This is a genomic window from Sphingomonas faeni (assembly GCF_030817315.1).
In the GTDB taxonomy this organism is placed as follows: domain Bacteria; phylum Pseudomonadota; class Alphaproteobacteria; order Sphingomonadales; family Sphingomonadaceae; genus Sphingomonas; species Sphingomonas faeni_C.
The window spans coordinates 1-55,684 of record NZ_JAUSZF010000003.1 but is presented as its reverse complement, the minus strand read 5'-3'; the positions used below and the strand labels follow the sequence as shown (position 1 = coordinate 55,684).

At 58.7% G+C, this 55,684-nt stretch carries 62 protein-coding genes, 1 tRNA gene, 1 pseudogene and 1 other annotated feature; of the genes and pseudogenes, 30 read left to right on the top strand and 34 right to left on the bottom strand.

The window, feature by feature from the left end; genetic code table 11:
* The first annotated feature begins 71 nt into the window (after positions 1-71).
* The gene (locus tag QFZ54_RS17815) at positions 72-254 is read left to right on the top strand and encodes a hypothetical protein (RefSeq protein WP_307089698.1); all 183 of its coding nucleotides are present in this window, start codon (positions 72-74) and stop codon (positions 252-254) included.
* 508 nt (positions 255-762) lie between these two features.
* On the opposite strand, the gene QFZ54_RS17810 is transcribed toward QFZ54_RS17815, so the two are convergent.
* A protein-coding gene (locus tag QFZ54_RS17810; protein ID WP_307089697.1) for an IS3 family transposase occupies positions 763-1,991 on the bottom strand; the annotation gives its coding sequence in 2 pieces (ribosomal slippage) (positions 763-1,703 and positions 1,703-1,991; 1,230 coding nt in all).
* Positions 1,594-1,710, bottom strand: a sequence feature (AL1L pseudoknot). (Overlaps the previous gene by 117 nt.)
* Before the next feature lie 305 nt (positions 1,992-2,296).
* Positions 2,297-2,725: a hypothetical protein gene (locus QFZ54_RS17805; protein ID WP_307089694.1), complete on the bottom strand. Its 429-nt coding sequence runs from the start codon at positions 2,723-2,725 to the stop codon at positions 2,297-2,299.
* On the opposite strand from QFZ54_RS17805, the gene parA reads away from it, so the two are divergent.
* Both parA and QFZ54_RS17795 read left to right on the top strand, forming a co-directional pair.
* Positions 2,724-3,410 (top strand): ParA family partition ATPase, encoded by a 687-nt coding sequence (parA, locus tag QFZ54_RS17800; RefSeq protein ID WP_307089692.1) that lies wholly within the window; start codon positions 2,724-2,726, stop codon positions 3,408-3,410. The genes QFZ54_RS17805 and parA overlap by 2 nt on opposite strands.
* Complete coding sequence (locus QFZ54_RS17795; RefSeq protein ID WP_307089690.1) at positions 3,407-3,706, top strand: ribbon-helix-helix domain-containing protein; 300 nt, start codon at positions 3,407-3,409, stop codon at positions 3,704-3,706. Before parA ends, QFZ54_RS17795 begins: the two co-directional genes overlap by 4 nt.
* Before the next feature lie 593 nt (positions 3,707-4,299).
* Here the strand turns inward: QFZ54_RS17795 and QFZ54_RS20535 are convergent.
* Together QFZ54_RS20535 and QFZ54_RS17790 are read right to left on the bottom strand one after the other, a co-directional pair.
* Entirely contained in the window at positions 4,300-4,386 is an 87-nt protein-coding gene (locus tag QFZ54_RS20535; RefSeq protein WP_373458628.1) for a hypothetical protein, read from the bottom strand.
* A pseudogene (locus tag QFZ54_RS17790) lies at positions 4,356-4,813 on the bottom strand (type II toxin-antitoxin system RelE/ParE family toxin). Before QFZ54_RS17790 ends, QFZ54_RS20535 begins: the two are co-directional and overlap by 31 nt.
* Positions 4,814-5,114: 301 nt before the next feature.
* On the opposite strand from QFZ54_RS17790, the gene QFZ54_RS17785 reads away from it, so the two are divergent.
* Entirely contained in the window at positions 5,115-5,558 is a 444-nt protein-coding gene (locus QFZ54_RS17785; protein ID WP_307089689.1) for a DUF3617 domain-containing protein, read from the top strand.
* A 170-nt stretch (positions 5,559-5,728) separates the two neighbouring features.
* Here QFZ54_RS17785 and QFZ54_RS17780 read toward each other — a convergent pair whose 3' ends face one another.
* The 8 genes from QFZ54_RS17780 to QFZ54_RS17745 all read right to left on the bottom strand — a co-directional run bounded on the left by QFZ54_RS17780 (position 5,729) and on the right by QFZ54_RS17745 (position 10,655).
* Positions 5,729-5,950 carry a hypothetical protein gene (locus tag QFZ54_RS17780; protein WP_307089687.1) on the bottom strand — a complete coding sequence of 74 codons (222 nt, stop codon included), beginning with the start codon at positions 5,948-5,950 and terminating at the stop codon, positions 5,729-5,731.
* A 331-nt stretch (positions 5,951-6,281) separates the two neighbouring features.
* Positions 6,282-6,527 carry a hypothetical protein gene (locus QFZ54_RS17775; RefSeq protein ID WP_307089685.1) on the bottom strand — a complete coding sequence of 82 codons (246 nt, stop codon included), beginning with the start codon at positions 6,525-6,527 and terminating at the stop codon, positions 6,282-6,284.
* A gap of 300 nt (positions 6,528-6,827) precedes the next feature.
* Positions 6,828-6,904: transfer RNA gene (locus QFZ54_RS17770), tRNA-Pro, on the bottom strand.
* Positions 6,905-7,258: 354 nt separating this feature from the next.
* Complete coding sequence (locus QFZ54_RS17765; protein WP_307089683.1) at positions 7,259-8,068, bottom strand: helix-turn-helix domain-containing protein; 810 nt, start codon at positions 8,066-8,068, stop codon at positions 7,259-7,261.
* A gap of 183 nt (positions 8,069-8,251) precedes the next feature.
* Positions 8,252-8,413 carry a hypothetical protein gene (locus QFZ54_RS17760; RefSeq protein WP_307089681.1) on the bottom strand — a complete coding sequence of 54 codons (162 nt, stop codon included), beginning with the start codon at positions 8,411-8,413 and terminating at the stop codon, positions 8,252-8,254.
* 250 nt (positions 8,414-8,663) lie between these two features.
* Complete coding sequence (locus tag QFZ54_RS17755) at positions 8,664-9,575, bottom strand: replication initiator protein A (RefSeq protein WP_307089679.1); 912 nt, start codon at positions 9,573-9,575, stop codon at positions 8,664-8,666.
* 525 nt (positions 9,576-10,100) lie between these two features.
* Entirely contained in the window at positions 10,101-10,298 is a 198-nt protein-coding gene (locus QFZ54_RS17750; protein WP_307089677.1) for a hypothetical protein, read from the bottom strand.
* A gap of 12 nt (positions 10,299-10,310) precedes the next feature.
* A complete protein-coding gene (locus QFZ54_RS17745) occupies positions 10,311-10,655 on the bottom strand; it encodes a hypothetical protein (RefSeq protein WP_307089673.1) in 345 nt (114 codons plus the stop codon).
* 1,033 nt (positions 10,656-11,688) lie between these two features.
* Between QFZ54_RS17745 and QFZ54_RS17740 the strand changes: the two genes are divergently transcribed.
* The 6 genes from QFZ54_RS17740 to QFZ54_RS17715 all read left to right on the top strand — a co-directional run bounded on the left by QFZ54_RS17740 (position 11,689) and on the right by QFZ54_RS17715 (position 21,866).
* Positions 11,689-11,955, top strand: coding sequence for a hypothetical protein (locus tag QFZ54_RS17740; RefSeq protein ID WP_307089671.1), 267 nt, complete (start codon positions 11,689-11,691; stop codon positions 11,953-11,955).
* Positions 11,956-12,207: 252 nt separating this feature from the next.
* Positions 12,208-12,348: a hypothetical protein gene (locus tag QFZ54_RS17735; protein ID WP_307089669.1), complete on the top strand. Its 141-nt coding sequence runs from the start codon at positions 12,208-12,210 to the stop codon at positions 12,346-12,348.
* Between the two features lie 527 nt (positions 12,349-12,875).
* Positions 12,876-19,964 carry an autotransporter outer membrane beta-barrel domain-containing protein gene (locus QFZ54_RS17730; protein ID WP_307089667.1) on the top strand — a complete coding sequence of 2,363 codons (7,089 nt, stop codon included), beginning with the start codon at positions 12,876-12,878 and terminating at the stop codon, positions 19,962-19,964.
* A 573-nt stretch (positions 19,965-20,537) separates the two neighbouring features.
* Positions 20,538-20,699 (top strand): hypothetical protein, encoded by a 162-nt coding sequence (locus QFZ54_RS17725; RefSeq protein ID WP_307089666.1) that lies wholly within the window; start codon positions 20,538-20,540, stop codon positions 20,697-20,699.
* Positions 20,700-20,711: 12 nt separating this feature from the next.
* Positions 20,712-20,945, top strand: coding sequence for an HWE histidine kinase domain-containing protein (locus QFZ54_RS17720; RefSeq protein WP_307089792.1), 234 nt, complete (start codon positions 20,712-20,714; stop codon positions 20,943-20,945).
* 414 nt (positions 20,946-21,359) lie between these two features.
* Entirely contained in the window at positions 21,360-21,866 is a 507-nt protein-coding gene (locus QFZ54_RS17715; protein WP_307089664.1) for a MucR family transcriptional regulator, read from the top strand.
* A gap of 384 nt (positions 21,867-22,250) precedes the next feature.
* On the opposite strand, the gene QFZ54_RS17710 is transcribed toward QFZ54_RS17715, so the two are convergent.
* The 7 genes from QFZ54_RS17710 to QFZ54_RS17680 all read right to left on the bottom strand — a co-directional run bounded on the left by QFZ54_RS17710 (position 22,251) and on the right by QFZ54_RS17680 (position 27,268).
* Positions 22,251-23,045 carry a response regulator transcription factor gene (locus QFZ54_RS17710; RefSeq protein WP_307089663.1) on the bottom strand — a complete coding sequence of 265 codons (795 nt, stop codon included), beginning with the start codon at positions 23,043-23,045 and terminating at the stop codon, positions 22,251-22,253.
* On the bottom strand, positions 23,038-23,286 hold the full coding sequence (locus tag QFZ54_RS17705) for a hypothetical protein (protein WP_307089661.1): 249 nt from the start codon (positions 23,284-23,286) through the stop codon (positions 23,038-23,040). The genes QFZ54_RS17710 and QFZ54_RS17705 overlap by 8 nt, the downstream gene beginning before the upstream one ends.
* A 2-nt stretch (positions 23,287-23,288) precedes the next feature.
* Positions 23,289-23,498, bottom strand: coding sequence for a hypothetical protein (locus QFZ54_RS17700; protein WP_307089659.1), 210 nt, complete (start codon positions 23,496-23,498; stop codon positions 23,289-23,291).
* A 1,097-nt stretch (positions 23,499-24,595) separates the two neighbouring features.
* Positions 24,596-25,453: a metallophosphoesterase family protein gene (locus QFZ54_RS17695; RefSeq protein WP_307089657.1), complete on the bottom strand. Its 858-nt coding sequence runs from the start codon at positions 25,451-25,453 to the stop codon at positions 24,596-24,598.
* A gap of 4 nt (positions 25,454-25,457) precedes the next feature.
* On the bottom strand, positions 25,458-26,387 hold the full coding sequence (locus tag QFZ54_RS17690) for a hypothetical protein (protein ID WP_307089655.1): 930 nt from the start codon (positions 26,385-26,387) through the stop codon (positions 25,458-25,460).
* Positions 26,388-26,739: 352 nt separating this feature from the next.
* The gene (locus QFZ54_RS17685; RefSeq protein WP_307089653.1) at positions 26,740-27,030 is read right to left on the bottom strand and encodes a type II toxin-antitoxin system RelE/ParE family toxin; all 291 of its coding nucleotides are present in this window, start codon (positions 27,028-27,030) and stop codon (positions 26,740-26,742) included.
* Positions 27,023-27,268, bottom strand: coding sequence for a type II toxin-antitoxin system ParD family antitoxin (locus tag QFZ54_RS17680; RefSeq protein WP_307089651.1), 246 nt, complete (start codon positions 27,266-27,268; stop codon positions 27,023-27,025). The genes QFZ54_RS17685 and QFZ54_RS17680 overlap by 8 nt, the downstream gene beginning before the upstream one ends.
* Before the next feature lie 252 nt (positions 27,269-27,520).
* On the opposite strand from QFZ54_RS17680, the gene QFZ54_RS20530 reads away from it, so the two are divergent.
* The 5 genes from QFZ54_RS20530 (at position 27,521) to QFZ54_RS17660 (ending at position 29,903) form a co-directional block, all read left to right on the top strand.
* Positions 27,521-28,096, top strand: coding sequence for a transposase family protein (locus QFZ54_RS20530; RefSeq protein WP_373458625.1), 576 nt, complete (start codon positions 27,521-27,523; stop codon positions 28,094-28,096).
* A gap of 61 nt (positions 28,097-28,157) precedes the next feature.
* Complete coding sequence (locus tag QFZ54_RS17675) at positions 28,158-28,724, top strand: ferritin-like domain-containing protein (protein WP_307089649.1); 567 nt, start codon at positions 28,158-28,160, stop codon at positions 28,722-28,724.
* Positions 28,725-28,921: 197 nt separating this feature from the next.
* Positions 28,922-29,161, top strand: a complete 240-nt coding sequence (locus QFZ54_RS17670; RefSeq protein ID WP_373458624.1) for a DUF6894 family protein — start codon at positions 28,922-28,924, stop codon at positions 29,159-29,161.
* 38 nt (positions 29,162-29,199) lie between these two features.
* Positions 29,200-29,550 carry a cyclic nucleotide-binding domain-containing protein gene (locus tag QFZ54_RS17665; RefSeq protein WP_307089645.1) on the top strand — a complete coding sequence of 117 codons (351 nt, stop codon included), beginning with the start codon at positions 29,200-29,202 and terminating at the stop codon, positions 29,548-29,550.
* Positions 29,523-29,903, top strand: coding sequence for a Crp/Fnr family transcriptional regulator (locus tag QFZ54_RS17660; RefSeq protein WP_307089644.1), 381 nt, complete (start codon positions 29,523-29,525; stop codon positions 29,901-29,903). The genes QFZ54_RS17665 and QFZ54_RS17660 overlap by 28 nt, the downstream gene beginning before the upstream one ends.
* Positions 29,904-29,951: 48 nt before the next feature.
* Here the strand turns inward: QFZ54_RS17660 and QFZ54_RS20525 are convergent, their stop codons facing one another.
* The 3 genes from QFZ54_RS20525 to QFZ54_RS17650 form a co-directional block, all read right to left on the bottom strand.
* Positions 29,952-30,161 (bottom strand): DUF6894 family protein, encoded by a 210-nt coding sequence (locus QFZ54_RS20525; RefSeq protein ID WP_373458622.1) that lies wholly within the window; start codon positions 30,159-30,161, stop codon positions 29,952-29,954.
* 355 nt (positions 30,162-30,516) lie between these two features.
* Positions 30,517-30,888 carry a hypothetical protein gene (locus tag QFZ54_RS17655; RefSeq protein ID WP_307089642.1) on the bottom strand — a complete coding sequence of 124 codons (372 nt, stop codon included), beginning with the start codon at positions 30,886-30,888 and terminating at the stop codon, positions 30,517-30,519.
* 485 nt (positions 30,889-31,373) lie between these two features.
* Complete coding sequence (locus QFZ54_RS17650) at positions 31,374-32,087, bottom strand: Crp/Fnr family transcriptional regulator (RefSeq protein WP_307089640.1); 714 nt, start codon at positions 32,085-32,087, stop codon at positions 31,374-31,376.
* Positions 32,088-32,432: 345 nt separating this feature from the next.
* Here QFZ54_RS17650 and QFZ54_RS17645 point away from each other — a divergent pair, with 345 nt between their 5' ends.
* From QFZ54_RS17645 to QFZ54_RS17635, 3 genes are all read left to right on the top strand, one after another.
* Entirely contained in the window at positions 32,433-33,197 is a 765-nt protein-coding gene (locus QFZ54_RS17645; protein WP_307089639.1) for a Crp/Fnr family transcriptional regulator, read from the top strand.
* Between the two features lie 182 nt (positions 33,198-33,379).
* Positions 33,380-36,235 carry a hybrid sensor histidine kinase/response regulator gene (locus QFZ54_RS17640; protein ID WP_307089637.1) on the top strand — a complete coding sequence of 952 codons (2,856 nt, stop codon included), beginning with the start codon at positions 33,380-33,382 and terminating at the stop codon, positions 36,233-36,235.
* A gap of 770 nt (positions 36,236-37,005) precedes the next feature.
* Positions 37,006-37,188 carry a hypothetical protein gene (locus QFZ54_RS17635; RefSeq protein WP_307089634.1) on the top strand — a complete coding sequence of 61 codons (183 nt, stop codon included), beginning with the start codon at positions 37,006-37,008 and terminating at the stop codon, positions 37,186-37,188.
* An 83-nt stretch (positions 37,189-37,271) separates the two neighbouring features.
* Here the strand turns inward: QFZ54_RS17635 and QFZ54_RS17630 are convergent, their stop codons facing one another.
* The 6 genes from QFZ54_RS17630 to QFZ54_RS17605 all read right to left on the bottom strand — a co-directional run bounded on the left by QFZ54_RS17630 (position 37,272) and on the right by QFZ54_RS17605 (position 40,884).
* Positions 37,272-37,556 (bottom strand): BrnA antitoxin family protein, encoded by a 285-nt coding sequence (locus tag QFZ54_RS17630; RefSeq protein WP_307089632.1) that lies wholly within the window; start codon positions 37,554-37,556, stop codon positions 37,272-37,274.
* Entirely contained in the window at positions 37,537-37,824 is a 288-nt protein-coding gene (locus QFZ54_RS17625) for a BrnT family toxin (RefSeq protein WP_307089630.1), read from the bottom strand. The genes QFZ54_RS17630 and QFZ54_RS17625 overlap by 20 nt, the downstream gene beginning before the upstream one ends.
* 641 nt (positions 37,825-38,465) lie before the next feature.
* On the bottom strand, positions 38,466-38,909 hold the full coding sequence (locus tag QFZ54_RS17620; protein ID WP_307089629.1) for a hypothetical protein: 444 nt from the start codon (positions 38,907-38,909) through the stop codon (positions 38,466-38,468).
* A gap of 106 nt (positions 38,910-39,015) precedes the next feature.
* Positions 39,016-39,219: a DUF5818 domain-containing protein gene (locus tag QFZ54_RS17615; protein ID WP_307089627.1), complete on the bottom strand. Its 204-nt coding sequence runs from the start codon at positions 39,217-39,219 to the stop codon at positions 39,016-39,018.
* A 107-nt stretch (positions 39,220-39,326) separates the two neighbouring features.
* Complete coding sequence (locus QFZ54_RS17610; RefSeq protein WP_307089624.1) at positions 39,327-39,524, bottom strand: hypothetical protein; 198 nt, start codon at positions 39,522-39,524, stop codon at positions 39,327-39,329.
* A 1,087-nt stretch (positions 39,525-40,611) separates the two neighbouring features.
* On the bottom strand, positions 40,612-40,884 hold the full coding sequence (locus tag QFZ54_RS17605; protein WP_307089623.1) for a hypothetical protein: 273 nt from the start codon (positions 40,882-40,884) through the stop codon (positions 40,612-40,614).
* A gap of 338 nt (positions 40,885-41,222) precedes the next feature.
* Here QFZ54_RS17605 and QFZ54_RS17600 point away from each other — a divergent pair, with 338 nt between their 5' ends.
* The 3 genes from QFZ54_RS17600 to QFZ54_RS17590 are packed head-to-tail and all read left to right on the top strand — an operon-like array spanning position 41,223 to position 42,429.
* Positions 41,223-41,555, top strand: coding sequence for a hypothetical protein (locus tag QFZ54_RS17600; protein WP_307089621.1), 333 nt, complete (start codon positions 41,223-41,225; stop codon positions 41,553-41,555).
* A 30-nt stretch (positions 41,556-41,585) separates the two neighbouring features.
* On the top strand, positions 41,586-42,242 hold the full coding sequence (locus QFZ54_RS17595; RefSeq protein ID WP_307089620.1) for an SOS response-associated peptidase: 657 nt from the start codon (positions 41,586-41,588) through the stop codon (positions 42,240-42,242).
* Positions 42,235-42,429, top strand: coding sequence for a hypothetical protein (locus QFZ54_RS17590; protein ID WP_307089618.1), 195 nt, complete (start codon positions 42,235-42,237; stop codon positions 42,427-42,429). The genes QFZ54_RS17595 and QFZ54_RS17590 overlap by 8 nt, the downstream gene beginning before the upstream one ends.
* A gap of 231 nt (positions 42,430-42,660) precedes the next feature.
* Here the strand turns inward: QFZ54_RS17590 and QFZ54_RS17585 are convergent, their stop codons facing one another.
* Together QFZ54_RS17585 and QFZ54_RS20520 are read right to left on the bottom strand one after the other, a co-directional pair.
* A complete protein-coding gene (locus QFZ54_RS17585; protein WP_307089616.1) occupies positions 42,661-42,990 on the bottom strand; it encodes a type II toxin-antitoxin system RelE/ParE family toxin in 330 nt (109 codons plus the stop codon).
* Positions 42,983-43,117, bottom strand: coding sequence for a type II toxin-antitoxin system ParD family antitoxin (locus QFZ54_RS20520; protein ID WP_373458621.1), 135 nt, complete (start codon positions 43,115-43,117; stop codon positions 42,983-42,985). Before QFZ54_RS20520 ends, QFZ54_RS17585 begins: the two co-directional genes overlap by 8 nt.
* A 638-nt stretch (positions 43,118-43,755) precedes the next feature.
* Between QFZ54_RS20520 and QFZ54_RS17575 the strand changes: the two genes are divergently transcribed.
* The 7 genes from QFZ54_RS17575 (at position 43,756) to QFZ54_RS17545 (ending at position 48,794) form a co-directional block, all read left to right on the top strand.
* A complete protein-coding gene (locus tag QFZ54_RS17575; protein ID WP_307089790.1) occupies positions 43,756-44,382 on the top strand; it encodes a DNA/RNA non-specific endonuclease in 627 nt (208 codons plus the stop codon).
* A gap of 75 nt (positions 44,383-44,457) precedes the next feature.
* Positions 44,458-44,628, top strand: coding sequence for a hypothetical protein (locus tag QFZ54_RS17570; RefSeq protein WP_307089612.1), 171 nt, complete (start codon positions 44,458-44,460; stop codon positions 44,626-44,628).
* Between the two features lie 335 nt (positions 44,629-44,963).
* Entirely contained in the window at positions 44,964-45,674 is a 711-nt protein-coding gene (locus QFZ54_RS17565; protein ID WP_307089610.1) for a hypothetical protein, read from the top strand.
* Between the two features lie 10 nt (positions 45,675-45,684).
* A complete protein-coding gene (locus QFZ54_RS17560) occupies positions 45,685-46,446 on the top strand; it encodes a hypothetical protein (RefSeq protein ID WP_307089608.1) in 762 nt (253 codons plus the stop codon).
* A 19-nt stretch (positions 46,447-46,465) separates the two neighbouring features.
* Positions 46,466-47,545, top strand: coding sequence for a M4 family metallopeptidase (locus QFZ54_RS17555; protein WP_307089606.1), 1,080 nt, complete (start codon positions 46,466-46,468; stop codon positions 47,543-47,545).
* Entirely contained in the window at positions 47,545-47,901 is a 357-nt protein-coding gene (locus QFZ54_RS17550; protein ID WP_307089604.1) for a protealysin inhibitor emfourin, read from the top strand. Before QFZ54_RS17555 ends, QFZ54_RS17550 begins: the two co-directional genes overlap by 1 nt.
* A 458-nt stretch (positions 47,902-48,359) precedes the next feature.
* A complete protein-coding gene (locus tag QFZ54_RS17545; RefSeq protein WP_307089602.1) occupies positions 48,360-48,794 on the top strand; it encodes a pyridoxamine 5'-phosphate oxidase family protein in 435 nt (144 codons plus the stop codon).
* Between the two features lie 154 nt (positions 48,795-48,948).
* Here the strand turns inward: QFZ54_RS17545 and QFZ54_RS17540 are convergent, their stop codons facing one another.
* From QFZ54_RS17540 to QFZ54_RS20515, 3 genes are all read right to left on the bottom strand, one after another.
* Positions 48,949-49,350, bottom strand: a complete 402-nt coding sequence (locus QFZ54_RS17540) for a type II toxin-antitoxin system VapC family toxin (protein WP_307089600.1) — start codon at positions 49,348-49,350, stop codon at positions 48,949-48,951.
* Complete coding sequence (locus QFZ54_RS17535) at positions 49,347-49,583, bottom strand: type II toxin-antitoxin system Phd/YefM family antitoxin (RefSeq protein WP_307089597.1); 237 nt, start codon at positions 49,581-49,583, stop codon at positions 49,347-49,349. Before QFZ54_RS17535 ends, QFZ54_RS17540 begins: the two co-directional genes overlap by 4 nt.
* Positions 49,584-49,748: 165 nt before the next feature.
* On the bottom strand, positions 49,749-49,907 hold the full coding sequence (locus QFZ54_RS20515; protein ID WP_373458620.1) for a 2TM domain-containing protein: 159 nt from the start codon (positions 49,905-49,907) through the stop codon (positions 49,749-49,751).
* A 307-nt stretch (positions 49,908-50,214) separates the two neighbouring features.
* Between QFZ54_RS20515 and QFZ54_RS17530 the strand changes: the two genes are divergently transcribed.
* Positions 50,215-52,515 carry a putative bifunctional diguanylate cyclase/phosphodiesterase gene (locus QFZ54_RS17530; RefSeq protein ID WP_307089596.1) on the top strand — a complete coding sequence of 767 codons (2,301 nt, stop codon included), beginning with the start codon at positions 50,215-50,217 and terminating at the stop codon, positions 52,513-52,515.
* Positions 52,516-52,842: 327 nt separating this feature from the next.
* Positions 52,843-54,498 carry a sensor domain-containing protein gene (locus QFZ54_RS17525; protein ID WP_307089594.1) on the top strand — a complete coding sequence of 552 codons (1,656 nt, stop codon included), beginning with the start codon at positions 52,843-52,845 and terminating at the stop codon, positions 54,496-54,498.
* 60 nt (positions 54,499-54,558) lie between these two features.
* Here the strand turns inward: QFZ54_RS17525 and QFZ54_RS17520 are convergent, their stop codons facing one another.
* The gene (locus QFZ54_RS17520) at positions 54,559-55,566 is read right to left on the bottom strand and encodes an acyltransferase family protein (RefSeq protein WP_307089591.1); all 1,008 of its coding nucleotides are present in this window, start codon (positions 55,564-55,566) and stop codon (positions 54,559-54,561) included.
* Between the last annotated feature and the right edge of the window lie 118 nt (positions 55,567-55,684).

Genomic DNA, 55,684 nt, shown 5'->3' with positions numbered 1-55,684 from the left:
TTGACTACACTCCATTGATATCGACATGTCATTGGCGACCTGTTGCCGTGTCGACCTGTCATCGTGTCGGGATGTCGGCGTCTCGGCGTCTCGGCGTCTCGGCGTTTCCGCATGTCGACGTATCGACGTATCGACATATCGACGTATCGACGTATCGACGTATCGACGTATCGACGTATCGACGTATCGGCGTATCGGCGTATCGGCGTGTCGGCGTGTCGGCGTGTCGACGTGTCGACGTATCGGCAAGCTAAGCTATTGAATGCATCAACCTCGGCGCCCCGACATGTCGACACGAAAACACATCGCCAAGTATGGATGTCAACATGGCACGCCAACGGCGCTCGGCGCTCGGCGCTCAAATATCTCGGTGTTAGCCTGATAGCTGAGAGCCTTTATTCCCTACATATGCAGAGAATAACGGCGAGAATGCCGTCCGCGACTGTTTGCCCTGCGTTGATTTCCGCCGAGAGCTAACCCGAACAAGGCATGAATTCCCACCAAGAAGTGATCCGTGTCTCAACCTCACTCCGGCTGGCGGTCACGACCATGCGTCATCGTTCCCGCGACCGTAAGAGTCGCGATGCTGCTGTTCATGATGGCGGTTCTCAGTTGGGAAATGGCGTCCCTAGCCGATAAGTTGGTGGTCTAAACTGAGGCGTTTGACGCCGGTTGCGCTTAGGTCTGCGATTATTGCGTTAATATGCGGACTGACCGGATGGTTGAACCGCGCCGGGTCTACCGGAGGCGTTGGGTTGTGAGTCACGCAGCCATATCGATGTTGTCTGCGGCAGCATAATATTGATCTTCGGCTTCGGCAGGCGGGATGTTGCCGATTGGCTCCAGCAGCCGTCGATGGTTGAACCAGTCGACCCATTCGAGGGTCGCGTATTCCACCGCTTCGAAGGATCGCCAAGGTCCACGGCGATGGATGACCTCGGCCTTGTAGAGGCCGTTGATCGTCTCTGCTAAAGCGTTGTCGTAGCTGTCGCCGACGCTGCCAACCGAGGGCTCGATCCCGGCCTCGGCGAGGCGCTCGGTGTACTTGATGGACACATATTGCGACCCGCGGTCGCTATGATGGATGAGGCCGCCCCGATGGGCCGGCCGACGATCGTGAAGCGCCTGTTCCAACGCATCGAGGACGAAGCTGGCATGAGCCGTCCTGCTGGCCCGCCAGCCGACGATCCGGCGAGCATAGGTATCGATGACGAAGGCGACGTAGACGAACCCCGCCCAGGTCGCGACGTAGGTGAAGTCTGAGACCCACAGCATGTTCGGCGCTGGCGCGTAGAACTGGCGGTTGACGTGATCGAGCGGGCACGGCGCCGCCTTGTTGCTGATCGTGGTGCGCACTGGCTTACCCCGGATTACGCCTGCCAGGCCCATCTCGCGCATCAGTCGCGCGACCGTACAGCGGGCGACGGGCACGCCCTCTCGTATCATCTGCCGCCAGACCTTGCGCACGCCGTAGACCGCGAAGTTCTCGGCGAACACGCGCGCGATCTCAGCCTTTAGGAGCGCATCCTGCCGTGCCCGCGCCGACAGGCGTGTCGGGTCCTGTCGCTGCGCGACGCGCTCGTGATAGGTCGATGGGGCGATCGGCAGGACACGGCAGATCGGCTCGACCCCATAGGCATCGCGGTGATCGTCAATGAACGCGATCATCGCCGGAACGGGCGGTCGAGCTCCGCCTGCGCAAAATATGCGGACGCCTTGCGCAGAATCTCGTTGGCCTGACGCAGCTCACGGACCTCGCGCTCGAGTGCCTTCACCTTGTCGGCAACCTCGGTCGGGACACCGGCACGCTTGCCGCTGTTGACCTCAGCCTTCTTCACCCACTCATGCAGTGTCTGCGGAACGCAGCCGATCTTCTCCGCGATCGACACCACCGCTGCCCATCGCGAGGGGTGATCCCGCTCGTGGTCGAAAACCATCCGTACCGCGCGTTCGCGAACTTCCGGCGCAAACTTGTTCGTCGTCTTGCTCATACAGGCTCCACCTTCTCAGGAGTTGGAGCCTCCGGCAAACCCGGCGCGGTTCAGGTGGACTAACGCCGCTATCTCTGAGCTGCTCGCTCGAATCCCTTTTCGGGACAGACATACTGAACGCGGGCTGGCGGCCAACGGTACGCTGCGCCATTTACTCTTTAGTAACCATTAGTCGTGCGAACCCCAGCCTCGCGAAGGCCGGCTAGCGGAGCCCACCATGCGAATTATCAGACGTTTCATTTGCCTCGTGAACGGCGGCCATAAATTCACACCAAGCAATCGCCAGCTTGGTAAGAAGACTTGCGTTAGGTGCCGCTCGCGGAAGGCGATAAGGTAATACCCACCCAGCAGCCTCCCGCAGCTATCAGATCCTGTCCGGTGATGGGCGCTTCCAGATAGGCCGCCCTACCGATCGAGGCCATAGCATCGGACAGCGCTGCGCTCATCGAAACAAGCGTATTGTTGTCGCCGCTCCATTCATACAGCGACGCGGAATGGAACAGCGTCGTTGAGACGTACGCGCCTTTTAGCGGAGCGATCGATGCGGGCGGGGCAAACAAGCGGCCGTACGCCATATTGGATACAGCCACATTGGATGTTAACACCCGACATGTCGGGTGTAGCGCTGTCGGACTGCCGGCAAATTTACTTTTCCGCCCACGCTCAAAAATTCTGTCGATTTCCAGCCGGCGGTGTTGCGTTGTCGTGATGTAGACATGTAGGGGAACCGACATGCCGACTATCGCAATCATTAGCCAAAAGGGGGGCGCGGGTAAGACGACGCTAGCGCTTCACCTTGCCGCTGCCGCCCATGACGCAGGGCGTGTCGCGCTCGTCATCGATACCGATCCCCAGGCGACTGCCAGCCAATGGGCGGCCTGGCGTCAGGACGCGCCACCCGAAGTGATCGATAGCCCACCGCCACGGCTCTCTGCCAAGATCGAGCAGGCGATGGGGCAGGGGGCCGATTTCATCGTCATCGATACTCCGCCTCATGCCGATAGTGCTGCACGTGCTGCGGTCGAGGTAGCCGATCTGGTGCTGATCCCATGCCGTCCCAGCGCCTTCGATCTGGCGGCGATCCAGACGACGGCCAAGCTGGTGCAATTGCTCCGCAAGCCGGCGTTCGTGGTGTTCACCGCCGGGTCGCCCAATGCGCCGCGCATGTACCAGGAGGCGGGCGAACTCGTCGAAAGCTTTGGTACGCCAGCTTGCCCGATCCAGATCGCTGACCGCGCGGCCTTTCGCCATGCGAGCGCGGAAGGCCGCACCGTCATGGAATTCGAGCCCAACGGTAAGGCGGCGGATGACATTCGACATATCTACAAGTGGACATGTCTACAACTGGGCGTGCCAATCAAGTCGTCAAAGAAGCCTTCTATCAAACCTCTCAAAGATAACGGAAAAGCTGTAGCATGAGCCGGAAGCCGTCCTTCGCAAACCTGCGTGATCGCACCTTGCCGGAACCCGTCGTCGCGCTACCATCGACATCACAGCCCATTGGACAGACGCCAAACCAGGTCGGCGGGCAGGGGGCTACATCGGGCCCCGCCAGCCGGCAGGGTCGCAAGCAGATCGCAGGGTTCTTCACACCCGAGATGTCGTTCGCCATGCACACGCTAGCGCGTCGTCAGGGCAGGAGCCTCCAGGCGCTGATGGCCGAGGCATTCAACGACGTGCTGCGCAAGCACGGCGAGAGCCCGATCGGGGACTGATCGCGACACCACGTTCCGATTGGCCCTGCCAGGCCAGCCGGCGCGTCGTGAGGGCAGGTCACAGCAGAGCCGCTAGAAGCTATCAGCACCTCGGCGGTAACCGCCAATTCTGCCTCGCACTGCGATACTCGCAGGCGTGCGCCTCGGCCCCACGCTGACTCCCCCTCCCGGGGTGCGTTCTATGTATCGGCAACTCATTGTCGTTCTCGAAAAGTGCGGTGAGGACGGAGATCTCCTTCGATTACGACGCGATCACCGGCTTCGGGGTCGCTTCTCCCGGATTTGAAAAGAACAGGTTCCATTACCAGGCACCAAATTGGCAAATACCGATGATCGGTCGCTTTTACTGATTCATGGTTTTGAGACGTTCTCCGCGTAATATTGCACCGCAATGATGCCCGTAAGAGCGACGAGGTGAACTGTTCAAGCATGGCTTCAGGCGTAAGCGACCCAGTAATTGACCGCAGGGGGCTACCATCGCTGATAACTCTCCCCGAATGTCGGCGCGGAATAGCGGTCGATGCGGCTATCCAAGAACCGCACAAGGTTCGCGACGATCGTCAACCATAACCCCTGTGTGCTGGCTTCAGCCGTTAGCCCGCTTCGGCGACCTGGATATGCACAGCTAGGCCAGAGGCCGTGGCGAGGTTCACCAATGCATCGAGCGAGAATTTGGCCATCTTTCCCTGCAATAGGTCATTGTGAAGGGGGGGGTGATACCGAGACGGTTACCGCAACCTCCTGCGGTATATGCCAAGAACTTACCCGCACCTTGAGAGCCGACAGCTCGGAGCGTGCCTTGAGGTTCGCGGCCTCGGCCGGAGTGTCGGCCAGTGCGTGGAACACGTTGTCGAACGTTTAAATTTCCATCACTTTTCCTCCATGTGCGTAAGCGGCTGGCCGCTAGATCGATATCCCGTTGTGGTGTCGCCTGCGTCTTTTTCTGAAAGGCGTGCAGGATAGCGCCGCGTCAAGGAGCGTCGCCAGGTAGATGATCCGGAACGCCCTGGAATCTTCCCCGATCCTGATTTCACGATCCCTCGGACCTACCGTTTTTATCGGCTTCCAGTCGTCGGGATCGGTGCCAATCTGGATCTCGTTAAGCAGGTGACCCGCTTCCGATTAGGCATTGTCCGGAAAGTCGCGGAGCCGATCGAGGCTCTCACCTAGGAAAGAGATTAGCTTCACACTCAGCCTGAATCAGGATCGATACATAGCTGCAAGGAAATATGCTTTCTCGACGAGTGGGCATCGATGCACCGGGGAAGGCGACCATGCGGTAATATAACCGGTATTCGCGCAGGCCCGTGGTAAAACGGTTCAGCATCATCGCTATAGTGAGCCTGACAGTCTGTCGAAGACGGTCATTCAGTTGCGTACGCCGCGTTAGCCGGTAAACGGTTGAAGTATGACGAAATACTTCATGCTTATGCTGGCTGGCCTTTCAACCACCGCTACCGCGCAGGTGGTGCAGCCAGGGGATTGGGACGTGACGTCGAAGGTCGTCGACCTGACCGTGCCGGGCGTTCCAGGATTCCTTCTTCGAATGATGAAGGGCAAATCAAAGGCTGAGCGTAAGCATGTATCGAGCGGGCAGGGGATCGAGACCCTCCTGACGCCCGACCCGAAAGCACGATGCCGGATCGACAGCCAGCGCGTCGCAGACGGCCGCTATACACAAACCCTGAGCTGCCCGCAGAAGAAGGGCGACTGGATGCACATCAGTCGCACGGGCGTGTACGATACGGCGGGCTTTACTGGTCGCGCGACCGTGACCGGTACGACGCCCAAGGGGGCTCTCAATATCGTTCTGGATCAGCGCGCAACGCTTGTCGGAGGCCGAAGCCGGTAGGGTCTTGGTATGCGAACCGCCAAGGGGAGGGCGACGATGCTGCATCTTATGCCCAGCTGCTCGTCGGAGCATAGCTGGTACAGGGATACTCAAACCCATTGAATTCGTCCGCTTGCCACAAGACTATTACGAGAGGCGGACAAATCCGTTGTCGAGATTGGCTATCGCCGTCAGCCAGGAATACCCCAGTTGGCTTCCTCGTTGGCTGCTTTCGCCGTCCGGACAAGGTGCTCGACATAATTCTGGAAGATGGGAACCGTAAAGGTGACCAATGTGGGCTCGCCTCCCGGTTCCTTGAATGTCAGCACGACGAAGCGCTGTCCCTCGTCGTCGAGCACAAGGCCAGCTTCCATCGCGCCTGGGCCGCTTGGAGTGATGACAGTCGGTGTCACGCAATACCCTCGATGATTTGGCCGGCGCCGCGGTATTGCAGCATGCCGGTTCCGCCACAGCCTTTGCGGATTTAGGCAGCTCTCGCAATGCTTGCCGAGCTGACGTCGTTTGCGGGGCGGCTAAGTTCGACCGATTCACTCGTTGCCGCCATGTGAGCGGCCTGAGCCTTACGGTATTCGAAGTAGAGGGCGAACAGGGAAAACATAGAAACCTCATGCACGTCATTGCTGCGCCGCAGCATCACCGTGCCATGTGGCTGTTAAGATACGTACGGGCAAATGCGTTCACCCCAACCGCGATTGTGCAAAACGAAACCGTCAAAAGCGGTATTCAGGCCGCTTGTGGGATACGGTCGATCAGCGCCGTCAGGGCATCACCCTGGAAGGTATGGGGACGAACCTGCCGGTCCGGTATCGATAACCGTAGGCGCTTGCGCTGAGCGGGCTTCATGTCCCGCACACGGGTTGCCATCGCCAGCAAGGATCCTTCAAACAAGATCTCACAGGACTGGTCGTCTACCTGTTCCACGCCTGCCATCCGGACCAGGGTTGCCTGCTCTTTCCACGGAAAGTCCATCGGTTTCATTCCCCCTAAGTACCCTCTTGTTAGCACTGGAAAATGGGAATGGAACTGATGTGCCGCAGTATCCATCCGATTTGACTATTTCGTTAAGTGTCACTGGCGCTGCACAGAAGGGCAGTGCGCGACATGTCGTCGTGCGATCTGTACCCGTAAATCCAAACAGGCTGCGGCGGGCAATGACCTTGGGGCAGAGCGCCATGGCTCTACGTTCTCTCGCTGCCTTGAGGCCGCTTAGAATGACGAGTAGCATCTGCCCCACTCGGATCGAGGGCGAAGATAAGACCTTCCGGTCTATGGTCGGGGAGACAGGATTCGAACCTGCGACCCCCTGGTCCCAAACCAGTGGCGCTACCAGCCTGCGCCACTCCCCGACGGCGCTGCGGTTAGGCATACTAGCCCCAATACGTAAGCGTCATGATGCGACGATGTCAAAGGCCCGAGTTGATGGTCTCGCATGATCGGAACGTTGTTTCCTATTTTCTTTCGGAAACACGGACTTAGGCCTTAGGCCAACATTCTGAGAAATGGGCATTATTGGCCATCACGTATGTCACCACGGTCCCGCTACGGATGGGGCTCGATGATGGGCGCTCCAGAAACCGCATGATCCCATTAGGGAGCATTCGCAGCGACATCGTCGCTGCGTCCAGGGTTCTCCGCGTGTTATCCGCTTTTTTGGGTTTAGCGCTTTCCGTTTTCGCGTCGTCGGGCATCGCGTTGGCCGGCTAGGCCAACACTGCAATTCTTATATTCATAGAATCTTTTAGCGGTTGTGGACCGGTTTGAGCTTCGCGCTCTGTGCGATCGATCGTCTCGCCCAGCTTAGCAAGAATTTTACCTAGCGGGCCGCTGACGGTAATCTGCGCAAGTTCCCGGCAGGACAGCGTCTTCAGCATTGCATTGGTTTCGAGAGCCTGGTCAGCGTGATGCTGGACAGCGTCGTCGGGCGCGGGCGAGGGACGCATCCAGCGCGGAAGATAGGGTCGCACGCTGCCAGGCAGCAGGGGTCGGTAGGCGTTGGAGGTCTGCACGTACCGAGGCCCAGGGCCATCATTCTTGACACGGTTGAAGCGCCGCTGGCGCACGAGAAACCCGATCGCCTCGAGAATACGAAGCGCACGACCGACCGTCGCGCGGCCGAGCCCGGTCGCCTCTGCAAGATAGTCGTAGGAGGGGTAAACACGGCCACGGTTTAACCGCGCAAGCGTGAGGATCTCTTCAAAGACCCGGACGGCACTGCCGGTAAGCTGGGCGATACCGCGCTCGACGACCGTCAGCGTCCGTTCTCCCGAGCGCGCATCGCGTCGCAACCGCCGGGCGGCATCGAGGGTTTTGCGCGCAACGTGCAGCAAACGGTCGGTCTCACCTCTGGCGGGCGCCGTCCAGAACACCTCCTCGAAGGTGCCGGCCTCCAGGCTGTCGCGTAGCACAGGTGCGCCTGTCCGGTGCGGCGCACCTGATCGCGCCGGCGAACGCTCGCGCGTTAGCAGGCCGAACGCCTTCAGCGCGGCGTCGCCTATCGTAATGGTCCCCATTGTCCGTTCCCTTTTGAGGGTGGCGGAAACAGGCAAAAGTCAGCCGTGGCACGAAACGCGCATCCTTGAATTCAATCTGAAAAGCGCATATTTAGGGATCGTTGTGGAAACGATCGTTTGTGCTTGCCGGCACGAACCTAGTATGTGCTTTTGGGATGCCCGGCCTTTGTGCCGGGTTTCCTTTTATCCGCTCACAGCCATTCCTTCGTTATCGATGCCATGGGCAAGATAGGGCAGGGTGCCGACCTGAGCGGCGTATGCATTCTGCGCTGCGTAAACGCTGCGCATGATGCGGCTCAGAAACGCCGACACATGTCCTCCCTTGCCGATGATCGTTACGACCACGTCCTCGCTCGTTGGATCCGCGAGAAACCGGATTCGACGAACGACGACCGCCGTTCAGTCATCCTTGCGGTTTATGGGGGCAGGGCAAAGCGCCAAGGTTCGTGCTTTCGCACGGAAAACTCGGGAAATGTTCGTGCTATCACACGGAAAACCCCTCGTCGGGGTCCGGTAGCTTCGCCGGGTAGTCGGAAAGTTCCGAATTTGCGTTCGTGCTATTACACGGAAAACCCCGTGCGAGCCTGCAAACAGATTACGCGTCGGTGCCGTCTTCAAGGATTTCGAGATCTCTTTTAGGTCGAAAGCCGATGGTCGTGTGCAACCGCGGCCGGCCACCGCGTCCCGATGAAATTTTCGTTTCGACGACGTCGAGAGTATATTCGGGCAGACTATCTTGTTCGGACACGTCGCGAAGCTGTTTCTTGAAATATTCGAGGCCACGTCGGTCCGACGCGCAGCCTACGCGCGCCGCCAACTCGCCAATATCAAGTGTGAAACCGTCATCCTTGCAGTTGAACTTGGCGAGCTCGTACAAACGCCGTTCGATTGGACCGAGCTTGAAGAAGTCATGATGGTATGCAGCGATCCGCTGATCCGTCAGGATGGCACGATACAGCCAGTCGCACACCATGACCTCGACCCATTTTACACGGCGCTCACCCGTCGACGTCTTGATGTACTTGATGTCGGCCTTGAGCAGCCAGGAAAACGAGCTATCCGATCCTTCACCACCGGTCTCGATGTTGGTAACGATCTGCGTACCCTGCAGCCTGTTCAACGAAGCCTTAAGCGACGTATAGGACCGTGCCGACGAATTCGTACCGGTAACGCGGAAGAGATCATTGGCGGTAAACGTCATGATCCGGTCGGCTTTTTCGCCTTTTTCGGCCCGCTCCGCCATCAGACTGGCGATATAGAGCAGGATTTCCTTGTCGTAGATCGTCGCGACACCGGTCTTGCTCGGATTGATCTCGATCCGGGCCTCGCCCGATTCAAAAACCATCGGAGTCATATGGGCCTTTTTCGACAGTGCGAAAAAGGGAAACTCAGCCACGGTCCGCTCGCCCTGCACATCGCCGTACAGCGGGCTGTGCACCGAAAACAGGTCACCCTGAAAAACCGAAACGTCGCCCATGATCCCAAACTCGCCTTTATCAGCGATCAACCTGTGTCGATGCCTTATACTTGTCCAACGGAAAGAGGGTTTTCCGTGTGATAGCACGAACATTAGCTGGGCTAGTTCGAGGCCTGCCGCGTTCGCAGGGCTGATCCTCGAAAAACCACCGTGATTCCTGCAATACCTTCGAAATCCATGTGGCTCATCGTGCTTTGACGAGGAAAACGCCGGGCTGCGGCATGAGCCGGACGACCGACACAGGAGACTTCGTGCTATTACACGGAAAACCCCGTCGGCCTCCAAGCCGCCAGCCGTTTGTGATCGCGCGAGCCGCCAATGTCGGCTCTACCGGTTTCCGCCAAATGGACGATATTGCGGTCCACGGCGGACGCTTTGGGCGACGGACGGCATCAAGCGAACCTTGTCGACGTGTCGACGTGTCGAGCATCGCTCGTTTTAATGCGGTACGGCCTCATTAGATTGCTCGAACACAGCCCTGATACCGTCGGACACCCAACCGCTACTGGCATGAAGACTGCCGGCGAGCCGCATATTATGGCGATCAGCCTTTTATCACAGTCGGTAAGCGGTGAGCGCGCGAGGATCGCCGTAGTTCGGCACTTGGCCGGTCATGATCAGCGTGCCGTCGGACGTCAGCGCCATGTCGCCCCCTGCGGCTGCGCTCCAACTGGGGTGAGGGTACCGCCCTGATAGGATCGCGTAGATAGCCTTGTTGGTACTAACGAACCCCAGAGTATCGGCCAGGATCATGTTGCCAATCTTCTACTCTCTCGAGGGAAGTGCCCAGCCCCCCAAGACGCGGCCTATCGCTTCATCAAGCGCGTTGAATTCGCCGCAATTGGCACTCGACAGGTAAATGCGCCCGCCACCAACAGCGGAGGTAGTGAAATAGGTGGTAGCACTGCGCGAGACGAAGGCCCTGATTCCAGTTGACCAGTTGACCAGGATCGATGGCGTCGAAGCGCGACGCCGGCGCGAATAAGCGATGACGTTACCTATCGTGCCAAGGATGGGCGCGCCGTAATAGCTGTAGACGCTGTTTTGGACGAAGGAATCGGCAAGGCTTGCTTTTGGCTCGCCGATACGCCGAACAATCATCGCGAGCATGTTGTCTGAATGGGCCGGTTCTGGACGACGGCGTGGACGTGCTCAACGTTCCACCTAATCCGACCACAGTCCAGCAGAGCGCCGAAGAATTCATCTTTAAATATCCATATGACCCTCACCCGCTTGCGAGATGCCCACGCCTATTTGGTCAAAATAATTGAGGAGACGCAGGCGGCCGGTAACGCCTCGTTCACTTATCCAGCGGAAGGCATCAAGGCGGCTCATTAGGGTATTCCGGTTATTATGGCATCGCCGACGGATAAGCCGAACACAGGGGAGCAGCCAAGACAATGAAAATACTATGTTTATTGATTGGCCACCGCCAGCGGAAGGCCAAGATCTGGCACGATACGGCGGATTGGAGATCCGAATGCTCTAGATGCCGGGTTTCCATGATACGAGATCACCGCACTAGCAAATGGCGCTCGTTTCGAAAAAGTGATGCTTCGCCCAAACGCCAAGTCGCGCCACTGTCGGGCAAAGGGCGCACGGGGCATCGCCCAAGTCTTCAAGCGCCGCTAAAGACGAATAAAGCGCTACCTTAGATCGGCTTCTTGGCGGCAACGATAAGTTGGGAGACACCGACACGGTTCAGAACATGAATGCGCTCGACCACGTTTGCGATGGCCCTCGCGAGCAAAACGATGCGATGAATCGCGCGTTTGCCTTCGCTGATGTTCTCGAACGTCTGCCATACAAAGCTGTGACTGTGGGATTGTAGAGTTGAGGCGAGGCACTAACGGGTGCTTCGCCTTTGTTGTATTTGTAGGTGATCTGCGAGCCATTTCGCCACTACCCATGGTAGTATGTAGCGGAGACACGATATATCGCGAGTCGGCCTTTAGCGGCCGCCTCGATGCTCGAAAGGTGCTGGAATTGGTTACTCCCTCCGGTAAGTGCCGAAGAAGCCGCGTATGACCGTCTGGGGTCCGACAACGGTTAGGAACGGCGCACGAGCATCAGGCGTGCGTCGTTCCGGTCCCTTACGCAGATACGATCGCACAAATCGGTCGACAGCGCACAGGCTGAAGACATGAACGATAGTAACCTAAACCGCCTACGCAGCCTGCTGAACACCGCCGGCCGCATCGCTCGCGGCGAGATACGCACGCAAGATGGCTCCGGCTTGGACACGACCGATCAGAACCTGAAGCAATACCGCCAGACTTCGGATCAGATTATCCTGGCGTTGTCAGATCAACAGCTCGTCGAAAGCTACCAGCAGACCGCGGGAGAGCCCGGCGAGATTTATAAAGAAGCCCTGCTTGCCGAGATCGAACGCCGGAACCTCGACATCTGATGGCTCGGTCGGGGCCGATAGAAGAGCGCAAGGTCCGAACCCGCTGACCTCTCCATTCCGGCCATTCAGCTTGCCCAAGAAGGCGACATTCAGGACTAGCCCTCTCCCGAAACCTGCCGCTTGTTCATCTTCTGATTTTGGCGCGGATTGTGTTGGGAGGCGATCGACAGCTTTCAAATTCGAGGGGTGCCCAACGCTACCTGTCGCTTCTCCTGAACTGATCGAACAACGTCGTCTGGGGCCACCAGGACGATGGAGACGCAATGGTATCGCATCGCGCCTGCGGTGCCGGTTGTGGCGGTCCCGGTCGACCACCAGTCGTGCGAGGTCGATGATCGCGACGGCCATCAGCGCGCGGGGCTGTTCATGATCGGGCCGCGCAGACGATCGTGATCGGGTGCATTGTTCTGTACGGGCTCGCCGCGTTCAATACGGCGCGGCGCGTGAAGAAGATATCGCATCCACACGGCGTTGGGCGCCTCAACGGTAAGGAGCTAAAGTTGCTGATCGGGTAGTTGCTAAGGCCCGTGCTGGTCGACAGTGTTATTGCGTTGCCCGTCGCCTTTGTCGCGATGCCGCAGTAGCTGGCGGAATGCGGCGATCGCGTCGCGCTGTCGCTATCGCTGTTCGCCAGCGGCGTGGTGCTGACCGCGGGGATCGCGGTTGCCACGATCCCCTGACAAAGCTGACGCGTTGCGCGCAGTGCACCCTGGCAGACACATCACCACGATTAGAGTCCGTCGCGCTGTGCGCGGCCTATTCACGCGCCACTGGACAACATCGTCGAAAGTCGCGCACAGCAACGAAATACGGCAGCGAAGATGCCGATTAGGGGGAATGCAATCGTGATACGTTCTGCTCCGGCCGTGCGCTGCCGTCGTTTGTCGTTTGTGCTCGGGACGAGCGCGCTGGCATGGGGCTTGGCTCTGCCGGCGGTCGCTCAGGCGCAATGCGCGCCCGATCCGACCACGGCGAACGGCACGACGACCTGCGCCGGGACCGACACCGATGGCGTCCGCGTGACGACCCGCGATACGACACTGGTCGTCGCGAGCGGCGCCACCGTATCGAACATGGGCGCGCCGACGATCGCAGTGGATGTGCCACGGACTAGCTCGGCTCCCTATTCGACGAACACGCTCACGGTGCTGGGCACCGTCTCCGCGCCGGGGCAGACCGCGATCACGGTGAATTCGGGCGCGCTGAACCCGAGCTCCTATTACAGCACGCAACAGACGGCGCTGACCGTCGGCGCGGGCGGAAGCGTGACGGGCCTGACGGCGCTGGCGCTGCTCCAGTCGCCAGGCAACGAGAACGGGACCGTCTCCGTCAGCCTCGACAATGCGGGCACGGTAACCGGCACCGGCGGGATCGCGCTGCTCGCCAACACGGTATCGACCGCGCAGGGCTATCCGAACCTGCTCACCAGCTTCTCGACGATCACCAACCGCGCCGGCGCGAGCATCGTCGGGGGAATCGTCGGACAGGTGTCCACGCTCGCCAATGCGGGCAGCATCGACGGCGGCGCTGGCAGCGCGCTCGATACCACGATCGGTTACGGCCCCACCGTCACCAATGCGGCGGGAGGCGTGATCCGATCGACATCTGCCGCGGCGACGATCCTGGCCGGGCCGAACTATTATTTGACCGTCACCAACGTGGGAACGATCGCCAATGCCGGCAGTGGCGCGGCGGTGTCGGGTGGTCTGCTGGCCGTCACCAACGAGGCGGGCGGGCAGATCGGCAGCGCAGGCGCGATCGCGGCGTCGACGTCGCTCAGGCTCACCAACCGCGGCACGGTGACGGGCAACGTCACCGCGGGCAATGGCGGCAGCACGATCGATTCGACCGGCGGCACGATCAACGGATCGGTGACGCTGGGCAACGGCAACGACACGCTGATCGCGCGGTACGTGGGGACACGCGCGCTGGCGACGGGGATCACCGGCGCGATCAACGCGGGCGGCGGCATCAATACCGAGCGGGTGGTGTTCGCCACCGACACCCTCGTGACGACGCCGATCGACCTGAACGCAGGCTTCGGACAACTCCTGCTGGCGCCGGATGCCAAGGTCACGGCGACGCTGACGGCCGGCTTCTCGACCGCGACCCCGCTGGTCGTCACAGGGCAGGGCACGGTGGTCAACCAGGCGACGATCGCGCTGTCCACGCGTGTGGTCAGCGACCTGGACTATGCGTTCGACTCCAGCGCGCAGTTCCGTAACGAGGGGTCGATCACTGCGCTTCTTTCGGGCAACACCGGATCGGCCGGGATCGTGTTGAGCAGCCACAGTTTCGCCAACAGCGGTAGCGTGACCGTGACCGGCGGCACCGGCGTATCGGTCTCCTACAACCCGGTCATCAACAGCGGGGTCATCACCGCCACCGGCACGGGCGTGTCGCTGTTCGACGGCGTGCTGACCAACAGCGGGACGATCATTTCCACCGGCGGTGTCGGCGTCGATCTGTACGGCAACGTCGGCTATACCGGATCGAACAGCGGCACGATCCGCGGCGCCACGACCGGCGTGAGCACCAGCATCTATCTGACCAACACCGGCACGATCAGTTCGGCCGGTACCGGGGTCAACGTCCAGGCCTATGGCTATCTGATCAACGCGGCGGGCGGCGTGGTCAATGGCGGTAGCGGTGGTGCCATCTCGGTCGGTCCGTTCAATGCGGGCGTCGCCAACGCTGGCACGATCAACGGCAATGTAAGCTTCGGCAGCGCGTTCAGCGGTGACAACAGCCTGTCCTATATCGCGCAGACCGGCGGCGTGCTGAACGGCAATCTGTCGCTCGGCAACGGCGCGACGCTGGTAACCGATCTGGTCAACACGGGACCGGGGCAGTTTGCGGGGATCACCGGCACGGTCACCGCCGGTAGCAGCTCTGCACTGCGATACGCAGTCAATGCGGACGCAACCGCCACGCTTCCGACCGGCAATGTGGGGCCATTTGCGAGTGTCGGCTATCAGCTCGCAAACGGCGCGGCGCTGACGCTGTCCGCGCCCGCTGGACAGGCCCGCGCGCAGACCCTGCAGCTTGCCGGCAACGGCAGCGTCGACCTTGACGTCGCCATCGCAACGACGAATGCGCCTGTGATCCAGTCGACCTATTCGATCACCTATCCCGGCGCGACGACGCCGGCCACTGGCGGACTGTCGATCACCAGCCGCGGGGCGCTCGGCTTCACGCGGACCACCACAAACGGCAATTATTACGCCGGCGCCATCGTCCTGAATTTGGCCGACAGCTTCACCAATGCAGGCAGCATCGCCGTCACCGACCGGACGGGTTCCGCAATCGCCGCGATCTATGGCGGGGCGAGCGTGACCAACGCCGGCACCATCACCCTGAACGGTGCCGTCGGCATTTCGGGCTCCGGTACGATCACCAACACCGGAACCATAAGCCAGGCCGCGGGCGGCGCGGCGGCGCGCGGGGTGGCGAACTTCGGCACGCTGATCAACAGCGGGATGATCAGCGTGGGCGGCAGTGCGGTGCTGCTGGGCAATTCCTATTATACGGGATCGACGTACGTCCTGCCGACGATCACCAACACCGGCACGCTCGCCTCCACCCTCGGGGCGGCGATCACGACCGATGCCTATAGCTACAATACGGGGCAGATCATCAACGCGGCCGGCGGCACCATCGCGGGTATCGGCCAGGCGGTCCAGGTCCGGTCCGCGACGCTCAGCAACGCGGGCACGATCACCGGGACGGTCGACCTAGGCTATGCCGACGCCAACACGCGTAGCTACAATTCCTCCAGCTACATCGCGGCCGGCGGCACGATCGCCGGCGACCTGCTGTTCGGTACGGGCGACGACTTGTTGCTGCAGACCGGCGAGTCGCTTGGCGTGTCGGGTATCGTCGATGGCGGCGCGGGCACCGACATCTATGGTCGCGTATTCGCCAGCAGCGGCACGGTAGACATCGCCCCGACCGGCGTCCGTAATTTCGAGGACTCGCTAGTCCAGGCGGCTGGTGTCGATACAGTCGTGACCACGACCGCGAGCGGTACGTTCAGCGGCAATCTCTACGTCGCCGGCACCGGCAGCATCGTCAACCAGGCGAATATCGCCGGCATGCTGACGACGTCGCTGCCCTATTCCCTGTCTTCTCCCTATCTGGCCGATCCGATATTCCCTGCGGATCAGGTCCTCGCCTCGCTGACCAACGCCGGCGCGGTGGCGGGCGGCGTGTATGCAACCGTGCCGTCGTTCACGAATAGCGGGACCGTCACGACGTCCAGCTTCTACGGCCCCGCAGTCAGCCTGAGCGGCGCGCCGACGCTAGCCTTTGCCAATAGCGGCACGATCGGCGTTCCAAGCACGGCGACATATTATACGCAGGCGGCCAACCTGTACGCGACGCAGGGCATGACGATCGACAATAGCGGCTGGATCGACGGCGGCCTGTTCACCGTGCTGCGGTCCGACGATTCCGCAGCGCCTGTGTCGTTCGGCGTCGCCAACAGCGGCACGATCGCCAGCAGCAACGGCGCCATCGCCGCCTCTTTTGCCATCGACGCGCGCGAGAATGGCGGCACGGCGAGCATCACCAATAGCGGTACGATTGCCGCCCAAAGCCCGGGATCCGCGTATGCGCTCGACCTCGACGTCCGCTCGTCGTCGCAGCCCTTCGCCTATGCGCTGACCAATACCGGCACCATTTCGGCGACGGCCACGCCGATGACGGGCGGAAACTACCCGTCCTACGCCTACGGACTGATCGTGCAGGGCGGCAATTTGTCGGGGACGATCACCAACGCGGCCGGCGGCACGATCAGCGCGACCGGCGACCGCGCCTATGCCATCCTCGCCGGGGACAGCGCGTTAAACCTGATCAACGCGGGCACGATCAGCGCGTTCGGCACGACGGGAAGCGCCGCCGTCTTCACGTACGGCACCTTCGACAACATGATCCGCAACACCGGCACGATCACCGGCGACGTTCTGCTCGATGCCGGTTCGGACACGGTCGACAACGCCGGTACGATCAACGGCTTCGTCGATCTCTACGCAGGCGACGATCGCTTCGTCCAGCGGGTTGGAGGGACCTCCAACGGACTCGTCGATGGCGGCGACGGGACGGACAGCTATGAGCTGGCCACGACCGGCGGCACGGTATCCCTCGCCGCATCGCAGATGGCCAATTTCGAACGCGTGACGCAGACCGGCACCGGAACCGGTGTTTTCTCTGGCGGCTTCGGCGTCGACACGATCGGCCTCTCCGGCGGGACGCTTGCAGTCGCGGCGGGGCAGACGCTGGCGACCCGGGGTGCGACCACCGTCACCGGATCGGCTGGCAGCGGAGCCCTGACCCTCGTCAATGCCGGCACGATAGTGGGCGGGATCACGCTGGCGGACGGCAATGATATCGTCGTCAACACCGGTGCGATCGGCGGCGCGGTGCTGCTCGGCGCGGGCGACGACACCTATGTCGAAGGGCTCGGCAGCAGCGCCAATGGCAGCGTCGACGGAGGTGCAGGCGCCAATCTCTACCGCGTGGTGCTCGGCGGCGACCGCGCCGGCATCGGCGCGCGCGCCAATTTTCAGACGCTGGCGGTGGACGGTAGCGGCACGCTGGCGCTGACGCTCGACCAGAACTTCCAGTCGATCGCGCTTACCGGTACCAGCCTGTCACTGGGATTGGGCGGCTACGCGGTAGGCCAGATCACCGCGACCGGTCCGGCGACGCAAGTGACGCTCGACGGCGATGTCGGTGCGGTCCTGCTTGGTTCAAGCAACGACACGCTCGCGATCGGCGCGGCAACGCTGGCCGGCCGCTATGACGGGGGCCTCGGCACCGACACGCTGTGGCTGACCAATATGAGTGCGGTGACGCTGACGGGTACTGCCACCGGTTTCGAGACGCTGGCGCTTACGGGTAACGCGCTGACTCTCGCCGGCACGCTTGGCAGCGCCGGGCAGTCGATCGCGATCACCGGTGGCGACAAGACGGTGACGGTGGCGCGTGGCGGCGTGCTCGCAGGGACGATCGATCTCGGCGCGGGCAATGACGGCTTCCGGCTGGCAGCGGGCGGCACGCTCGCCGGCATCGTGTCCGGGGGCGCAGGCAGCAACGCGGCGACGCTCGACCTGTCGGCTAGCGATCTAGGCCTGCGCGTGGGCACGCTCACCAACTTCGCACGGTTGACGACCGAAGGCTCGGGTACGCTAACGTTCGGCGGTGGCGGCTTCGCCTATGACACGCTGGCCGCGGCGGGCAACCTGACGATCGCCGCCGACGCGGGCCTTGCGGCACGCGTAACGTTCGGATCGGCCGACAACCGCTTCACCATCGCCGGCGGCTTTGTGGGCGCAGTGGACGGCGGCGCGGGCAGCGACAGCATCGACGTGTCGGGCGGCAGCGCCACGGCGCCGGTCGCGTTCTCGAGCATCGCCAATATCGAGGCGTATCGGATGAGCGGCGGGTTCGCGACCATCGCTGGCGCCGCATCGCTGGGCAATCTCACGCTGACCGGCGGGCGGCTGGTCGGACTGGCGGGCTCGAGCATGACCGCCGCGACGTTCACCGTGCAACAGGGCGCCACCTTCGGCTCGGCAGGCACGGTCACCGGCAACATCGCGGTTGCGGGAACGCTCAGCCCCGGCGCCTCGCCGGGAACGATGACGGTCAACGGCAATGTCGCGCTGGCCTCGACCTCGACATCGCTGTTCGAGATCACGCCGACGATATCCGACAAGCTGGTGGTCAACGGTGCGCTGACGATCGCCGGCGGGGCGACGCTGCAACTGGTCTCGACCGGCACGCTGACGCCGGGGCAAAGCCTGGATCTCATCACGACCAGCGGCGGCATCACCGGCAGCTTCACCACCGTCGTCAAGCCCGCCTCGCTGTTCGGCTTCGTCGTGCAGGATGCCAACACCATCCGGCTGCTCGGCCAGTTCCGGAACGACGCGAGCTATGCCGGCCAGGTGCGCGACAGCATCGACTACGTCAACGGCGTCCTGACCAGCGGGCAGGCAAGCGCCGCGCTGATCGCCGCCGCGCCGTCGCTGGTCAGCGCATCCGGGGCCACCAATGCCGCGGCGTTCGCGCGATTCAGCCCCGAAGCCTATGCCGCCGCACGCCAGATCGGCGTGGAGAACGGGCTGACGCTAGCCGACGCGGCGCGTGGCAGCGCCTTCGCGCCGACCCGCGACACGCCGGGGATGTACACCTTCGCCTCGGCGCTCACCGGCACGCGCACGCTCGACGCGGACGTCACGCGCGGCACCGCGCGGACGACCGTCAACGGCTATGGCTTCCTCGCCGGCATCGGCGTCGCAGGCGACAGCTGGTCGCTGGGGGCGTTCGGCGGGTGGCTAAACGGCCACCAGACGCTGTCCGGCCTTGGCGCGCGGACGCAGGCCGATGGCGGCGTCGCGGGCGTGCACGGTCGCGTGCAGCGTGGCGCGGTCGGTATCAAGGCAATGGTCGCCTATGACGGCGCGCAGGCGGACACGCGTCGCGCGCTGCCGGGTGGGACGGCGTTTGGACGCTACGACCTGCACAGCTGGACTGCGGACGCGAACATCGATGCAGCGGTACCGCTGTCGGACGCCTGGACGGTGCGGCCGAGCATCGGTGGCACCGCGATCCGCACCACGCGGGGCAGCGTGGCGGAAACGGGGGGCAGCGCCTTCGCGCTCACGGTCGCTAAGCAGCGCAGCACCGCGGCGTTCGTCGACGGAAGCCTGACCTTTGCAAGCGCCGTTTCGCCGGACGGAATAATGGTTGCCCGTCCGTATTTGACGATCGGCGCGCGCTATCAGGTGAAGGGGCGCACCCCCTATGCTCTGGCCGCGCTGGGCGGCGGCGACCTGGAGCTGCTGGCGGCAGGTGCGGCCCGCGCACCCCTGCTCGCAACTGCGACGCTTGGTGCCGACATCGCCGTGTCGCAGCGTCTGGCGGTGTTCGGCGCGCTTTCCGGCGAAAGCGGCGACGCGGACCATCGCGCCTCGGCCCGCGCGGGAGTTCGGCTGGCGTTCTGACGCGGCGCCTCCGGAAGTGGGCAAGCCCGCTTCCGGAGGCTGCAACGCCTGAGTGGACTAGCCGATCAAACCGGCATGCAGGGCAGAATGGGGGGAAGCCCCCTAACCAGTTTGCACGTGAGCGCTTCGTCGCTGTCAAGCATCGCAGCTACGCCAAGCGCCGGTATTGTCGTTGCCCTTGGCGCCGGCGAACATATCCGCAGCAATTTCAGCTGTATCTAGGCGCGCCGAGTCATCTGATAAGGACAGGTAGTCGGTATCCCGCTGACGATAACTCTATTATGGCAGACGCGCTCCCGGAATTCACACGTCTTTTACCTTCCTTATCCGGATCAACTGACTTGGCTGATGCTACCGCTTCACCCGATGAACGAAGGCCCGCCCAGCCGTTCCGCTACCTCAAATCAGCCAGATCCCTGTTTCACGAATGCGGGCAAGTGGGATTGTCGCCGGTCGCACCTGCCCGCAATGAGAGAACAGGGGCCTGATAGGTGGTCCAGTCGCCGATCTACAGCGTCACATTACCGAACGTCTGCAACAATTCGGATAGAGTTGCGGCGCAAGGGAAGGGCGATGACATTGACTATTGTTGGCCGCACGATGTTTGGCATCTTCCTTGACGTGACGGGCAGTAAACAGGCCGGGGAGAGCAACGAACTGCTCGCTGGGGAAACGGGCCACCGCGTCAAGAATTTGCCGGCTATAGCTTCGGGTCTCACTGCCATCACGTCGTGATCGGCAGCCAGCATCGTAGAAATAGCGCATGATCTGACCGAACGCCTGACCGCGCTGGATCGTGCGCACGATCTGGTTCGCCCCTTATCCGCAGGACAGGGCGCGGCGGCGTTGCTGGGCGATCTACTGTCGATTGTACTGGCCCCGTACGACGACCTCGGCGCTTCAAGGGGCGCATACGGGTCGCGGTCGAACGCATGGGCGTCGGCGAGGCATCGGCAACTAGGATCGCGCACATTATCATGAACTTGCAACCAACTCAGTTAAATATGGCGCGCTATCTGCGCCTACTGGCACGCTTGATATCTCCAGCGTCACGGACGGCGAGCACATTGTGCTGACATGGTTGGAACGAGGCGGTCCGGCTGTCGCAGCGCCCGATGGACTTTCCGGATTTGGCAGCCAACTGGTGAAGCGGAGTGTCACCGGGCAACTAGGCGGTTCGATCGATTACGATTGGTCGGAAGGGGGTCTGATCATCACGCTACGTATCAAGCGAGGCCACCTGACTTTGTAGACCAATAAGCTACACTTCTTGGGTCAAGGCACCAAGCGAGTGCTTGAGAACAGCACTACTCCGCAGATAGGTGCGTCAACGTGGTCTGATATTGTCAGCGAGCAATTAAGTACCTAGATGCGCCTCCAGAAATGGAGTTTTCTATGTCCGACACTACCCTCGACCTAAACCCTGTTGAACTTGCCACGGAATTGACAATCGCTTGGTTAGCCAACCCCAACACGCGTACCAATGCCGACGACGTTCCAGCTTTTCTCAATAAAATGTACGAAACTGTTTCGGTGCTGGTTGGCGGTAACGCGACAGCTGCTGAGCCAGAGGCGCCTGCTCAAGAATACACTCCTGCAGTGACGGTTCGTAAGTCGCTTGCCAGTCCTGATCACATCATCAGCATGATCGACGGTAAGCCGTACAAGACGCTCCGTCGTCATCTGGCCACTAACGGCATGACGCCAGCGGAGTATCGCGAGCGGTATGGCCTAAAGGCTGATTATCCCATAGTTGCTCCTACCTATTCAGAAGCACGTCGCACGATGGCCAAGAGTATTGGCCTGGGTCGTAAGCCTGGTCAGACGAATGCAGCTAGGGGGGACGCCAAGCCCACTCCGGCTCCGCGTAAGCGCAAGGCCGAAGAAGCAGCGACGGAATAATTTCGGGGCTTGGCTCCCTGGGAAACCGGGAGCCAGGTCCGACGAATAGCGTGGCGTAATCTCACTGGAGCGGTGCAATCAACGGCCCCGCCCTTTAGTCTCTTTTTTCCATCCTGCGGGAATACCATCCCTTTCGCGATCACCCTTTGTCGCCGACCGGACGACGTCCACCGGGCATACGCCTGTCAGCGCCCCATGGAATTGGTCAGCGAGTTTGCGCACAGTCTAGATCCACAATCGTGAAGGCTGCATCAGCAGCCTTTTCACTAAGTCAGGCGTCTCTCATGCCATGGGAATGGCATTATACCTTTCCGCCTATTTACATCTAGTCGAGAACGGCACTTCTCTAAGTGAAAGGAGAATTACTAAACACAGTATAATATTTTATTCACTTCCGGACCTATCTTTTATTAAACGATACCCTACTCCATGAACAGTTTCTATAATATTTTGACTACTATACCTTGCCATTTTTTTACGAATTCGGCTTATAGAAACGTCAATTGAACGAAGGTCAGGTTCTCCAGAACCAGCGTTGCTATCCCTTAGACTTGACCTATCTCTGATTGATCCGGGATTGGCGAATAGACTTACCAATACGCAATATTCAACATTCGATACTGGAATAACATTACCGCTCGGAGAGTATAGCTGCCTTCTATCCCTATTTACAACCCAGCCGCGATGGGACAATTCCGAACCTACCATATTGGCGCCTTTCGACGGTGTTTTGATGAAACTCGTGAAATTCTTTGATCGACGCCGAAGTAAAGCGTGAACTCTCGCCTTTAGCTCACGAGACCCGCATGACATCGGTACGCAATCGTCGGCGCCCAGTTCCAGCGCTAGTACCCTGTCTATTTCATCATCAGTGTCAGACTGGGCCAAAACGGCAAATGATTTGCCAACCTTGAAGATGGATTGCATTAGTTCAACGCTATTGTGGCCTGGCAGGTCGGTGCTCGTAATAACAAGGTCATATTCATGTTCGCTTAGCATAGCGAGCAAATCCACCGCAGCATCAGCTTCGATGATTTCGTACGAGTTTTTCGCTATTGCTTTAATGATAGCGAACCTCTGACAAACCGATCCGGCCACAACTATTCGTTGCTTTTCATGGCTAAGCTCATCTTTTATCAGATTGTTATTGGCAGTCGCTGTGTGCTCATTATCAGCCATATGAGAGTACTCGGGTTAACCGATAAGCAGCTTTAACCGTGACATCCGATAAGGAAAGCCTGCGTACCATTTTTTCGGTTTCATTCAGCGTCACAGCGGTATCAAGGCTGCCGAGCGCATGAGATTCGCTATTCTCCAGATCGACGACACCAAAGGCCAGCTCGAACAGGTAGCTGATGAACATGCCCGTGGAAAAGATTACCCACTCGGTCGTGTCCTGTGAGCGTAGCGGCTCACGCACGTCTAACTGCGCATTGAGAATGTCTTGCGGCCCGCCGCGGTCGATCGCTCGAAGTTGACGCCAAACTGACACGGTAAATAGCGCAGAATATCGGATTGCAGCGCCACCTTAGCGAGCTTTATCGGGGTGTTGATCCCCGCTGCATAGCCTGCGCAGCCGATCACCGTATCGTAGCCCAAGAGCGATGCCAGCTCATCGATGGTGTCGCTCACTAGGCCACGTGAACAAAGGCCGACGTGCATCTGATTGGTTGATCCATAGCTGTTTTCTGGAAGCGTTGTTGGCGAACGGATTGGGTTTCGACTGTGTCACAACGCGTTATGAAAGATCCCAGAGTTTTCTCGGCGTCGTGGCGCTCGCTTCAGTTACGCTTTGGCGGCCTCTGTCCACGTGGCCTAGTCGGTCTACATCAATTTTGTGTCGAAAGCGGAGCCGGTTTTGGCTTCGCTTCGACGGCAGGTTTTTGGACCCGGACGTAGAACAGAACGAGTAGGATCGCCATCAGGAGAATGCCAATCCCCAGCCCGATTAACATCCCGCGCTGTGGCCGGCTGTCGTTTCCGTTTGCCATTTTGCTTACCCCATATACGCACGCAGCGCCTCACGGCGGATTATTGTCTGCGCAGGAAACGAATAGCGTCGATGCTAGCTCGACGAGCCTTTTTCAGCTGCGGCGAGGGGTCTGTCGACTCCAAGATCCTGGGATCGCTGGCGTTCTCTGGTTCGGTGCTTGGCCTAGCTATACTTGACGATAGCGAGTTCTCGTTAGAAGCTAGAAGTGTCGGAAACCGTACCGGCTCGATCACAGGATCACTAGTGTATGCCGGCCTTCTTGCCGCGTTGGACGCCAGCGATTTCGCGGAAGTCGCGTTATGGCGCGGACGCCGGGACGTATAATCAGCGTTGAGCATAGACGTCCGTTGCATCCTGTCGCCTAACCCGTGTGTTACCACCACGGTTGGTTCCTCATCGATGGGCTTCGTGACGTTCGGCTCCTTCGCGTCCGCGATTCCGGCAGTCTCTGCTACCCGTCGAAACGCCAGCCGGTTTGGTATCCGGGTAATTTCGGCGCCCGGTGGCTTGCCTGGTATGCGGTCTAGCAACAGCATTACCGACGGGGCGAGTAGCGCGAACCCCAGTGAGACGGCGATAGTCACGGAAGCCCGCCGCGATAATCGCAAGCTTTTGGAGCCTAGCGGCATTCGTGCGGGAGTGACCAATTCCTTTCGGCCGTGCTCATCCCCAAGGTTTAAGATTGACGCTAAATCAGCATCCAAACGTTCGTCACCGAACAGCAATGGAAGTGCCGTCATGCCCTAGCCTCCACAGGGGGCATGCTTATAGAAGTCACATGTGCTACCCGAGACTCTAGTAAAGCTTGCCCGTCAGTGGGCTGGAGTACGTCCGGCGTATTGAGGTACCAGCTATCCTCTCCTTCAATGGCCAATGCTGTCAGGCGACCAGACCGATAAGCACCGGTGTCGATGCCGATGCGGTTCGAGCGAACTACGGGTCCTCCCTCGACGATCGTATGGCCGTGCACGATTATGGGTCCGTGCGAGGCACTGGATTCGAGAAACTCATCCTTTATCCACAATAAATCGTTCGGATGTTGCTTGCGGAGGGAAATGCCCGGGCGGATGCCCGCATGGACAAAGAAATGATTGCCATGCTGGTAATGCAGCGGCAACTGCTCCATCCAGCTGATAACTTCGTGCCCGACGGTATCTGCGGCGATTGCTAGATTGTCCATGGTCGCAGGTCCTTCAGCTACCTGTCGGTCTACGCCCCAGCTTAGCAAAGTTTCCCTGCCGCCGAAGGTAAGCCAGTGACCGTAGACGTAGAGGTCTCCCTTTAAAGCCTCTGACATCATTTCTTCGTGGTTGCCCTTAAGCACCAAGAACCGGTCCGTCGACGCAGTCAGGTTTATGCAGCCTCGCACCATTCGGGCGGCGTCCGGTCCGCGGTCGACGATGTCACCGAGCAGAACGATTTGTGTGGCCACCTGAGGTCGCGACGCACGATCTTGCTGAATAATGTTCATAAGTTGTCGGAACAGGTCGTACCGGCCATGAATGTCCCCAACCGCATAGACACGCTGGATCGGGTCTGTTGCCTTTTGACTGCGGCTGCGAGCTAGCGCCGCAGAGTTCCAAATTGGCCTCATGCTTCTATCGTCCGTTATGGCCGCCTAAACCCGCCGAGATGGATAGCCCCCCGGAGGCTGCCGCAGCTCCTCGAGATAGACCTGCGGTAGCAAAGCCGGTGACACGAAGCGGCGATTGGGGGATGCGCGTCGAGATGCCAGCAAATAACTCGTGCGCATCGCCAACCAACCTCGTTGCTGCGCGAGAGTAATGATAGGAAGCGAGCAAAAAACTGTTGCCATTTAATGCGTACGACGCGCCTGCCGAAGCCGCTGGGCCATCTCGCAAATCATAGACTGCCGTATCACCGAGGAAACGATAACTAAACGAAACGAAAGGTGTAACCTTGCCCAACGATGCCGACACGTCGGTGCCAAAAGCATAATCATTTTCACCGCTGGACAGGCCGCTGCGCTTCGTTGCCGTGTTGATCTTTGCGCGACCGGACAACTGTACTTCGATCGGCGAGGCTTCAGAAGCAATTGTGTAAGAGGCGCCGAGGGTTAGATCCCCGAAACCGTCGGCAGTGCGCCTGACGGGTGACGTATTTGGTGCAACCAATACCGGGGTTGCGTCGATCCCGGTGAAGATGGTCGATCGGCTGCGTATCCGCATCCAGGGAAGGGATGCGGTTAAGGTTGTGTTGTTAAGATGCAGCTGAGCACCGAGTGCTGAACTCCAGATCGACGTCTCGGAGCCGGTCCCAAACTCCCCTTCGGCGTAAATCGTGCCGAGGGAAAAGTCGGCGATTGAATCGCTTTGGCTCCTGCGCTCCATCGCTTGAGGAACGCTGGTTGGCGACACGGTTGAAGTGGCGCTCGATGGCGAGACAGGAGCGTCAAACTCAAACCCGATATTCTGCTGAGGAAGTCCGCCATCCTGAGCCTGTGCGGCGACAGGCAGCCAAATCGCCGTGATGGCCGCTCCTAAAATTTTCCCCGATCTGATTATCATTGGTCTCTCCATATTAAAGAGACGTTTACCATGTTTCACCAGATGCGTTAATATTTACATCAGCCAGCCCTCCGAAATGCACCTTGGGACCCACGACGTCTGACAGCACGATGAGGCAACCTTCATGGTCTACCGCGATGAGAACCGTGACCGGCAGGAACGTTGAACCGGTTAGGCGCAATCGTCGAGAATCTCACTTGTCTGCAATTAGAAAACAGGAGCCAAGCTGGCGGTGACCGCTCTGGCGGTCGAGGAGCTGGACGCTGCAACGCTCAAGGCCTTGGCGCGTAACGGATGGATGCTCGCCATGATCGACTCAATGCGCAGATGAATGCCGACCGCTGAACGTAGCCTACAGGTGACGAGCAGCATCCCTGCGTCGATGCAGGATACGGATGACGGCGATCCCGTAATCGGTCGGTCGAAAATAAATGACGTGCTGCTCGGCACTGCGCCGTCGATAGCCTGGTCGAATGTTGGCACAGCCCTGCGCCTGCTGCGGGGCTTCTGCCAGATCAGCGCAAGCGGCTTCGATAAGGTCGGTGTAGCGCATCGCTTGGGGCAGGCCCCGATGCGCCACGGTATAGTCAAAAACCCCATCAAGGTCACGTTGCGCTCTCGGGCTAAGCCGGTATTCAGCCATGCTGCGCGGCTTTGCGCCGCTTAAACGCAGCAAAGTCGAACGGCTCCGGCTCCCCGCTCTGTTCGCCTTCGATCAGTGCCTGACGGATGCTATCGATCTCAAGGCTGCGTTCCTGCTCGCGCCGGATGAGGTCGCGGATTGCCTCGCTGTCATTAGTGTACCTGCCAGCATCGATCTGGGCGGCGATCCAAGCATTCTGCTGTTCGGTCAGGGTAATGGTTTTACGCACGGTTACCATATCGGCCTCCACGTCATACTATTGGTGCTATTTAGTCCATTACATAGCTGTTGTCATCGTCCGAAGCCGATATCCGGATCTACGAGTGGGATCGGCGTGGAAAGGACCCTGACTAAATTTTGATGCAGTTACGAGGTCTGATGCGTTGGCTGCAGATGGGATCATCGTCATGCACAAGGCGCTTCACCCCTCGTCGTTCATCCCTGCTGGCTTTGCGATGGTCTCGGCGTCCAGCGATGGCGACCGAATGACATTTGCGTTCGCAGCATTGCAAGATCGAGCTGTTGTCCCACGTGCGGAACTGACAGTCACCGGGTCCATAGCCGCTATCAGCGTCGTATCGCCGATCTGCCGCTTGCTGGGAGATCGGTGTGCCTGAGCGCCGAAGTTTGCCGTTTCCGATGTGCTGCGACGCAGTGTGGGCAGCAGATCTTTACTGATCAGGTCGCCACTGGGATATTGGCGCCTTGGGCGCGGTGTACGTGGGGTCTCGATGTCCTCGTACATCATCTCGGGCTCGCGCCTGGCGGCCGGCCTGCCGCGAGCCTGGCCAAGCGACTGATGCTGCCGATCAGCAACGACACTTTGCTAAGGGTGGCACGTCGGCGCGGATGCCCTGTGAGGCCAGCACCGACCGTCATAGGTATTGATGACTGGGGGTGGCGGCGGATTTATAGATACGGCACGATCATCTGCGATCTGGAGCGGCGAAAGCCGATCAGCCTGCTCCCGGACTGTGAACCGGCGACGGCTCAGGCATGGCTTACCACCCAACCGCAGGTCACAGTCGTCGTCCGCGGTCGCCCTGCATGGCGGCCGACGGACTAAGCGTGGCCCAGCGCCGCACATGCGCGACCGCACTGTTAGCTCGTCAGATGGAACCGGCCCGGTGACCGAGACGCTTTTGCCTACAGACGGGACGCTAGGTTCCCGCATCAAGGAGTTTCCCATGTCGACACCGGAAGACCTGAAGGATGTATATACCGACGAGTTGAAGGATCTGTGGTCGGCAAACGACCAGATGCTGAAGGTAGTGAAGAAACTCACGACCAAGGCAAGCGACGCTCCGTTGAAGGATATGCTGAAATCGTCGCAGGAGGGGATCACCAAGCACACCGACGTGCTGAAGGAACTGATCGCCGGCCAGGACGAGAAGGTGTCCAAGGAGCATTGCAAGGGCATGGAAGGGCTGGTTGCCGAGGCGACCAAGCATGTTCTCGAAGAAGGACCTGAGAAGGGCCCCATACTCGATACGATCATCATCGCCCAATACCAGCGCATGACGCATTACGGGATTGCAGGTTTCGGCACTGCTGCTGCCTACGCAAAGGCGCTCGGGCTGAAGGACGACAACAAAAAGCTGCGTGAGGCGACCAAAGAGATTTACGGCGGCGACGAGTTCATGACCAAGCTTGCCGAGACGGCAGTGAACATCGACGCCAAAGACGAAGGCTAAAGGAAATTAGGGCCTGCCTTCGGGTGGGCCCACGATCTCTTTCTGGTTTTGCATAGGCGGTCAGAAGGTCGATTTCGTCTCTGGACCACGTGTCTGGCACTGATATCAATCAGCGTATATGTCGTTACCCTATGTATTTATGGGCAGAAATCTGTATGAGGGGCAATCTCGCTGCCTTCGGATAGATAAATATCGTGATGCGTTACTTTTTTAATCTACACGAATGCGGCCAGATTACTTTTGACGAGGACGGCGTGGATCACACCGATATTGGGTCGGTTCGCCGTTCGGCTATTCGGGCGGCAAGGGACATCATGGCGGCCGAAGTTAGGGCTGGCCAGCTGTGTCTGAGCTGCCACATCGAGGTCTTTGACGCTGCCGGGCATCAAGTGCTTAAGCTTCCTTTCAAGGATGCGATCGGCGTGACCGGGCTGTGAGTATATCCTAATAATTTAGCTCATGTTACGGCACCGTTATGGATGCCATTATCGACAAGCTACAAACCTTGGGGGAGTTGCCTGCTGCCGACAAATTACTCCTGAAAACCGTGTTGAGCGATGTTCGCTCGGTCGCTGCGCGCAAGGATATCTTACGGGAAGGCGATAGGCCTACCAACGTCCATCTGGTGGTTTCTGGATGGTGCTGCCGATACAATATCGTGGCCGAGGGCGCGCGGCAGATTACCGCTTTCCTGCTGCCAGGCGATGTTTGCAATACCCGCATCACGCTACTGCGGCAAATGGATCATGGCGTCGGTACACTGACACGGCTAAAATCGCCTATATTGCGCCTTCGGAAATGGACGAGCTTCTCGCGCGGCCACTAATTGCACGCGCCTTGTGGATGGCGGGGCTGGTGGACGAAAGTGCGTTGCGGGCTTGGACGGTCAGCCTGGGAAAACGTGATGCGTCCGAGCGCGTCGCACACCTAATATGCGAGCTTTTCGTACGGCTCGGCACCATCGGAAGCGCTCGCGCCAATGGCTTCGATCTTCCGCTCACTCAAGAGCAGATGGGCGACGCGCTTGGCCTTACCCCTGTTCACGTAAACCGTGTTGTACGCCATTTGCGAGAGGCGGGGCTGATGTCCATTAGAAACCGCACGGTTGAAATCGCGGACTTTCCCAAGCTTCAAAAAATGGCCAGCTTCGATCCGGGGTACCTTCAAACCATCGGGTAAGGACGACGCACCCTTTGCAGTCCAGAATAACCCGCTTTATCAGAGCGGCTAAGGTCTCAGATCAATGACGTCACCAAAACGGACTGTGTGCAGGAGATTACCGCTCTGATCAGTGATTTGAATCCGGTGGGTGCGGTGGACAGATTTTCCATAACGGATAAGGCTCGCGATCATCTCGCGCGCACCCACGATCGCCTCCGATTCCGCAGCCTCAAGGTTCGCGCATCGACCAGCGGCAGAGGTGTGACTGCTCTCCAGATGGTTGGGGTATTGGCGCGAACTACTGGATACGCGAGGCTAAGTTGTATGCCGGGATCGACGAATGGTCAGCTTGACCATACGCGGCTTGCAGCTTTCTAGCCTTTGTCCGACGGTGTTTGGGATACCTGACTATCGTGCGACGACGGATAGTCAGCCCTTCGGCGAACCAACCGTGAGCAGATCAAGGACCTGCGCCAGCAAGGCGGCGCTAGCGTATCCTCTTGCTCGTCGGCCAGATACAAAGCTCACGCGACGGCACTTCGCAATATCTCGGCGCTCTAATCGACCATGTGCATCGCCCGGATAGCAGGGTCTTACCTATATGGCGTGTAACCTAAGTGAGTCTATAGTCTTATTCCGAGGTGCGTGAGTAACTGGCCTCACCATGTAAAATATGCGCTCGATCAATGATCTGCTCCATCCGCTGCAACGCCTGGGCGGACAGGGTCAGCATATCATCTAAATCGCCCGTACCGTCACCGATGACATACCCAATTTTACTGAGGTGCTGCAGCCAGCGCGACATGACACCAGGAGATATGCTGGACTTCTCTGCGACCTCTCGGGCGGTGATACGCCGCCCTTCAGCGTCTGCGAGAAACAGCTCAAGCAACAGATCCCATGCCGGTTCGGAGAATAATTCCGCTGGTAGGATATTGGTTCGATACTGCCGAAACTTAATAATAGACGCCGTTAAACCGGCGGATGGATCGTTCCCAGGCACCGTAATATCTCCTGAATTTCGTCACTCGACCTTGTCCAAATCGAGACTCGGCGGTTTATTTGGTAGCAACGTCATGTCGTTGAACGGCCAGGTCGCGAGCATCATCCAGCTTCGCTGCCAAGACAAAGTCCTCGTTTTCGTCAGCGAATTTGATCATCGCAGATAGCGCCTCCGATATCTCGGAATACCGAGTATGGCTTTTCGGGAATTCCATTTTATTATCCGATCAATGCTAAACCAATGTGGCAAGGTATTTGAGAAAACCTCATTCGAACAATTTGTAAGCAAATAATATCTACAAGTGCGGCATGCTACGTCGTGAGATTGAAATATGCTATCGCAGGCGAGCGAATTAATCTAAGCTAATGATATATGTATATGTATATGTATATGTTGTGCAATTTATCAATAAGCGCTTTTCGGCAAACTACAAAAGTTACAAGTATGCGGGTTGTTTATAAGTAGATTAGTTACAAACACTACGATTAAGTCGCCGATGCTAACATGCCGTCTTTTATTGGTAATTCAACGAATGTGCCGCCAAAAACGGGTGCAAAGCCATTTGGATTGTCTGGGTGTAGGTAGGACGCCCTAAAATCGCCTGCTGCCGAAAGTGCGTTCCAGTCCCTGATCTCGATTGCACGCTTGTCGCGCGTTATGAGTCCCTCTTTATGGAGAGCCTGAAACGTACGGTTGACGTGCACTGTAGTCAGTCCGGTTGCGTCACCAATCTGCTCCTGCGTCATTGGCAGTTCGTAGCGGTTTCCGGTCATCAGTCCCGCCGATTGCAGGCGGACGGCAATCTCGCACAGGAGGTGAGCGACACGCGTTCTTGCGTCACGGCGCCCGATATTTGCGATCCACTCGCGAAAGATCGAGCCTTCGATCAGTGTCTCGAGCCACATGGCGCGGCCGATCGCAGGATACGCAAAGGCTAGATCCTGGACGGCCTTTGCTGGAACGTACGCTACGTCCCCGGCAGTCAGCATCTGGATGCTGTGGTCCGCCACACCTAGGAAAGCGTGCTGGAGATCAAGCATATCTCCAGGTACATGCACCGATAGGATCTGGCGTCCGCCATCCCCAACGACTTTGCTTCGAAAGGCCAAACCGGAAAGTAGGATGCAGCAGCTTTTCGTTATGTCCAGCTCGCGCAAGATGTAGGAATTCTGGATCAAGGACTTAATAAAAAACGGCATCTCGTGAAATGCGTCGCGGTCCTCCTGGGATAGTACCGCTCTTTGCTCAAGTTTACGTAATGCGGGCGCCAGATGTAGCTTGGATGACGAGGGCATAAAGTTTCACCGTTGCGGTGACGCGCAACCCATGCAGTTCAATGTCTGGCTGCGATTTGGATCATAAATTACGTTAATCGTAAAGTCTCTGCGCTACATCACTAAATTCAGGTTATATTTTTGACGGGTTGCGATCGAACCGCCATACCGAGCGGGCGACTATTTTGACCGTCAATACGTTCTACCTGCGCGGCATGTGCCGCGTTGAGATTACCACGGGCAGTAAGCCCTGAACGGTCTGAGGGCGTGATGAATAATCCCTGGGTAATGAAAATGGAACAATTTACGGCCTTCACTAAAGAAGAGCGCACCCGTCTCGACGCCATCATCACGTCCAAACAGCGTGAATTTCAGGCGCAGGAAGACGTGATCGCTGACGGGGCGCATTCAGATTACTGCCATGTCCTGCTGACGGGCCTTGCATGCCGTTACAAAATTTTACCGGACGGCGAACGCCAGATTATGGCTTTCCTGGTACCCGGAGACCTTTGCGATGCCGAGATCTTTATTCTGAAAAGAATGGATCATGCCGTTGGCACACTGACCCCAAGCACGACGGCAATGATCCATTCCAGCGAGATGAAGACGCTACTGCGTGAAGCCTCACCGATATCTGAAGCGCTATGGTGGGGGACAATGACCGATCTGGGCGTCCTTCGAGAACGCATTCTCGATCTGGGTAGGCGAGACTCTAGCGAGCGCCTTGCTCACTTGCTGTACGAAATGTTGGTTCGTTACCGGGTAAGCGGGGCGACGAAGACCAACTCGATCGACTTCCCCGTTACCCAGACCGATCTTGCCGATGCCACCGGCATGACGCCTTCACACGTCAACCGCGTATTGCAGCGCTTTCGCGAGGACGAGATGATCGAGCTCCGCAGCAAAACGTTGACCGTAACCGATCCGGCACGCCTTAAATCGCTTGGGCAGTTTAACCCTGCCTACCTGCATCTGGACAGGACCGAGGCGAATGATCTGGCCGTTTCGAGCCGCGTCGGTGACCTGATTGGGTAAAGAACCGCTTCAACCATGAACCGCAAGCGATCAGCGTCGCGAACATGTAAGGACAGCGGAAAGTCCGTCAGATTACAGTGCGATACCATTGAGGAAGACGTTAGCATGGCCTAGCCAATAGACAGGCGTGCTGAGCGGCGTGCCGAACCAACCGGCCGAACATAATAACATCGGATAAGCAGATGCTCAGTTTCCTCGTCGACGGTGGCCAGATGGGGGCTGCTATTCGCGCCCGCGATTGGACCGAGACTGTACTGGGAGCGCCCGCGGAATGGCCGACCCCATTGAAGACGTTGGTCAGCGTCGTTCTGGGTTCCAACCAGCCCATGTTTGTCGCTTGGGGTGTGGAGCAGACGCTGTTCTACAACGACGCATATGCGACCATCCTGGCCGACAAGCATCCTGAGGCGCTCGGCCAGCCGTTCATGGAGGTTTGGGCGGAAATCGAGGCCGACCTGACCCCGATTGTTGAGCAGGCCTATGCCGGTTTGCCTGTCCACATGGACGACATCACCTTGATGATGCAGCGGCGCGGCTACGTTGAGGAAACGCACTTCGCTTTCTCCTATACCCCGGTTCGGGGGGAAGCCGGAGCCGTGGAGGGGCTGTTCTGTGCCTGCACCGAGATTACCGATCAGGTCCTGGCGGAGCGCCGTCGTGCTGCTGATACCCAGCGGCAGCGGCGCCTGTTCGAACAGGCGCCGGGGTTCATCACCATCCTTCACGGGCCTGAACACGTGTTCGAGTTCACAAACGCGAGCTATCGCCGTCTCTTCGGAAATCGGGACTCTATCGGCAAGACAGTACGCAAGGCTTTCCCCGAGCTGGCAGACCAGGGGTTCTACGAGCTATTGGACTCCGTCTATCACACGGGCGAGCGGTTCGTTGCCGATCATATCCCCCTCGTGCTGGATGTAGAGGGCGGCGACCAGGTCGAGCGCATTCTCGACTTCATCTACGAACCGATCATCGATGATGCTGGCAACGTGACCGGCATTTTTGTCGAAGGCTATGACGCTACTGACGCACACCGTGCGCAGGCTGAGTTGCGAGAAAGTGAGGAGCGTAATCGCCGTATCGTGGAAGGGGTGAAGGATCATTCCATCTTCACCGTGGACACCGAAAATCGGGTTATGGATTGGACGCCTGGTGCCGAAACGGTCTTTGGCTGGTGTGCCGACGAGATAAGCGGTCACTCCGTTGATATTCTATACACACCCGAAGACCGCGCCGCTGGCGTTCCGACACAGGAACTGGCGGCGGCACGTGAGAAGGGCTGTGCCAATGACGAACGCTGGCATGTTCGACGTGACGGCAGCCGGTTCTTTGCCAACGGCTCGGTTCGTCCGCTGCACGACGCGCAGGGTACGATCACCGGCTTTATCAAGATTGCTCGCGACGAGACCGACCGGCGCGCGGCCGAGGCTACCCTGCGTGAGACCGAACAGCGCTACCGCCTTGCCGCAAAGGCAACAAACGATGCGATCTGGGACTGGGATCTGGCCTCGAACTCCGTGGAGTGGAACGAGGCGGTCCGTGTTCTCTTTGGCTATGAGGAAAACGAAATCAAGCCGACCGGCGATTGGTGGATCGGTAACATCCATCCCGACGATCGGGAGCGGGTCGACAAGGATATTCACGCTATCATCGATGGGGCAGGCGACCATTGGGCGTCCGAGTACCGCTTCCGACGGGGCGACGGCAGTTTTGCCGATGTTTTCGACCGGGGGCACGTCTTCCGCGGTGAGGACGGAAGCGCCGTCCGCATGATCGGCGCGATGCTGGACCTCACTGAGCGCAAGCGTGCTGAGAAAGCGCTGCGGGAGCTCAATGAGACGCTTGAAGCCCGCGTTTTAGAGCGAACGGCCGACCTCATGACGGCGCAGGATGCGCTGCGGCAGGCGCAGAAGATGGAAGCGGTTGGCCAGCTTACCGGCGGCCTCGCGCATGACTTCAACAACCTGCTGACCGGTATCTCCGGTAGCCTAGAGATGATGCAAATCCGCATCGCGCAGGGCAGGACAGCCGATGTCGAACGCTATGTCGGCGCAGCGCAGGGGGCCGCCAAACGCGCCGCATCTCTTACCCACCGGCTACTCGCCTTCTCACGCCGGCAGACGCTTGCTCCCAAGCCCACCAACGTCAACCATCTGGTCAGCGGAATGGAGGATCTAATCCGCCGTACGGTTGGGCCCGTGATCGAAGTGGAGACGGTCAATGCTGCCGGGCTATGGCCCAGCCTGATCGATCCCAGCCAGCTCGAAAACGCCATCCTAAACCTGTGCATCAACGCACGGGACGCGATGCCGCATGGTGGCACGATCACGATCGAAACCTGCAATCGTTGGATGGACCAGCGGACAGCCAAGGAACGCGGTCTGGATCCGGGGCAGTACATCTCCCTATGCGTGTCCGATAAGGGCACCGGCATGCCGCCGGAGGTAATAGCTCGCGCCTTTGACCCGTTCTTTACCACCAAGCCGATCGGCGAAGGCACCGGGCTTGGTCTGTCGATGATCTACGGCTTCGCCAAGCAGTCCGGAGGCTCGGTGGCGATCTACTCGGAGGTCGATCAGGGCACGATGGTGTGCGTCTACCTCCCCCGCCATCAGGGCGAGGCCGAATTGGACGACGTGGAGGCGGACATCGAGGCCGCACCGCGGGCCGAGGCTGGGGAGACGGTGCTGGTAGTGGATGACGAGCCAACCGTGCGCATGCTTGTCGCCGAAGTTCTGACCGATCTGGGCTATACCGCGATTGAGGCCGCAGACGGCACGGCTGGGTTGAAGGTCATCAATTCAGACCTGCGTATCGATCTGCTCATCACGGACGTGGGGCTGCCAGGCGGGCTGAACGGCCGGCAGGTGGCAGACGCTGCACGCGTCGCACGGCCCGGTCTGAAGGTTCTGTTCATCACCGGATATGCGGAGAACGCCGTGTTGAGCCACGGCCATCTCGACGCTGGGATGCACGTCCTTACCAAGCCATTCCCGATGGACGTTCTGGCAACACGTATTCGAACTCTGATCGAGGGATAGTTCCCGCAAATGATCCCCTCGCGAGTTAGCGTCAGAAGTCTTGATCGCCGTTTGCAAGCGGACGGATAAGTATTGTGCGTCCGTCGCACCGATCGTGGTTTATGTCTCAACGATCGTGCCTGCCGCCTCGATCCGTCTCACGCAATGTGAGCCACAAACCGCCCTTTTTTGCAGTTCAGAGCGGTCATTATTACGAGATGGGGTGGTTGCCGCCCTCCCAGACGGCATCGCGGTGGGCCAGAAAAGTGGAGTTTGAGGCCCTGAGCAAAAAGGACGGCAACCGTGACGAACGCTCTTCGGCAGGTGGGGCAGCGAGCTGCCGAACTGCGGACACGGCACACGACGGTAACCCGATCAACGCAGGTCGTTACCTGCTCCACCACAAACTGATGCGGCACGAACGGCAGAAGGCGCTCGGGCATGGCTCCACGAGGCTCCCAACAATGGAGCATCTTTGAAGCAACCGGATTCACGCTTTGTCTCCATTGCCTGCACCGAAAGTGCGGGAGAGCCCACTTCCGGGAATATTCCACCAACGTTGACACCGAGAGGGTCGATCATTGCAGCTATGCGCGTCAGGGCATCGAGATGGAGCCGGCCGTGAAGGTGGGCCACGCCTCGGCCGCGATCGAGTGGCGTGCCGAGCACGAGTAGATCGCAGCCGGTGAGGAGCCGCACGCCGTCACGCCGCGCGAGAAGATGAACGAGGCAATCCAAGAAGCGCGAGGGCTGGGGTACTACATCCAGCGCGGTCGGGAGCGGATCCACGAATGGAGCCACCAGCTACGCGAACGAGCCGAGCTGGCAGCGCAAAGCATGTCGAGCTTCGCCAGGGTACGGCGCGCGCGATGCGGTCGGGGCTGCACGTCAGTAGCGGTGACGGGTTGGACGCACTGCCGGCGCTCGATCAGTCACCCCGTCGCGAACAGACGCCGGCGATCAAGCTGGACTAGGCGAGGCAGGGTGGGCGCGATCGGTAGCAGGAGCGGGAACGACAGCGCGGGCACGAGCCGGATATCGACTTCGGGCGGTAGCGTCAGGCCCGCGCTTCGCTCTCGGCAACGTAGCGGCGCAGCACGCGGTTGATTTCGGTCTGGTAGCCGCGATCGTGGGCGTGTTCCTTGAACCAGCTTACGATATCGGCATCGAGCCGGAGCGTGACGGGTTTCTTGATAGGCCGATACAGACCTGGCCGGCGGGCATGCTGCCACGCCTCGGCCGATGCTTCGGGGATATCCGTGGTGTTGATCTGATCGTCCGGCAGAGCTGCGAGCCGATCGAGCTGATCCTGGAACTCGGGGTTAAGCGCTTTCCTGCTCATAGCGTTTCCTTTCGTGTGCCGTTGCCTTTCGAGCGCTGATGATCCGGACCCGGTCTTCGTCGTCCGGTCGGGGATGACTGTGAACGACCACCAGGACGACGACGGCACCGATCATGTCAATGGCATGCCAGCGCTGCTCTCCACCTTCCACGCGACCGGGGAGGACTAGGTAAAGCGGATCGCTCCAAACCTGGCGCGCCAGCTCGAAAGAGACCCTGTGCTTGGCGTGATTCGATGCAGCTTCCCCATCGTCCCACTTGAAAATCACCGCCGCTCTACATTTACAGAAATGTATGTACGCTATGACGCGGTTTACGGCAAGTAGTGTGCCGAAAGGCTTTCCTGTTTTCTCATCAGACTGTGCGGAAACTCGCCGTTGGCTGATGCCGCGCCAGGAATGCGCTGGATGAGGGCCAGGATATTGGCTGAGGATTATAGGCGACACAGGGCTACCGATAGAGCGCCACAGCCGCGAAGGCCGGCCGGGGGGCGTTTTGGCGCTAGATCAGGCCTGCACGGCCCGGATCAGTCCGTGTACGCCGACCATGTTTATCGCCCGCCTGAGGTTATAAGCGAGCGCTGTCAGACCGAACTCGCCCCCCCCCTTGTCGAGCTCGCGCATCAGGAAGGCGCCCTGGTTCTTCCATTGCTTGATCGAAGCGAAAACGCCAAGGCCACGGACGCTGACCGCGAGACCCCAGGGCGTCCCGAAGCACCAGCTTCCCGGGACAGCGGGACACGCAGTCCGTCAGAGGTATACTCGAAAAGAACTGTGCTACGCAGCCGGACATTTCATACTGGCTAGCATCACAAGCAGGGGTACGTGCGTGCAATATCTCGGCAAGGTTCGTGCTATCGATGACGCCATCTTCGCGGCGTCGACCGTCGTGACGGCGTTGGCCGAAATGGTCATGCTGTCCGAGGCATATCGGTAATCGAAGCCGCAACCGCCGAGGCGCTTTGCATGTCCGGTGCCTGCGTCGCTGCTGCGATCAGGTCAACGTCCGTCAAATCGCGATGATCGATCCACCATTTGGCGTCAGTCACCCGAAGGCACGCGTCACAATCGGCGTCGTTGTAGAGGTCGGTTAGCCCTGCGAGCCGCTTGGTCCTGATCGTCGCTCCCCAGTTGATCTGCCGATCGCTGCCGGTCAGGAGTGGAAGATCGAGGTGGGAGATAGCAGCGCTGCTTAACGCTGCCGCAGCGGCTTCCTCAGCCCGCTTTTCCGCAACGAAGCAGTCTCGGCAGGTCGTCGTCTTCAGCCACTTGGCTTTGCGTTCCTGCTGGCTGTCAAAGCCGGTGAGATGATGAGCCTGCTCATGACCGCAAGCATGAATGATCCGCTGTTCCATAGGCAGGATGATGCCTGTTCGTGATTTGTACGCAACGCCAATGAGTCGGGTTGAATCAGAATTGCGCCCAGCGGAAAACGACTAAACCAGAGGAGTGGTCAGTCTGCTAAGCTGGGGCAACGCCGTCAGCGTTTACCAGATCTGGGCCAACCAATGTGCCAATGAGCCGGACGCGTTTTTCAACCAGGTCGACGGGGGTACGGTGCAGCTCCAGCTCGTAGCGCCCACCGACATCGCGGCGAAGATAGAAGGCCCCGCCATCGCGGATCAGGGTGCCTATCTCGTTGACTCGGGTGCCAGTCGCTACCATCGCTGCATCATCTCTTTATCATTATGTGTCGCTGCGGCAGGTCACTGCCGGTAACCGAGTCGCTCGGCGTGGTCACGTGATTTTGCCAACGCGTGACGGTACGACCTTCAGAGACTGATGTTACGCCTTGCCATTTCAACGAACGCCATATTCCCGATCGGAGTGTGAGGGTCGGCTTTGAAGATGTCGGCCAGATCGAGCAGATCATCGTCAGCAAGGCCTGTGATGGACGTTTCGATCTCGGCAAGGCGTCCGACCGCGCGACCACTGCGATCAGTGAGCCGCTTCATTCTTGTCTTGAGCATGTGCGCTCCTATCATGAACGACCGCGGGCGGGCAGGGGCATTTGCTGCCCAGTTTCAACTTCCAGCTCCGCCCGACGGCAACGCAGGTTAATCTTAAACCTGAGAAAGCTGTTGGGGTGCAGATGAGTAGCTATTTCAACGAATGCTTCATGTACCGTAACAAAATGTTAAAATACAGCCTGTTCTGGTCTTCTTCAAGGAGCTCTCAACCGTGTAAACTGCAGCGGTCCGAGCAGCGGTGTTCGGCTGCGCTATCCTCTCGAACTGTGCAGCCGAACATTAGTAACGAGAAGTAACAAACACATTCAGGTCAATAGAGCAGCGTTTTGTTGTCATTAGAGTATACTATTTAAAAATGAAATCTGATTCATTACAGGCAGCACCGCTCTACTGATAACCGCCGTTCTCCTCGCGTTCTTTGGCAGCGTCCTCCTGCACTTCTTCCATTTCCTTGGCCTGCTCAGTGGCATCCTTGTCTTCGGGCTTTGGGTCGTCGATCATATGTCACCTCCGAGTTTAATAACGGAGAACCAACGTGGTTGGATCCGCGGCGCCACAGCAATCAAGCTGGTTTGCAACCGGTTCTGAACGATGACACCGCATGATCTCGACGGTGTGGGGTTTTAGATCCTGGGTTGTCGGTTAAAGGTTTGCCGCATGAACAACTCTCAAATCGAGTCATACCGGAACGCTGCTGCCCACGAACGATCGGAAGCGGGGCGGTCCACGCTACCGCTCGTTCGAGAGCGTCATCTTCGATCGGCGGAGGCTTGGGATGCGATTGCCAGTCAGGGTGAAATGACCGAGCGCCTGGCGCAGGCGAACGCCGAGAACCGGGTGAAACAACCATATCAGCGACGGCCGTCAGCCGACAATATGTAGGATGGGCGCTGTCGTAAGCGGCGGTGCGGCAGGCACCGATACGCAGGTATAGCGGCGCGGCTGCCCACAGCAGCCTACGTCTGGCGTTTCATGCCCATTGGCCGCGCTGGGGGACCGTGCGCGACCCTGTCGGCTGATCGGATCGGCCATTGTCGCTCATCCCGCGACGCCAGCGGGTAAGGCCGTCCCACGGTCCACGGGAGCGCTACTGCTTCGTTTCGTCGGACGCGACCGCGCCCATCGTCATCGCCAATAGGGATGCGCCACGCTGTTCGTTATCGAGCTTCAACAGCCGGACCCAGTGCGCGATGTGTTTGCCCGCTGCGTCGACGCCTTTGCGCTGCAACTGCGGGGTCGTCAGGTTAGTATCGTTCTGGATTACCGACGCGATCGAGAGCGCGAAAAAGTCTATGATGTCGTCGGCGATCAACGCTTCATCGGCTGAGTTTGCCGCAAGATACTGCATGACGATCGGCATAATCTCTGGAACAGGTCGATCTTGGTTTGGTCGTCTACCTTCATGATGTCCGCGGGCATGCTGGCGTCCTCCGTTCCCAGCATGTATTGCTCGAGGCCGGGAAGTGAAAGGCAGGTCTGCCAGTCTCGCCAGTATCGAAAGCCTTCATGAATCATCCGCGGGAATGGTTTCAGCCAAAAGTCGTAGGTATTGGCTGGTCCCCTCGAACATGGGAGGGCTGGGCGATCATCGTCTCCGTGATCGCGATCGGTGCAGTTGTCGGGCGCGTGAACCTGTAAGTCAGCGAAGCTTAGTAACGCCATATTGCATGCGCTGAGGAACCCGGCCTAGGCTCGGCAATGGAAAATCTCGCATCACAGTTCGACCTTCTTGGTCAGCTTCACTCCTTGATCGCGCAACGCAACGAGGCAGCCGAGGCGTTCGATGTATTTAAGCAGGACGCCGTGCTGGCGCCGGCCGCTGATTTGGCAAACGGCGAGGTCTCCTCCGACGACGCTGCGGACGTCGCTGCAGAGGAAGTCGACACGTTCAGGGCTCAGACCGAAGGCCTGCTGGCCAGCGCAACCGACGATGAGCTTCTAGCAGCGTATCAACAGACCGAGGGTGAAGTAGGCGATCTCGCTGCCGAAGCGCTACGTGATGAGATGCGACGTCGGAACCTCGACGAGTGAACCGATCCAGCGCCAATCCGGAATCATCCCATGTGTAACCGAGCAAGGTTCAGCGGCGAACCCGAGACCATATTCGAGCGCTTCGGGACCGAATGGTTGACCGAGAAGCCAATGGACAACCGGTTCGATCCGAAAGAGCTGCGTCCGTTCGGCCGGGCGTATGTCGTGCGGAATGACGGTGATCGCCGCGGTCTCGACGTAATGGAATGGGATGTTCTGGCTGGGCAGGCGAAACAGGCTGGCCGCAAGGTCGCACAAACGAACGTGCGCACCCTCCATCTCCCCCAATGGCGCTCGCTCGTCAGCGCCCCCCCCAACCGGTGCCTGATCCCGCTGACGGAGTTCTGCGAATGGGCGCGCGAGCCTACGGACCTGGGCGACGGCAAGAAGCCGATCAAAGGGGAGATGTGGTTCGCCGTTACCGATCAGCCCGTGTTCGCCATCGCCGGCTTCTGGCGACAGGTCGGTGACCAACGCTACTTCGCAATGGTCACGTGCGATGCGAACGAACTGGTGGCGCCGATCCACCCCAAGGCGATGATTACAATCCTGAGGCCGGATGATTACGGGCGTTGGCTCACAGGAAGCTATGACGACGTGCTGGCGCTGCAGCGGCCATATCCGGCCGCTCAAATGACTGTTCGTGGACCGGTGTTTCCGACACGTGGAAACACTCCCAATGCCTGAGCTGCCGGCTATGTCCGATCGGGAAATCTGGGAAAAGGCGTCGACTATCGCGGCAGCATTTGGCGACGATGAGCCTGAGCATTTCACGGACAGGCTTTTCGACATTCTTCGTGACACCACCAATCCACAAGACTGGCGTCGGGTTGCGGCCGCGCTTGATGCGATTGCTGGGGCGTCCAAACAATAGCGTCAGTTCAGCGTTGATCGTTGGCCTTCGTGACGTCGTCTAGACGGTTGAACATGAAAGTCGCCCTCTATCTCCATAGCGTACCCAGCGTAGCATCAGACGTCTTGATCGTCATTTGCGAGCGAACGGATCAGTATTGTGCATCCGCCGCACCGATCGTGGTTTGTGTCTCAACGATCGTGCGCCTGCCGCCTCGATTTGTCTCACGCAATGTGAGCGGCAAACCTCCCTTTATTGCAGTTCCGAGCGATCATAATTGCGAGCCGCTACCTGCAGGTAACGAGCAGCATCCATGCGTTGATGCAGGATACGGATGACGGCGATGCCGTAACCGGTCAGCCGAAAATAAATGACGTGCTGCTCGACACTGCGCCGTCGATAGCCTGGTCGGATGTTGGCACAGTCCTGCGCCTGCTGCGGGGCTTCAGCCAGATCAGCGCAAGCGGCTTCGATAAGGTCGGTGTAGCGCATCGCTTGGGGCAGGCCCCGATGCGCCACGGTATGGTCGAACACCCCATCAAGGTCACGTTGCGCCCTCGGGCTAAGCCGGTATTCAGCCATGCTGCGCGGCTTTGCGCCGCTTAAACGCAGCAAAGTCGAACGGCTCCGGCTCCCCGCTCTGTTCGCCTTCGATCAGTGCCTGACGGATGCTCTTGATCTTAAGGCTGTGTTCCTGCTCGCGCCGGATGAGGTCGCGGATTGCATCGCTGTCATTGGTGTAGCTGCCGGCGTCGACTTAGGCGGCGATCCCAGCATTCTAATGTTCGGTCAGGGTTATGGTTTTACGCACGATCGTCATATCGGCCTCCACGTCATACAATTGGTGCTATATAGCGCATTAGATGGCTGCTATTATCGCGGGAAGCCGATAACTACTCCACTGACTGAACTGCGAGGACGGTTTGCCAGCCATCGCAATTACGCTGGACCAGAGCGACATTTTAGCCGGACCTACCGGGGATGCGGGTGTCATCACGACGTTACACAGCCGGGGGTATTCGTCGTGAAGACGCGAAAGAGGACAATTATGATCGACCTGTCATATCGCCCCCGTTTGATTGACCTTCAGCCGCTGACGCGTTCGAACTTTGGTTTGCAGCTGTTCGAACCCGAGGGGGTCAGGACGTCCGAGGCAGGTACGTTTCGCGGGCGGGAAGGCTACAACGAAGACTTTCTTCCCGGCTTTGCCGTGCCGCTCCCCGACGCCCGTGCGATTGCCGGGGATGTACTGCCGGTGACGGGCAGCGAGAGTGACCGCCTCGACTACGAGCATTTCTCAATTCTTATGTCGAAAAGCCGGCGTCTTGCCTCTTCACCGCCGTCAATATAGATGGGAGAGCCAGCGTCTCGGTACCGCGCGGCGGGGATTCTTGGGCGTTCGACGGCCGCATTCCCAAAGAGGCTCAGGCGGGGGACGAGCTTTATGCCGATAACGACTTTGATCGCGGCCATCTCGTACGGCGTGAGGATCCCAACTGGGGTCCCACCGCCAGCGAGGCCAACCGCGATACCTTCCATTTTACCAACTGCGCGCCGCAGCTCTCCGTTTTTAATCAACGCTCATGGCTAAACCTCGAGGACTACATCCTCAGCACCACACGTCGGGTTGGCGAACGTGCGACCGTCTTTACAGGGCCTGTTTTCAGGCCCGATGATCCGGTTTATCGCGGCGTCGCAATCCCGCTGGCCTATTGGAAGGTCGTGGCCTTCATCCATGACGATGGTCGTCCATCGGCCTCCGCGTATCTGATCGATCACGATGTCGACCTGGACGCGCAGTCGCTCCTGTTCGGCGCGTTCAAGACCTATCAGCGATCAGTCCTTTCGATTGAAGGCCTGACGAACCTCGACTTTGGTTTGCTGCGGCAATTTGATGGGTTCTCGAACGAGGAGACGGCAACCGGCGACATGGTCCGTGCTTTGATCACCAAGGCCAAAGATATTCGGCTGTAGCGGCCGCAAATAGCGCTGTCCTACAAAGAACATATATGGAACATCGGTAGTCGGATCAACAAGGAGAGTCGGACAATGACCGACATGATCGACGGCCCCATGCTCGTAGGTATCGCAGCGCTCATCACCAGCGTCGTCAACATCATCACCGCTGTCCGCGCGCGTGATCGGCCAGCGGACCGTTCGCGTGTGCGGACGATCCCGCGGCGTAGAAAGAGAACAGAGAATCGCAGTTTAGGCGCATGATGCCCGAAAGCCCGAAGGAGACCGTTATGCGCTGCCGCGTCATTTCCCTTCTACCTGTATTGATAGGCCTGCCTCTGCTGGCGGGATGCGCGACAAACGCGATTCAGCTCGAAAACGCAGGCACTGTTCAGGCCCGAGGCCGAGAGGCAGTCCTAGCCACGACGGCCTATTTCGACGCAATAGAACTGCGCCGTCGTGAGGCTGCTGCAGCGTTGGTTGCGAGCGATCCAAGCTGCTTGCCGGCGACCCCGCTCCGTATCCAGGTGCCTACGGCACCGAACGCCCCGCCCGCACCACTATGCCTTGCGAGCGAGCCACCGGCCCTTGGCTATACGGTGTTCGAAATCGACATTGGAAGTAGTCCACGAGCGGTACTAGAGCCACGTGTTGCCCTGATCGTCGCAATTGGTGGATACGCTGATGCGTTAGCAGCCATTCTCGACGCCCCCAAGACCGACGTATCGGCCGAGATCACTGCGTTTGCCGATCAAGCCGACCGGCTTGCCCGGTTCACGAACTTTGTCGCAGGCACCGACCTGCCAAACGTCAACGCGGCTGTCGCCAGCGAACAAGGGCAGAGCGTCGTTGCGCTGATCGCGTTTGCCAACGACCTCGCGCGGGAAGCGCGGCAAACCCGCAATGTACGTGCGTTAGTTGTTGAACGCGGCGCGGTCGTCGATCGCACACTGGCATCGCTGTTCGTACAGGTCACGACCTGGGGCAGGGGGGCCGTGCGCAACGCCGACGATCTCTACGGCAACGCGCTGTTCCGAACCTACCTTCGCAATCGCACCAGTCTGTCGGCCGACCAGCGCGAGCAGCTTGCCACCCGTGTTTTTGCCGCCCGCGAGGCCGCAAAGCAGGGACCCGTACGGGCAGCTGAAGTCGCAGACGCCATTGATCTCACCGCAAAAGCCCAGGCCGGGCTGCGGGATGCCTTAGCAGGTCGCTTATCGCCGCAGCAGCGCCGCGCCGCGGCTCGACTGAACATCGATCGTATCACGCGCGCGCTCGGACTCATCGCGTCGATCGCCAACCCTGCCTGAGGATGATCCAATGACCACCTTTACCCAGGCTGTGGAGGCTGCAGACGCGCTCATCGATCAGCTTCAGGCATTGACCGAGAACCCCCGCTATCTCCCGCGCTTCTTCGATACGATATTCGGTCTACGCACGGCGCTCGGTAACGAACGCGATCGGTTCGCTTCATCCCACAGTGTCGAAGCCGTGGACCGATCGGCATTCGCGACGATCCTGGATCGCTGCGAACAAGCGACGATGATCGGCGCCGCGCTTGCCCCCAGCGATGCGGAGGTGTCGCGGTACGCGGCAGCCGTACAGCGCGCGATTGCGGCATTTGCCAATGATGGGGTGGCGTCCGCTAGGCCAGCCCTGCGCGGCGCGCTGCGGCTTCGACGATCATCAACGCCGTTGGTAAGACCCGGGCGCCGGCCCGATCCAACGCCCGAGCCATATTATACCAGTCTTGTGAAGCTCTTCCCGGTCGAGGCCGTGACCCTTTACCCCCTCGCCATTGGCATCGCTGGCACCGACATCGTCATCCGCTTGATCCTCATCGTCATCATCACGCTGTTCGTCATCGCGCTGCGTTGGTTCGGAACGCAGGAGGAGAGTGGGGGAGATACAGATGTGCTGGCAATCGGCGTGTCGGTCATTTCGTTCGAGCTCTACGCCGCCTCGCTAGGCGGGTTTGGCTACCTCCCGGGTGGCCCGGCGCAGACCAGCCAGTTTCTCGCTTTCATCACCATCATGTGGGTCGCGCTCGTACCCTTCGCGCTTCGCCACTCCCGCCGCTAATCGATAAGGAGACACGATCATGTGCATGTCCACGCATCGGCATTCGCTTCACTGCATCCTGCCACCCTACATCCTTTCCAAGATCGCCGAGAACGGCTCACCTGCGTTGCGCGCCATGGCGATGCACAGCCTGATGATCGACCCAACCATTCGGATCGTCCGAGCCAGTACGGCGGGGCCCGTCACCGGAGATCTCGCCCGACGGCGGTCGGCTGCGGGCAACATCCTTGTGCCCAGTCCACTTCGAACGATCCGAGACGCTGGGGGCGAACCCGAAGCGCCTGGTTCTGTGGTCGTGCGGCGTGAAGGGGAGGGACCGACCGGCGATATCGCGGTCGACGAGGCGTATGAGGGCTTGGGTGCAACGTTCGCGCTGTTCTGGGAAGCCTATCAGCGCAACTCGATCGACGACGCGGGCCTGCCGCTTGATGCCACAGTCCATTACGATCAGGACTATGACAACGCCTTCTGGGACGGCACCCAGATGGTGTTCGGCGATGGTGACGGCGAGCTGTTCAACCGTTTTACGATCGCGCTTGATGTCATTGGTCACGAGCTCACGCACGGGGTTACCGAGAAGGAGGCAGGGCTCGCCTACTTCAACCAGTCCGGTGCGCTTAACGAGAGCATCTCCGACGTGTTCGGCAGCTTGGTGAAGCAGAAGCTGCTGGGCCAGACGGCCGATCAAGCGGACTGGCTTATTGGTGCCGGACTGCTGACTTCTGCGGTCAAAGGCGTCGCGCTGCGGTCGATGAAGGGGCCCGGAACGGCTTATGACGATCCTGTTCTCGGCAAGGATCCGCAGCCTGGCCACATGGACGATTTTGTCCACACCAATCAGGACAATGGCGGGGTTCACATCAACTCCGGTATCCCCAACCGGGCCTTCTACCTGGCCGCGACGACGATCGGTGGAAACGCTTGGGACCAAGCCGGTCGGATATGGTACAGTGCGCTGCTGGACCCCAATACGCGGGCCAACACGGACTTCGCCGGCTTTGCCCGCGTCACCATCGACGTCGCGGGGCGTTTGCACGGTACGGACAGTGCCGAGACGACAGCCGTCGCCGAAGCATGGACAGCGGTTGGAGTGATCTGATGCAGATGGACAAGGCTTGCGACGAGACCGTGACGGGCGAAGCCCGGGTACGGATCGAGGGAGGTCTTGCCCATTTTCCGGGGCTTGCGAAGGAACAGACCATTTCGTTCGGCGACCTTGCAACGCCCGAGCGTCAGGAACTTACCAGCCTTGCCGATCAGGCTGACTTCTTCGGTTGCGAGCCATCGAACGATATCACGAGGCCGGATGCGCGCACGTATACGGTTGGCCTGACGATCGACGGACGAAGCCGGGAGATGCGGCTCGCCGAGCCGATCCGTGACCCCGCAATGGCGAAGCTCGTCTCCGTCGTCCGTCGCCTGAGCAAACAGCACGCACCAACACGGCGCGAATAGGCGGCTGCGTACGGGACGGTCTTAGGTCGGGATTGCACCGCGTGAATGGCAGTAAGTCACACGCTTAAAAGTGGCGTTGGATTGGTATGTTACCTAAGGCCGTGATAACATGATCGGGGCGGCTGCACGATGACTGTAGATAAACAGGGCGAACTCCAAGAACTGCTATTGGAGGCGTTACAGGTAGCCGAAGAGCTAGGCCGCGATATCGTGACGTTGTACATCATGCACGCTATCGACACGTTATCCCCCCGACTGAGGCGCTAGGTCGCAGCCCTCGGTCACTCTCCGTTGTAAACCTGCCGAGTTTACGAACCGCCCCCGCCAAGGACATATGGACACCGAAGCTAAGTTATCAGCGGCCTGAAAAGAGGGAGCACGTCAGCGACCAACACGTCACTACGTTCGTTGCAGCCGTTCGGGCAAACTTCATGGCCCTACATTGATGGAGTAAAACGATGTCAGACCTCAGCCTGCACGACCTGTCAAAGAAGATGGCAAAGTTGGACTTCACAATGATGGCGACCCGCTCCGCCAACGGCACCCTGACAGCCCGCCCGATGAGCAACAACGGCGATGTCGAATATCAAGGTGATAGCTACTTCTTCGCCTACCAAAACTCACGAAAAATTACCGACCTGCGCGCCGATCCGCATGTCACGCTTAGCTATACCGGTGCAGTCGGTATGCTCGGCGGTCCCCCGCTGTTTGTAACTGTCGAAGGCGCCGCTGCGCTGATCGAGGACAAAGCCGCGTTCGCCGATCACTGGACCAAGGATCTCGATCGGTACTTTCCCGAGGGCATCGACACACCCGGGGTCGTAATGATCCACGTCGATGCAAAGGTGGTCCGCTACTGGGATGGTAGCGACGAGGGCGAAATCGTCATCTGAGTTAGGCACCTAAGGCCCGTACCACACAGGACTTCCGCAGCGTTGTCGCGGAAGTCCTGAGTTTCGGACGTCTCGTATGTCCCTAATTTTGCGACAGTAACTGACCGAAGCGGACGTTGCAAAGAGGTCCCTTTCGTATCATCATCGACGCAGGTCACCAAAGGCGTCCTGGCCATCCCGACACGCCGATCAATGCATCGAACGCGATATCGGTAGAAACCAGCCGCAAGCCTCTTGAGATCGCCGTCCCCGCTATCAGCCGGTCAAACGGATCGCGGTGATCCCATATCAATGTAGCAGCCAGTAAACTGGCCTCGGGTGACACCTCTATCAGTCGCCCGCCTTGCTCGTTCGCTAGGTCGATCAAACGATCAAGGAAAGGGACCATCTCAGGCCATTTGCCTAATCGGACCTTCTGGCCAATCTCGAACAAACTAATCGCGCTGATGGAAACCGTTTCAGCCTGTTCCATTGCCGCAATAGCAGCCGCAGACAAACGGACATCCGCGGTCATCGACCAAGCCCAGGCGTGAGTGTCGAGCAGGACATGGCTCACGTGCCATTCCCCTCCCAGAGGGCCAGTTCATCCGCATCCATGGGTTCAAGGAAATCCGGACCAGGGCCAGCGATTTTCCCTTTCAGCACGCCAATTGTGAACCGGTTCTGAGGAAGCGGAACGATCTTGACCACGGGATGCTTGCCCCTGGCGATTACCACCTCTTCGCCAGCTAAAACCGCTTCAATCAGCTTGGAAAGGTGGGTTTTGGCAGCATGAACTGTGACTTGCATAACCGTTCCTTAGCTAACCTAGCTAAGATAGCATACATAGTGCATCTCTTCCAGACATCCTTTGGTAATGAGCGTCGAGCGTCCGGGATTGTGATCAGAAGACGTTCCTCTGCGTAATTTGCGATCGTGACCAACTATCACGATGCCATCGGCGTCACGAAAGGGTCAGAGTGGGCGACCCAGACGTCGCCCTACTTGCCGCCGCTCCCATTCGCCATTGAGGATCGGAATGCGATCGAAGGTCTTCAAACCGTGAACCACTAGGCCGACCACCCAAAGGTCGAAAAGCCATAGGGACCGTAAGTAGCTTGGCGTGAAATAGATTTCACGCGAATATCGCGCCCATGATCAACGTGAATTCGCTCAAATGAAGGTAGACGCCTTTCACGCGGCGTACGTAGCCAGATCGGATCGCGTGTGGGCAGGAAATTTACTTATATAGGTTAATGTCATGCCACGTTTATCGACCAACGGCGTTGGGCTATCAACGAATACAGTATCGATATTTACCTAGTACGGACGCAGTGGAACATATTTTGTGTCTGTTATTTAGTACATTAGCAGCTTCATGCTACCAAAGCCCTTCCCCATTCCGGCGTCAGGGTATGCCGAACCCAGCCAGGAGTGACCAGTGGACGACGATTTTGGGATCGGCCCAGTGCACGTCGATGTTGCAGGCCCGCAGGGGCTGACTGCGGCACATCACAGGACCCTACGGCAGATTGCAGACGATGCCATGCATGCGACAGGGGCGTCTGGCGCGTTTGTTTGTGAGATCAGCAGTAATACTCTGTCGGTCGTTGCCACCAGTTCCAGCCTGTCGCCGGGTCTTATTACGCCAGCGCTCGTTCCGTTCGGGACGGACGACATGCGCAACTGCACCGTTCAAAAGATCGGGTTACCTCCAACCACAGCGATAGGGTTTTCCGGATCGGAGGGGGGCGCCGTTCGCTTCGTTGCGATCGTATCGTTAGTCCGGAACGTCCCAAGCTATCTACTTCTTATTGATAAAAGGCAGCGCCGGAACCTCAGCCTTGCCCAGGTCTATACCGTGCGGGCTCACGCTGCGCATCTATCAACCGTTCTCGATCTCCAGTTCCTGCGTAGGGATGCTGCGGCGGAGGCCGTGAGCGGGCAGGACTTCGATATTGAGCGGCTTCGATTGCTCGAGTCCGTCGCCATACACGCGCGGGATTCGATCATCATAACCGAAGCCGAACCTGTCAGCTTGCCCGGTCCGCGGATTTTATATTGTAACTCGGCATTCACACTCGCGACCGGATATCTGCCAGAGGAGGTCCTCGGCCAGACCCCGCGCATCCTTCAAGGGCCTGACACAAGTCCCGCCACGCGCGCCGAACTGCGGTACGCTTTGGAGAGCTGGCAGCCGATCGAGGTCGAACTCGTCAACTATCGAAAGGATGGCAGCACGTTCTGGGTCGAGCTCAGCATCGTCCCCGTCGCCAATGAGAAGGGCCGCTACACCCACTGGGTATCCGTTCAGCGCGACATATCTGAGCGTAAGAGCGCGGAGGACCTCGCGATCCGGGTCCGCGTCGCTGAAGGGCAGAATGCTGCCCTCGCAAGTGAGATCGTTGAACGGAAGCGTGTAGAAGCTGAGTTGCTCTATACCGCGTTCCATGATGGACTGACGCGGTTGAGGAACCGTGCGTACTTCATGAACCAGCTTCAGGCAGCCCTCGACCGCGAGGCATCGCAAAGCGATCAGGCCTGCGCGATCCTTTTTCTAGACCTGGACCGCTTCAAGATCGTGAATGACAGCCTTGGTCATGTTCACGGCGATGCGTTGTTGCGCGATGTTGCCCTACGCCTGAAGCGCAGCGTCAGGCCGCAAGATACCCTTGCCCGGATCGGCGGTGACGAATTCGCCGTCCTGATCCAGGATTCGGCTGGATTGACTACAGCCGTGGAAGTCGCCGAACGCATTCTTGAGGCAATGCGGACGCCGCTTCAACTCTCTCACCAAAGTGTCTTTCCATCAGTCAGTATCGGGATTTCACAGGCACTGGGCCGGGATACCTCGCCGGACGATCTGCTCCGCGATGCCGATATCGCAATGTACGAGGCAAAACGTGCCGGTCACGGCGATTACGCGATCTTTGATCCCTCTATGCACGACGTCGCAGTTGCACGCCTTGCCCTGCAAACCGACCTTCGGCTTGCCGTACAGCAAGAGGCTTTTCATCTTGCGTATCAACCAATCGTTGACCCTACGACAGGTGAAATTTTAAGCTTCGAAGCACTGCTCCGTTGGGAGCATCCCATACTCGGCAAAATCACCCCAGCGGATTTCATTCCCGTTGCCGAAGAGATCGGCGTCATCCGTGAGATCGATCGCTGGGTCATGATTGAAGCGTGTACGCAACTGAAGAAATGGCACATCCTTCAAGGTCGCTCGACACTCCGCATGAGCGTGAACACATCTGCAGCGGAGTTCGTCGACCCCGCGTTCCTGGATAATCTGGAAGCGGTCCTGGCATCGTGTAATTTGCCACCGCAATGTCTCGAGCTAGAAATCACAGAAGGTATTTTCCTACACCCTTCTCCACAGATTGCCGGCATTATTGCGTCGATCCGGCAGTCTGGTGTTCGCATTGCACTTGACGACTTCGGAACCGGGTTCTCTTCACTCAGCTACATAAGCCGGTATCCCATAGACACCATCAAGGTTGATAAGTCGTTTATCGACGAGATCTGTTCTCTTGAAAGTACCTATGCCATCGTCAATCTAATTATGGGCTTGGGGAAGGCGCTGGGCCTCAAGATTATTGCTGAAGGCGTTGAGACCCAGGATCAAGTGATCAAGCTCGTTGATATTGGCTGCACGGCTATACAGGGATACCATTATTCCAAACCGATGTCGGCGGAAGAAGCTGACGAGGTAATACAGCAACGGGTCCTCCCGATATAATGTAAGCCATTTTGCCGTCGCTCTCTGCAGATACTGCGGCTACGACCAGTGTCGGAACATTAGAGCAGCAGAGCATTATACCCTTTGGATGTGGTTAGCGTCCTTGGCGGCGTAACGTGTCGTCGATATCGGCGAAGAGCGGCCTGCAGTTAAAGGGGCTCATACAAGGGTTGCCCAATTTACAAGGCCAAATTGGAGATCAGGGCAGCTCCCGTGGGCATGCTACGGTTATTAACTTTTGACGGTTAAGTGGTTTGGATAGCTTTTATTTTCGCAAAATCGGCGCGCGAGGCATCCCGCTCAGTCGTTGAAACGTTGGGTGCATATATGAATTTCCCGGGCAGCATTCATGAAATCCAGTCGATACTGGATGCAATCCCGTATCCTGTTGTAGTGAGAGGTCGCGACCACCGAGTAAAAGTCGCAAATAAGGCTACATGCGATTTTCTACAGCGCTCCCGGAACGCCCTGGTTACTCTATCGGACTATGAGATCTTCCCAGCTGAGCAAATCAACGCGGTTCATGAATCGGATGATCTCGTTTTCTCGAGTGGCAAAGGTGATGAACGCGAGGTTGAGGTAATCGACGGTCGCGGGTCTGTCCGCCACGTAATCATACGAAAACAGCTCGCCACTTTAGAAGGCCTTCAATATATAGTCGCGGCCGTATCGGATGTAACGGCTCATCGAGAAGCTGAGGCGCAAAATCGCAATCTTATTTTGTACGATACGCTTACCGGACTGCCGAACAGTGTTTTATCTAACCAGCATTTTGAGCAAATGCACGCAAGTAAGCCTGGGGAGTGCGCCTTACTCCTAACCGATCTCGATCAATTTGGCTTGGTTAATGATACACATGGCTTTCCCGCTGGTGATGACCTTCTCATACAGTTCGGTCAGCGACTGTTAAGTGTGGTTAGGGCTGGGGATACGGTTTCACGATTGGGCGGAGATTGCTTTTCGGTTCTGCTCATGAATATGAATACAGATACAAGCATCGAAGATGTTTGCGAACGAATTCTGAGAGCGGCCGCTCAACCATTTGAAGTCCCTGGCGGACGTGTCCAAATCAGCGCCTCAATTGGCCTCGCAATACCGCAAGACGAACTGGTCCCACCCATCGAGACCAAGCGCCGCGCTGGCGTCGCGCTTAATCAAGCCAAAGCAGACGGCCGTGATCGCTGGTGTGCCTATTCCGAGGAGTTCGATCGAACATTCCGACATCGTCAGTCAACAGAGGCTGACTTACGCGAAGCGCTGCTGACGGAAACGGGGATTGAGGTTTATTACCAACCTATCGCAACGGTCTCGTCAGGAGAGGTGATAGGTTTTGAGGCTCTTGCCAGATGGCGTCACCCGACGCGTGGCATGGTGATGCCAGATGACTTCATACAGGTCGCCGAAGCCAGCGGGCTAATCGTCCTACTCGGGGAACGCATTCTCAGACAAGCATGTCAGGATGCCGCGAGCTGGAGTCCGCCGCTTCGACTGTCAGTCAATGTCTCACCCTTGCAGTTCGTTCAAGGCGATCTAGTCAACATGATTGCTGGGGCTTTGGCGGACAGCGGGCTTGATCCGCAGCTCCTCGAGTTAGAAATGACCGAAGGGGTGCTGATCGATGACGCTAGTGGTACTCTGCTTCTGCTAAATCGCATTCGCGCACTCGGCGTAAGCATCGTTCTCGATGACTTTGGGACCGGGTTCTCCAGCCTTAGCTATCTACAGCACTTTCCCTTTAGTAAGGTTAAGTTAGACAAGTCTTTCATTACGGATATGCTAGAAAACTGCGATGTTACTTCCATTGTTAAAGCTGTTTTAGCGCTGAGTAAGAGTCTAAATATAGCAGTTGTTGCGGAGGGAGTGGAGACATCAGCTCAGCTAGAGCTGCTTCGTGAGCTGGGATGTGATCAGGCACAAGGCTATTTGATCAGTAGGCCATTACCCATTAACGGATTGAGCGAAATTCTCGGAGGAATTGGCTAGAAAATTCTCGAGATCGTACGCAAGATACCCTGAATAACCCAATTAATATCCAATTTCGGTTTACATGGCGTGTTTCGATGCAGCTAACGGCATAGTTTTATCCGTCTTTTGCTTCGGGCGCAGCAATCCGAACACCGGGAGCAAGCCGAACCGTTGCAGCACGAGATAGGCGATCAGCGGCCCGCCGACGCCGGCCGTAGTGCAAACGATGAACATTGCTGCGGGTGGCAACGGGGCATGCGCCTTGAGCAGAAAAATTCGAGTGCCTGCAGTTGCCAGGATATGCATGACGAAGATCGTCATCGATGCCTGCCCGACAAGGACGAGCGCGGCAGCCATCCGACCTCTGGGCAACTGCGCCAGTGCCAGTGTCAGCGCGATGCCAGCAAGTGCGGCAGGCACCGCAGTTGGAGTCAGATACGGCGCCTTGCCGTAAACCGGAAGAAACTGGACGAAGACGACCCAGAGAATCGCAAACACGATAACCAGAAACCACGGCAGCCGCAGCGTCTTGATCGTGTCTGCGCCGAGCACCCCGATCAGGAAGAAGCTGAACTGATACAGGATCTGATGAACCAGCGTATCATCCGAGACGAAGGCGCTCGCGATCAACCCGGTGAGGGCCAGTGCAATAAGCACGATTGAGTTTCGCACGAACGCGACCAGCATCATGAAAACGAACAGCGCGTAGAGGAACCAGAACGGCGATACAGGCTGCCACCCTATCTTCGCAAGGCTTGCCCAATCGGTCTGGCCATTAGTCATCCCCGAAAGTACGACCATGACGCTACCCTGGATCAGCGACCACAAAACATACGGATAGGCCACCGTCCACAACTTGGTGCGGACGAACGGATCGATACCCTTACGCAGCGACCCCAGTATATTCAGGCCAGCCAGCAGCATGAACAGCGGCATATGGAACGTATAGAGCCACAGATCGGCCGTTCGCCAAACCGGCGCACTCGATACCCCCGCCGCTATCAACCCGCGGTTCGCGTGCCCCGCCACGACCAGAATGATCCCGATCCCGCGTGCCGTATCAATCCACTCAATTCGCTTTGTCATTACGGACGCATGCCAGCAAAGATCGCCGGCAACGAGTTAATTTGCCGAGATCAAGATCCCGTCATAATTACGTACCGTGATACCGTTGCGTTGAGTCGCACGAATTCGGGTACACCGA

Excerpts from the sequence above, each read along its gene's own strand:
- QFZ54_RS17815 (WP_307089698.1), top strand. The coding sequence starts at position 72 with ATGTCGGCGTCTCGGCGTCTCGGCGTCTCGGCGTTTCCGCATGTCGAC.
- parA (WP_307089692.1), top strand. The coding sequence starts at position 2,724 with ATGCCGACTATCGCAATCATTAGCCAAAAGGGGGGCGCGGGTAAGACG.
- QFZ54_RS17805 (WP_307089694.1), bottom strand. The coding sequence starts at position 2,725 with ATGTCGGTTCCCCTACATGTCTACATCACGACAACGCAACACCGCCGG.
- QFZ54_RS17795 (WP_307089690.1), top strand. The coding sequence starts at position 3,407 with ATGAGCCGGAAGCCGTCCTTCGCAAACCTGCGTGATCGCACCTTGCCG.
- QFZ54_RS20535 (WP_373458628.1), bottom strand. The coding sequence starts at position 4,386 with ATGGCCAAATTCTCGCTCGATGCATTGGTGAACCTCGCCACGGCCTCT.
- QFZ54_RS17785 (WP_307089689.1), top strand. The coding sequence starts at position 5,115 with ATGACGAAATACTTCATGCTTATGCTGGCTGGCCTTTCAACCACCGCT.
- QFZ54_RS17775 (WP_307089685.1), bottom strand. The coding sequence starts at position 6,527 with ATGGACTTTCCGTGGAAAGAGCAGGCAACCCTGGTCCGGATGGCAGGC.
- QFZ54_RS17765 (WP_307089683.1), bottom strand. The coding sequence starts at position 8,068 with ATGGGGACCATTACGATAGGCGACGCCGCGCTGAAGGCGTTCGGCCTG.
- QFZ54_RS17750 (WP_307089677.1), bottom strand. The coding sequence starts at position 10,298 with ATGATCCTGGCCGATACTCTGGGGTTCGTTAGTACCAACAAGGCTATC.
- QFZ54_RS17745 (WP_307089673.1), bottom strand. The coding sequence starts at position 10,655 with ATGCTCGCGATGATTGTTCGGCGTATCGGCGAGCCAAAAGCAAGCCTT.
- QFZ54_RS17740 (WP_307089671.1), top strand. The coding sequence starts at position 11,689 with ATGAACGATAGTAACCTAAACCGCCTACGCAGCCTGCTGAACACCGCC.
- QFZ54_RS17735 (WP_307089669.1), top strand. The coding sequence starts at position 12,208 with ATGGAGACGCAATGGTATCGCATCGCGCCTGCGGTGCCGGTTGTGGCG.
- QFZ54_RS17725 (WP_307089666.1), top strand. The coding sequence starts at position 20,538 with ATGACATTGACTATTGTTGGCCGCACGATGTTTGGCATCTTCCTTGAC.
- QFZ54_RS17715 (WP_307089664.1), top strand. The coding sequence starts at position 21,360 with ATGTCCGACACTACCCTCGACCTAAACCCTGTTGAACTTGCCACGGAA.
- QFZ54_RS17710 (WP_307089663.1), bottom strand. The coding sequence starts at position 23,045 with ATGGCTGATAATGAGCACACAGCGACTGCCAATAACAATCTGATAAAA.
- QFZ54_RS17695 (WP_307089657.1), bottom strand. The coding sequence starts at position 25,453 with ATGAGGCCAATTTGGAACTCTGCGGCGCTAGCTCGCAGCCGCAGTCAA.
- QFZ54_RS17690 (WP_307089655.1), bottom strand. The coding sequence starts at position 26,387 with ATGATAATCAGATCGGGGAAAATTTTAGGAGCGGCCATCACGGCGATT.
- QFZ54_RS17685 (WP_307089653.1), bottom strand. The coding sequence starts at position 27,030 with ATGGCTGAATACCGGCTTAGCCCGAGAGCGCAACGTGACCTTGATGGG.
- QFZ54_RS17680 (WP_307089651.1), bottom strand. The coding sequence starts at position 27,268 with ATGGTAACCGTGCGTAAAACCATTACCCTGACCGAACAGCAGAATGCT.
- QFZ54_RS17670 (WP_373458624.1), top strand. The coding sequence starts at position 28,922 with ATGCGTTACTTTTTTAATCTACACGAATGCGGCCAGATTACTTTTGAC.
- QFZ54_RS17665 (WP_307089645.1), top strand. The coding sequence starts at position 29,200 with ATGGATGCCATTATCGACAAGCTACAAACCTTGGGGGAGTTGCCTGCT.
- QFZ54_RS17660 (WP_307089644.1), top strand. The coding sequence starts at position 29,523 with ATGGACGAGCTTCTCGCGCGGCCACTAATTGCACGCGCCTTGTGGATG.
- QFZ54_RS17650 (WP_307089640.1), bottom strand. The coding sequence starts at position 32,087 with ATGCCGTTTTTTATTAAGTCCTTGATCCAGAATTCCTACATCTTGCGC.
- QFZ54_RS17645 (WP_307089639.1), top strand. The coding sequence starts at position 32,433 with ATGAATAATCCCTGGGTAATGAAAATGGAACAATTTACGGCCTTCACT.
- QFZ54_RS17640 (WP_307089637.1), top strand. The coding sequence starts at position 33,380 with ATGCTCAGTTTCCTCGTCGACGGTGGCCAGATGGGGGCTGCTATTCGC.
- QFZ54_RS17635 (WP_307089634.1), top strand. The coding sequence starts at position 37,006 with ATGGAGCCACCAGCTACGCGAACGAGCCGAGCTGGCAGCGCAAAGCAT.
- QFZ54_RS17630 (WP_307089632.1), bottom strand. The coding sequence starts at position 37,556 with ATGAGCAGGAAAGCGCTTAACCCCGAGTTCCAGGATCAGCTCGATCGG.
- QFZ54_RS17620 (WP_307089629.1), bottom strand. The coding sequence starts at position 38,909 with ATGGAACAGCGGATCATTCATGCTTGCGGTCATGAGCAGGCTCATCAT.
- QFZ54_RS17615 (WP_307089627.1), bottom strand. The coding sequence starts at position 39,219 with ATGGTAGCGACTGGCACCCGAGTCAACGAGATAGGCACCCTGATCCGC.
- QFZ54_RS17610 (WP_307089624.1), bottom strand. The coding sequence starts at position 39,524 with ATGCTCAAGACAAGAATGAAGCGGCTCACTGATCGCAGTGGTCGCGCG.
- QFZ54_RS17605 (WP_307089623.1), bottom strand. The coding sequence starts at position 40,884 with ATGCCGATCGTCATGCAGTATCTTGCGGCAAACTCAGCCGATGAAGCG.
- QFZ54_RS17600 (WP_307089621.1), top strand. The coding sequence starts at position 41,223 with ATGGAAAATCTCGCATCACAGTTCGACCTTCTTGGTCAGCTTCACTCC.
- QFZ54_RS17595 (WP_307089620.1), top strand. The coding sequence starts at position 41,586 with ATGTGTAACCGAGCAAGGTTCAGCGGCGAACCCGAGACCATATTCGAG.
- QFZ54_RS17590 (WP_307089618.1), top strand. The coding sequence starts at position 42,235 with ATGCCTGAGCTGCCGGCTATGTCCGATCGGGAAATCTGGGAAAAGGCG.
- QFZ54_RS17585 (WP_307089616.1), bottom strand. The coding sequence starts at position 42,990 with ATGGCTGAATACCGGCTTAGCCCGAGGGCGCAACGTGACCTTGATGGG.
- QFZ54_RS17570 (WP_307089612.1), top strand. The coding sequence starts at position 44,458 with ATGACCGACATGATCGACGGCCCCATGCTCGTAGGTATCGCAGCGCTC.
- QFZ54_RS17560 (WP_307089608.1), top strand. The coding sequence starts at position 45,685 with ATGACCACCTTTACCCAGGCTGTGGAGGCTGCAGACGCGCTCATCGAT.
- QFZ54_RS17555 (WP_307089606.1), top strand. The coding sequence starts at position 46,466 with ATGTGCATGTCCACGCATCGGCATTCGCTTCACTGCATCCTGCCACCC.
- QFZ54_RS17550 (WP_307089604.1), top strand. The coding sequence starts at position 47,545 with ATGCAGATGGACAAGGCTTGCGACGAGACCGTGACGGGCGAAGCCCGG.
- QFZ54_RS17545 (WP_307089602.1), top strand. The coding sequence starts at position 48,360 with ATGTCAGACCTCAGCCTGCACGACCTGTCAAAGAAGATGGCAAAGTTG.
- QFZ54_RS17535 (WP_307089597.1), bottom strand. The coding sequence starts at position 49,583 with ATGCAAGTCACAGTTCATGCTGCCAAAACCCACCTTTCCAAGCTGATT.
- QFZ54_RS17525 (WP_307089594.1), top strand. The coding sequence starts at position 52,843 with ATGAATTTCCCGGGCAGCATTCATGAAATCCAGTCGATACTGGATGCA.
- QFZ54_RS17520 (WP_307089591.1), bottom strand. The coding sequence starts at position 55,566 with ATGACAAAGCGAATTGAGTGGATTGATACGGCACGCGGGATCGGGATC.